The 55,470-nt window shown below is 71.5% G+C and carries 55 protein-coding genes and 1 pseudogene (1 of these 56 only partly in view); 35 read left to right on the forward strand and 21 right to left on the reverse strand.

What is annotated here, in order from left to right:
• Positions 1-233: 233 nt before the first annotated feature.
• Genes ACIQMR_RS29975 through ACIQMR_RS29995 form a run of 5 tightly spaced genes read left to right on the forward strand, consistent with a single transcriptional unit; the run spans position 234 to position 5,854 of the window.
• Positions 234-1,865 (forward strand): ABC transporter substrate-binding protein, encoded by a 1,632-nt coding sequence (locus ACIQMR_RS29975; RefSeq protein WP_401393740.1) that lies wholly within the window; start codon positions 234-236, stop codon positions 1,863-1,865.
• A 43-nt stretch (positions 1,866-1,908) separates the two neighbouring features.
• Positions 1,909-2,832: an ABC transporter permease gene (locus ACIQMR_RS29980; RefSeq protein WP_401393742.1), complete on the forward strand. Its 924-nt coding sequence runs from the start codon at positions 1,909-1,911 to the stop codon at positions 2,830-2,832.
• Positions 2,825-3,805 carry an ABC transporter permease gene (locus ACIQMR_RS29985; protein ID WP_401393745.1) on the forward strand — a complete coding sequence of 327 codons (981 nt, stop codon included), beginning with the start codon at positions 2,825-2,827 and terminating at the stop codon, positions 3,803-3,805. The genes ACIQMR_RS29980 and ACIQMR_RS29985 overlap by 8 nt, the downstream gene beginning before the upstream one ends.
• A gap of 11 nt (positions 3,806-3,816) precedes the next feature.
• A complete protein-coding gene (locus ACIQMR_RS29990; RefSeq protein WP_401393748.1) occupies positions 3,817-4,803 on the forward strand; it encodes an ABC transporter ATP-binding protein in 987 nt (328 codons plus the stop codon).
• Positions 4,796-5,854 carry an ABC transporter ATP-binding protein gene (locus ACIQMR_RS29995; protein ID WP_401393751.1) on the forward strand — a complete coding sequence of 353 codons (1,059 nt, stop codon included), beginning with the start codon at positions 4,796-4,798 and terminating at the stop codon, positions 5,852-5,854. The genes ACIQMR_RS29990 and ACIQMR_RS29995 overlap by 8 nt, the downstream gene beginning before the upstream one ends.
• 45 nt (positions 5,855-5,899) lie before the next feature.
• Here the strand turns inward: ACIQMR_RS29995 and ACIQMR_RS30000 are convergent, their stop codons facing one another.
• Both ACIQMR_RS30000 and ACIQMR_RS30005 read right to left on the reverse strand, forming a co-directional pair.
• Positions 5,900-6,511, reverse strand: a complete 612-nt coding sequence (locus tag ACIQMR_RS30000; RefSeq protein WP_401393754.1) for a GNAT family N-acetyltransferase — start codon at positions 6,509-6,511, stop codon at positions 5,900-5,902.
• Positions 6,501-8,585 (reverse strand): penicillin acylase family protein, encoded by a 2,085-nt coding sequence (locus ACIQMR_RS30005; RefSeq protein WP_401393756.1) that lies wholly within the window; start codon positions 8,583-8,585, stop codon positions 6,501-6,503. Before ACIQMR_RS30005 ends, ACIQMR_RS30000 begins: the two co-directional genes overlap by 11 nt.
• Before the next feature lie 79 nt (positions 8,586-8,664).
• On the opposite strand from ACIQMR_RS30005, the gene ACIQMR_RS30010 reads away from it, so the two are divergent.
• Both ACIQMR_RS30010 and ACIQMR_RS30015 read left to right on the forward strand, forming a co-directional pair.
• Positions 8,665-9,405: a siderophore-interacting protein gene (locus tag ACIQMR_RS30010; protein WP_401393759.1), complete on the forward strand. Its 741-nt coding sequence runs from the start codon at positions 8,665-8,667 to the stop codon at positions 9,403-9,405.
• Between the two features lie 267 nt (positions 9,406-9,672).
• Positions 9,673-11,205: pseudogene (locus tag ACIQMR_RS30015) on the forward strand (alpha/beta hydrolase); the annotation flags it as partial.
• A 93-nt stretch (positions 11,206-11,298) separates the two neighbouring features.
• Here the strand turns inward: ACIQMR_RS30015 and ACIQMR_RS30020 are convergent.
• The gene (locus ACIQMR_RS30020; RefSeq protein WP_401393762.1) at positions 11,299-13,428 is read right to left on the reverse strand and encodes a prolyl oligopeptidase family serine peptidase; all 2,130 of its coding nucleotides are present in this window, start codon (positions 13,426-13,428) and stop codon (positions 11,299-11,301) included.
• 200 nt (positions 13,429-13,628) lie between these two features.
• On the opposite strand from ACIQMR_RS30020, the gene ACIQMR_RS30025 reads away from it, so the two are divergent.
• The 4 genes from ACIQMR_RS30025 (at position 13,629) to ACIQMR_RS30040 (ending at position 17,490) form a co-directional block, all read left to right on the forward strand.
• Complete coding sequence (locus tag ACIQMR_RS30025) at positions 13,629-13,823, forward strand: hypothetical protein (RefSeq protein ID WP_266382581.1); 195 nt, start codon at positions 13,629-13,631, stop codon at positions 13,821-13,823.
• Between the two features lie 24 nt (positions 13,824-13,847).
• Positions 13,848-14,786: an N-acetyl-1-D-myo-inositol-2-amino-2-deoxy-alpha-D-glucopyranoside deacetylase gene (gene mshB / locus ACIQMR_RS30030; protein WP_401393766.1), complete on the forward strand. Its 939-nt coding sequence runs from the start codon at positions 13,848-13,850 to the stop codon at positions 14,784-14,786.
• Entirely contained in the window at positions 14,786-15,175 is a 390-nt protein-coding gene (locus ACIQMR_RS30035) for a DUF6113 family protein (protein ID WP_401393769.1), read from the forward strand. The genes mshB and ACIQMR_RS30035 overlap by 1 nt, the downstream gene beginning before the upstream one ends.
• Before the next feature lie 443 nt (positions 15,176-15,618).
• A complete protein-coding gene (locus ACIQMR_RS30040; RefSeq protein WP_401393772.1) occupies positions 15,619-17,490 on the forward strand; it encodes a hypothetical protein in 1,872 nt (623 codons plus the stop codon).
• 167 nt (positions 17,491-17,657) lie between these two features.
• On the opposite strand, the gene ACIQMR_RS30045 is transcribed toward ACIQMR_RS30040, so the two are convergent.
• Positions 17,658-18,497 carry a tetratricopeptide repeat protein gene (locus tag ACIQMR_RS30045; RefSeq protein WP_401393775.1) on the reverse strand — a complete coding sequence of 280 codons (840 nt, stop codon included), beginning with the start codon at positions 18,495-18,497 and terminating at the stop codon, positions 17,658-17,660.
• Positions 18,498-18,514: 17 nt separating this feature from the next.
• Positions 18,515-19,522: a GNAT family N-acetyltransferase gene (locus tag ACIQMR_RS30050; protein WP_401393778.1), complete on the reverse strand. Its 1,008-nt coding sequence runs from the start codon at positions 19,520-19,522 to the stop codon at positions 18,515-18,517.
• 139 nt (positions 19,523-19,661) lie between these two features.
• Between ACIQMR_RS30050 and fdxA the strand changes: the two genes are divergently transcribed.
• Both fdxA and dapC read left to right on the forward strand, forming a co-directional pair.
• Positions 19,662-19,982: a ferredoxin gene (gene fdxA / locus ACIQMR_RS30055; RefSeq protein WP_003985062.1), complete on the forward strand. Its 321-nt coding sequence runs from the start codon at positions 19,662-19,664 to the stop codon at positions 19,980-19,982.
• 123 nt (positions 19,983-20,105) lie between these two features.
• The gene (gene dapC / locus ACIQMR_RS30060; RefSeq protein WP_401393782.1) at positions 20,106-21,203 is read left to right on the forward strand and encodes a succinyldiaminopimelate transaminase; all 1,098 of its coding nucleotides are present in this window, start codon (positions 20,106-20,108) and stop codon (positions 21,201-21,203) included.
• A 169-nt stretch (positions 21,204-21,372) separates the two neighbouring features.
• Here dapC and ACIQMR_RS30065 read toward each other — a convergent pair whose 3' ends face one another.
• On the reverse strand, positions 21,373-21,870 hold the full coding sequence (locus tag ACIQMR_RS30065; RefSeq protein WP_401393785.1) for an ATP-binding protein: 498 nt from the start codon (positions 21,868-21,870) through the stop codon (positions 21,373-21,375).
• Positions 21,871-22,193: 323 nt separating this feature from the next.
• Positions 22,194-23,135, reverse strand: coding sequence for a hypothetical protein (locus ACIQMR_RS30070; protein ID WP_401393788.1), 942 nt, complete (start codon positions 23,133-23,135; stop codon positions 22,194-22,196).
• A gap of 86 nt (positions 23,136-23,221) precedes the next feature.
• On the opposite strand from ACIQMR_RS30070, the gene dapE reads away from it, so the two are divergent.
• Both dapE and ACIQMR_RS30080 read left to right on the forward strand, forming a co-directional pair.
• Positions 23,222-24,301: a succinyl-diaminopimelate desuccinylase gene (dapE, locus tag ACIQMR_RS30075; RefSeq protein ID WP_401393791.1), complete on the forward strand. Its 1,080-nt coding sequence runs from the start codon at positions 23,222-23,224 to the stop codon at positions 24,299-24,301.
• Positions 24,302-24,409: 108 nt separating this feature from the next.
• Entirely contained in the window at positions 24,410-25,192 is a 783-nt protein-coding gene (locus ACIQMR_RS30080) for a TIGR00730 family Rossman fold protein (protein ID WP_266382626.1), read from the forward strand.
• A 77-nt stretch (positions 25,193-25,269) separates the two neighbouring features.
• Here ACIQMR_RS30080 and folP read toward each other — a convergent pair whose 3' ends face one another.
• Positions 25,270-26,142, reverse strand: a complete 873-nt coding sequence (gene folP, locus ACIQMR_RS30085; protein WP_266384413.1) for a dihydropteroate synthase — start codon at positions 26,140-26,142, stop codon at positions 25,270-25,272.
• Positions 26,143-26,204: 62 nt separating this feature from the next.
• Here folP and ACIQMR_RS30090 point away from each other — a divergent pair, with 62 nt between their 5' ends.
• Positions 26,205-26,663 carry a cell division protein DivIVA gene (locus ACIQMR_RS30090; protein ID WP_401393795.1) on the forward strand — a complete coding sequence of 153 codons (459 nt, stop codon included), beginning with the start codon at positions 26,205-26,207 and terminating at the stop codon, positions 26,661-26,663.
• The gene (locus ACIQMR_RS30095) at positions 26,660-27,253 is read left to right on the forward strand and encodes a DNA-3-methyladenine glycosylase I (RefSeq protein WP_401393798.1); all 594 of its coding nucleotides are present in this window, start codon (positions 26,660-26,662) and stop codon (positions 27,251-27,253) included. Before ACIQMR_RS30090 ends, ACIQMR_RS30095 begins: the two co-directional genes overlap by 4 nt.
• Positions 27,254-27,351: 98 nt before the next feature.
• Here the strand turns inward: ACIQMR_RS30095 and ACIQMR_RS30100 are convergent, their stop codons facing one another.
• Positions 27,352-28,152 carry an enoyl-CoA hydratase/isomerase family protein gene (locus ACIQMR_RS30100; RefSeq protein WP_401393800.1) on the reverse strand — a complete coding sequence of 267 codons (801 nt, stop codon included), beginning with the start codon at positions 28,150-28,152 and terminating at the stop codon, positions 27,352-27,354.
• A gap of 336 nt (positions 28,153-28,488) precedes the next feature.
• Between ACIQMR_RS30100 and ACIQMR_RS30105 the strand changes: the two genes are divergently transcribed.
• A complete protein-coding gene (locus ACIQMR_RS30105) occupies positions 28,489-28,656 on the forward strand; it encodes a DUF3117 domain-containing protein (protein WP_003966491.1) in 168 nt (55 codons plus the stop codon).
• Positions 28,657-28,770: 114 nt separating this feature from the next.
• On the opposite strand, the gene ACIQMR_RS30110 is transcribed toward ACIQMR_RS30105, so the two are convergent.
• Positions 28,771-29,436 (reverse strand): O-methyltransferase, encoded by a 666-nt coding sequence (locus ACIQMR_RS30110; RefSeq protein WP_266382635.1) that lies wholly within the window; start codon positions 29,434-29,436, stop codon positions 28,771-28,773.
• Between the two features lie 213 nt (positions 29,437-29,649).
• Between ACIQMR_RS30110 and sigE the strand changes: the two genes are divergently transcribed.
• The 5 genes from sigE (at position 29,650) to ACIQMR_RS30135 (ending at position 34,452) form a co-directional block, all read left to right on the forward strand.
• Positions 29,650-30,339 carry an RNA polymerase sigma factor SigE gene (sigE, locus tag ACIQMR_RS30115; RefSeq protein ID WP_385479595.1) on the forward strand — a complete coding sequence of 230 codons (690 nt, stop codon included), beginning with the start codon at positions 29,650-29,652 and terminating at the stop codon, positions 30,337-30,339.
• A complete protein-coding gene (locus ACIQMR_RS30120) occupies positions 30,336-31,187 on the forward strand; it encodes an anti-sigma factor family protein (protein WP_401393803.1) in 852 nt (283 codons plus the stop codon). The genes sigE and ACIQMR_RS30120 overlap by 4 nt, the downstream gene beginning before the upstream one ends.
• Positions 31,188-31,305: 118 nt before the next feature.
• A complete protein-coding gene (locus tag ACIQMR_RS30125) occupies positions 31,306-33,108 on the forward strand; it encodes a trypsin-like peptidase domain-containing protein (protein WP_401393806.1) in 1,803 nt (600 codons plus the stop codon).
• A gap of 106 nt (positions 33,109-33,214) precedes the next feature.
• Complete coding sequence (locus ACIQMR_RS30130; protein ID WP_401393809.1) at positions 33,215-33,661, forward strand: sec-independent translocase; 447 nt, start codon at positions 33,215-33,217, stop codon at positions 33,659-33,661.
• Between the two features lie 128 nt (positions 33,662-33,789).
• Positions 33,790-34,452 carry a hypothetical protein gene (locus ACIQMR_RS30135; protein WP_401393812.1) on the forward strand — a complete coding sequence of 221 codons (663 nt, stop codon included), beginning with the start codon at positions 33,790-33,792 and terminating at the stop codon, positions 34,450-34,452.
• A gap of 172 nt (positions 34,453-34,624) precedes the next feature.
• Here the strand turns inward: ACIQMR_RS30135 and ACIQMR_RS30140 are convergent, their stop codons facing one another.
• The gene (locus ACIQMR_RS30140) at positions 34,625-35,758 is read right to left on the reverse strand and encodes an Mrp/NBP35 family ATP-binding protein (protein WP_401393815.1); all 1,134 of its coding nucleotides are present in this window, start codon (positions 35,756-35,758) and stop codon (positions 34,625-34,627) included.
• 373 nt (positions 35,759-36,131) lie between these two features.
• Here ACIQMR_RS30140 and ACIQMR_RS30145 point away from each other — a divergent pair, with 373 nt between their 5' ends.
• A complete protein-coding gene (locus ACIQMR_RS30145) occupies positions 36,132-36,917 on the forward strand; it encodes a hypothetical protein (protein ID WP_401393817.1) in 786 nt (261 codons plus the stop codon).
• 56 nt (positions 36,918-36,973) lie between these two features.
• Here the strand turns inward: ACIQMR_RS30145 and ACIQMR_RS30150 are convergent, their stop codons facing one another.
• The gene (locus ACIQMR_RS30150; protein ID WP_401393819.1) at positions 36,974-37,519 is read right to left on the reverse strand and encodes a hypothetical protein; all 546 of its coding nucleotides are present in this window, start codon (positions 37,517-37,519) and stop codon (positions 36,974-36,976) included.
• A 12-nt stretch (positions 37,520-37,531) separates the two neighbouring features.
• Positions 37,532-38,656, reverse strand: a complete 1,125-nt coding sequence (locus ACIQMR_RS30155; protein ID WP_401393822.1) for a magnesium and cobalt transport protein CorA — start codon at positions 38,654-38,656, stop codon at positions 37,532-37,534.
• A gap of 424 nt (positions 38,657-39,080) precedes the next feature.
• On the opposite strand from ACIQMR_RS30155, the gene ACIQMR_RS30160 reads away from it, so the two are divergent.
• On the forward strand, positions 39,081-39,665 hold the full coding sequence (locus ACIQMR_RS30160) for a suppressor of fused domain protein (RefSeq protein ID WP_401393825.1): 585 nt from the start codon (positions 39,081-39,083) through the stop codon (positions 39,663-39,665).
• A gap of 176 nt (positions 39,666-39,841) precedes the next feature.
• Here the strand turns inward: ACIQMR_RS30160 and ACIQMR_RS30165 are convergent, their stop codons facing one another.
• On the reverse strand, positions 39,842-41,143 hold the full coding sequence (locus ACIQMR_RS30165; protein WP_401393828.1) for an MFS transporter: 1,302 nt from the start codon (positions 41,141-41,143) through the stop codon (positions 39,842-39,844).
• A gap of 172 nt (positions 41,144-41,315) precedes the next feature.
• On the opposite strand from ACIQMR_RS30165, the gene ACIQMR_RS30170 reads away from it, so the two are divergent.
• The 3 genes from ACIQMR_RS30170 (at position 41,316) to ACIQMR_RS30180 (ending at position 43,758) form a co-directional block, all read left to right on the forward strand.
• Entirely contained in the window at positions 41,316-41,954 is a 639-nt protein-coding gene (locus tag ACIQMR_RS30170) for a DUF6758 family protein (RefSeq protein ID WP_401393830.1), read from the forward strand.
• A 182-nt stretch (positions 41,955-42,136) separates the two neighbouring features.
• Complete coding sequence (locus tag ACIQMR_RS30175; RefSeq protein ID WP_401393833.1) at positions 42,137-43,000, forward strand: PHP domain-containing protein; 864 nt, start codon at positions 42,137-42,139, stop codon at positions 42,998-43,000.
• Positions 43,001-43,152: 152 nt separating this feature from the next.
• On the forward strand, positions 43,153-43,758 hold the full coding sequence (locus ACIQMR_RS30180) for a MarC family protein (protein ID WP_401393836.1): 606 nt from the start codon (positions 43,153-43,155) through the stop codon (positions 43,756-43,758).
• 100 nt (positions 43,759-43,858) lie between these two features.
• On the opposite strand, the gene ACIQMR_RS30185 is transcribed toward ACIQMR_RS30180, so the two are convergent.
• Positions 43,859-44,011 (reverse strand): hypothetical protein, encoded by a 153-nt coding sequence (locus tag ACIQMR_RS30185; RefSeq protein WP_266382677.1) that lies wholly within the window; start codon positions 44,009-44,011, stop codon positions 43,859-43,861.
• 135 nt (positions 44,012-44,146) lie between these two features.
• Between ACIQMR_RS30185 and ACIQMR_RS30190 the strand changes: the two genes are divergently transcribed.
• The gene (locus ACIQMR_RS30190; protein WP_401393839.1) at positions 44,147-45,043 is read left to right on the forward strand and encodes an NYN domain-containing protein; all 897 of its coding nucleotides are present in this window, start codon (positions 44,147-44,149) and stop codon (positions 45,041-45,043) included.
• Here ACIQMR_RS30190 and ACIQMR_RS30195 read toward each other — a convergent pair.
• Together ACIQMR_RS30195 and ACIQMR_RS30200 are read right to left on the reverse strand one after the other, a co-directional pair.
• Complete coding sequence (locus tag ACIQMR_RS30195) at positions 45,034-45,876, reverse strand: alpha/beta fold hydrolase (protein ID WP_401393842.1); 843 nt, start codon at positions 45,874-45,876, stop codon at positions 45,034-45,036. The genes ACIQMR_RS30190 and ACIQMR_RS30195 overlap by 10 nt on opposite strands.
• 232 nt (positions 45,877-46,108) lie before the next feature.
• Positions 46,109-47,719, reverse strand: coding sequence for a DEAD/DEAH box helicase (locus tag ACIQMR_RS30200; RefSeq protein ID WP_401393845.1), 1,611 nt, complete (start codon positions 47,717-47,719; stop codon positions 46,109-46,111).
• Positions 47,720-48,182: 463 nt separating this feature from the next.
• Between ACIQMR_RS30200 and ACIQMR_RS30205 the strand changes: the two genes are divergently transcribed.
• Positions 48,183-48,932 (forward strand): ferritin-like fold-containing protein, encoded by a 750-nt coding sequence (locus ACIQMR_RS30205; protein WP_266382688.1) that lies wholly within the window; start codon positions 48,183-48,185, stop codon positions 48,930-48,932.
• 52 nt (positions 48,933-48,984) lie between these two features.
• Here ACIQMR_RS30205 and ACIQMR_RS30210 read toward each other — a convergent pair whose 3' ends face one another.
• The 4 genes from ACIQMR_RS30210 to ACIQMR_RS30225 form a co-directional block, all read right to left on the reverse strand.
• Positions 48,985-49,254, reverse strand: a complete 270-nt coding sequence (locus ACIQMR_RS30210) for a hypothetical protein (protein WP_401394062.1) — start codon at positions 49,252-49,254, stop codon at positions 48,985-48,987.
• A 174-nt stretch (positions 49,255-49,428) separates the two neighbouring features.
• Entirely contained in the window at positions 49,429-49,656 is a 228-nt protein-coding gene (locus ACIQMR_RS30215) for a DUF3107 domain-containing protein (protein WP_401393849.1), read from the reverse strand.
• A 129-nt stretch (positions 49,657-49,785) separates the two neighbouring features.
• Positions 49,786-50,439 (reverse strand): TetR/AcrR family transcriptional regulator, encoded by a 654-nt coding sequence (locus ACIQMR_RS30220; protein WP_401393852.1) that lies wholly within the window; start codon positions 50,437-50,439, stop codon positions 49,786-49,788.
• Positions 50,440-50,603: 164 nt separating this feature from the next.
• Positions 50,604-50,846, reverse strand: a complete 243-nt coding sequence (locus ACIQMR_RS30225; RefSeq protein WP_358668039.1) for a hypothetical protein — start codon at positions 50,844-50,846, stop codon at positions 50,604-50,606.
• 139 nt (positions 50,847-50,985) lie between these two features.
• Between ACIQMR_RS30225 and ACIQMR_RS30230 the strand changes: the two genes are divergently transcribed.
• From ACIQMR_RS30230 to ACIQMR_RS30250, 5 genes are all read left to right on the forward strand, one after another.
• Positions 50,986-51,945, forward strand: a complete 960-nt coding sequence (locus ACIQMR_RS30230) for an alpha/beta fold hydrolase (RefSeq protein WP_401393855.1) — start codon at positions 50,986-50,988, stop codon at positions 51,943-51,945.
• 7 nt (positions 51,946-51,952) lie between these two features.
• Positions 51,953-53,296, forward strand: a complete 1,344-nt coding sequence (locus tag ACIQMR_RS30235; RefSeq protein WP_401393858.1) for a DUF3152 domain-containing protein — start codon at positions 51,953-51,955, stop codon at positions 53,294-53,296.
• A gap of 38 nt (positions 53,297-53,334) precedes the next feature.
• The gene (locus ACIQMR_RS30240) at positions 53,335-53,496 is read left to right on the forward strand and encodes a hypothetical protein (protein ID WP_401393860.1); all 162 of its coding nucleotides are present in this window, start codon (positions 53,335-53,337) and stop codon (positions 53,494-53,496) included.
• Between the two features lie 163 nt (positions 53,497-53,659).
• A complete protein-coding gene (locus tag ACIQMR_RS30245; RefSeq protein WP_401393863.1) occupies positions 53,660-55,321 on the forward strand; it encodes a DUF3492 domain-containing protein in 1,662 nt (553 codons plus the stop codon).
• Positions 55,314-55,470: the start of a hypothetical protein gene (locus ACIQMR_RS30250; RefSeq protein ID WP_401393866.1), read on the forward strand. Its footprint extends 1,079 nt past the window's final position; the window shows 157 of its 1,236 coding nt (coding positions 1-157); its start codon is at positions 55,314-55,316; the stop codon falls past the right edge of the window. Before ACIQMR_RS30245 ends, ACIQMR_RS30250 begins: the two co-directional genes overlap by 8 nt.

Raw genomic sequence — 55,470 nt, forward strand, 5'->3', positions numbered from 1 at the left:
GCGCCCGCCCCCCCCCCCCGGGCCCCCCCCCGGGCCCCCCCCCCGCCCCCCCCCCCCCCCCCCCCCCCCGCGCCCCCCCCCCCCCGACGCCGGGGCGTCTGCCGTCTGTGGCCTGAGGCCTCGGACGGTGTTCCCCGGGGCTCGTCCGGGGCCTTCCGGGCGTTGCTTATATGTGTAATGCGTCTTATGTGGTGATATGGGGCCAAGCTGAACTGGACCCCGGGAGGCACTCCATGCACGGAGCCACTCACCTCACCCGGTCCGCGTGCGTGTGCGCGGTCGCCGTCGTCCTCGCGGCCACCGGCTGCGGTGGCGGAGGAGGCGCCGCCGGTGGCCCCGACGGGATCGTGACGTCCTCCTGGGGCGACCCGCAGAATCCGCTGGAGCCGGCGAACACCAACGAGGTCCAGGGCGGCAAGGTCCTCGACATGATCTTCCGGGGCCTCAAGCGCTACGACCCGAGGACCGGCGAGGCCGAGGACATGCTCGCCGAGCGGATCGAGACCGGCGACTCCACCAACTTCACCGTCACGATCAAGAACGGCTGGACCTTCTCCAACGGCGAGCCGGTCACCGCGAAGTCCTTCGTCGACGCCTGGAACTACGGCGCCCACCTCGAGAACAACCAGCGCAACGCCTACTTCTTCGGCTACATCGACGGCTACGCCGACGTCCACCCCGAGTCCGGGCGGCCCACGGCCCGGACCATGTCCGGCCTCAAGGTCACGGGCGAGCGCACCTTCACGGTCAAGCTGACGCAGAAGTTCTCCACCTGGCCCGAGACCCTCGGCTACGCCGCGTTCTCGCCGCTGCCCAGCACCTTCTTCTCCGACCACGCCGCCTGGCTGGCCAAGCCCGTCGGGAACGGCCCGTACGCGGTCGACTCGTACGCCAGAGGCTCGCGGATGTCCCTGCGCCGCTGGGACGGCTATCCGGGGGACGACAAGGCGCGCAACGGCGGTGTCGACCTGACGGTCTACACCGACAACAACACCGCCTACACCGACCTGACGGCCGGCAATCTGGACCTCGTCGACGACGTTCCCGCGGCTCAGCTCAGGAACGTCACGGCCGATCTCGGCGACCGGTACATCAACACCCCGGCCGGCATCATCCAGACCCTGGCCTTCCCCTACTACGACCCGGCCTGGAACAAGCCCGGCCAGGAGAAGGTCCGCAAGGGCCTGTCCAAGGCGATCAACCGGCAGCAGATCACCGACACCATCTTCCAGAAGACCCGTACCCCCGCCAAGGACTGGACCTCCCCGGTCCTCGGTCCGGACGGCGGCTACGACGACGGGCTCTGCGGCGAGGCCTGTACGTACGACCCCGCAGCGGCGAAGAAGCTGGTCGCCGAGGGCGGCGGCATCCCGGGTGGCCAGGTCAGGATCGCGTACAACGCCGACAGCGGCTCCCACAAGGAGTGGGTCGACGCGGTCTGCAACTCCATCAACAACGCGCTCGGCAACGACAAGGCCTGCGTCGGCAACCCCGTCGGCACCTTCGCCGACTACCGCAACCAGATCACCGCGTCCAAGATGACCGGCCCCTTCCGGGCCGGCTGGCAGATGGACTACCCCCTCATCCAGAACTTCCTCCAGCCGCTCTACTACACCAACGCCTCGTCCAACGACGGCAAGTGGAACAACGAGGAGTTCGACCGGCTCATCGACCAGGCCAACGCGGAGACCGACCCGGCCAGGGCGATCGACACCTTCAAACGCGCCGAGGGGGTCGTACGGGACCAGATGGCGGCGATCCCGCTCTGGTACCAGAACGGCAGCGCCGGTTACTCGGACCGGATCGCCAACGTCTCACTGAACCAGTTCAGCGTCCCCGTCTACGAAGAGATCACGGTCAACTGACGCCCGCGGCCGCGTACCGGCCCCACGCCCCCAGGAGCCCTCCATGGGACGTTATGTGATCCGGCGTCTGCTCCAGATGATCCCGGTCTTCATCGGCGCCACGCTGCTGATCTTCCTCATGGTGAACGTCATGGGCGATCCCATCGCGGGGCTGTGCGGCCAGCGCGAATGCGACCCGGCCACCGCCGCCCAGCTGCGCAAGGAGTTCGGCCTCGACAAGCCCGTCTGGCAGCAATACCTGACCTACATGGGCAACCTCTTCACCGGGGACTTCGGCACGGCCTTCAACGGACAGCCGGTCACCGAGCTGATGGCCGACGCCTTCCCGGTCACCATCCGGCTCACCCTGGTCGCGATCTTCTTCGAGGTCGTCATCGGCATCACCCTGGGCGTCCTCACCGGTCTGCGGCGCGGCCGGCCGGTCGACACCGGCGTACTCCTGCTCACCCTGGTCGTCATCGCCGTACCGACGTTCGTCACCGGCCTGCTGCTCCAGCTGCTCCTCGGCGTGGAATGGGGCTGGATCAGGCCGTCCGTCTCCTCCGAGGCGCCGCTGGAGGAGCTGATCGTGCCCGGACTCGTCCTCGCCGCCGTCTCCCTCGCCTACGTCACCCGGCTGACGAGGACGTCGATCGCCGAGAACAGGCGCGCCGACTACGTCCGCACGGCGATCGCCAAGGGACTGCCGCGCCGCCGTGTCATCACCCGCCATCTGCTGCGCAACTCACTGATCCCGGTGGTCACCTTCATCGGCGCGGACATCGGCGCCCTGATGGGCGGTGCCATCGTCACCGAGCGGATCTTCAACATCCATGGCGTCGGCTACCAGCTCTACCAGGGCATCCTCCGCCAGAACACCCAGACCGTCGTCGGCTTCGTGACCGTGCTGGTCCTGGTGTTCCTGCTGGTGAACCTGCTCGTCGACCTGCTGTACGCCGTACTCGACCCGAGGATCCGCTATGCCTGAGCCGAGTCACGACGACGGGCGGGCCATCGCACCGACCGGTGCCGGCGGCGCCATGGACCTCGCCACCAGCGAGGCCGAGACCCTGGAGAAGGTGCCCGGCGGACCGCTCGGCACCGGCCCGGCCGGCAAACCGCGCAGCCTCTGGTCCGACGCCTGGCACGATCTTCGCCGCAACCCGGTCTTCATCGTCGCGGCGCTGGTCATCCTCTTCCTGGTGATCATCTCGATCTGGCCCTCCCTGATCACCTCCGGCAATCCGCTCGACTGCGACCTCGCCAAGGCCCAGCAGGGCTCCCAGCCGGGCCATCCCTTCGGCTTCGACGGCCAGGGCTGCGACGTCTACACCCGCACTGTCTACGGCGCCCGCACGTCGGTGACCGTCGGCGTCTGCGCCACCCTCGGAGTGGCGCTCCTCGGCTCCGTACTCGGCGGGCTCGCCGGGTTCTTCGGCGGCGCCTCCGACGCCCTGCTGTCCCGGCTCACCGACGTCTTCTTCGCCATCCCCGTCGTCCTCGGCGGACTGGTGCTGCTGTCCGTCGTCACCAGCAACACCGTCTGGCCGGTGATCGGCTTCATGGTGCTGCTGGGCTGGCCGCAGATCTCCCGCATCGCCCGCGGTTCGGTGATCACCGCCAAGCAGAACGACTACGTCCAGGCCGCCCGAGCCCTCGGCGCGTCCTCCTCGCGGCTGCTGCTGAGGCACATCACGCCGAACGCCGTCGCACCGGTGATCGTCGTGGCCACCATCGCGCTCGGTACGTACATCTCGCTGGAGGCGACCCTCTCCTACCTCGGGGTCGGGCTGCGGCCGCCGACGGTGTCCTGGGGCATCGACATCTCCGCCGCGTCCCCCTACATCCGCAACGCCCCGCACATGCTGCTCTGGCCGGCCGGGGCGCTCGCCGTCACCGTGCTCGCCTTCATCATGCTCGGCGACGCGGTGCGCGACGCCCTCGACCCCAAGCTGCGCTGAGGAGCCACCGCATGCATCCCGAGACGCTGCTCGAAGTGCGCGACCTGCACGTGGAGTTCCGTACGCGCGACGGCGTCGCCAAGGCCGTCGACGGCGTCTCGTACTCCGTCGCCGCGGGCGAGACGCTTGCCGTGCTGGGCGAGTCCGGTTCCGGGAAGTCCGTCACCGCGCAGGCCGTCATGGGCATCCTCGACGTCCCACCCGGCCGGATCACCGGCGGCGAGATCCTCTTCCGCGGCCAGGACCTGCTGACACTCAAGGAGGAGGAACGCCGGAAGGTCCGCGGTGCCGAAATGGCCATGATCTTCCAGGACGCACTGTCCTCGCTCAACCCGGTGCTGACCGTCGGCGACCAGCTCGGCGAGATGTTCGTCGTGCACCGCGGCATGTCGATGAAGGACTCCCGGGCGAAGGCCGTCGAGCTGATGGACCGGGTCCGCATCCCCGCCGCGAAGGAGCGGGTCGGCCAGTACCCGCACCAGTTCAGCGGAGGCATGCGCCAGCGGATCATGATCGCCATGGCGCTGGCCCTGGAGCCGGACCTGATCATCGCCGACGAGCCCACGACCGCGCTGGACGTGACGGTCCAGGCGCAGGTGATGGATCTGCTCGCCGAGCTGCGGCGCGAACTCGGCATGGGGCTCGTCCTCATCACGCACGACCTCGGTGTCGTCGCGGACGTCGCCGACAGGATCGCCGTGATGTACGCGGGCCGGATCGTCGAGACCGCTCCCGTCCACGACATCTACAAGGCGCCCGCCCATCCGTACACCCGCGGCCTGCTCGACTCGATTCCCCGCCTGGACCAGAAGGGGCAGGAGCTGTACGCCATCCGCGGCCTGCCTCCCAACCTGATGGCCGTTCCGCCGGGCTGCTCCTTCCACCCCCGCTGCCCGATGGCCCAGGACGTGTGCACGACCGACGAGCCGGAGGTGTTCCCCGTGAACCGCGACCGGGGGAGCGCCTGCTTCTTCTGGAGGGAGTGCCTCAGTGGCTGAGCCGAACGCGCCCACCGCGCCCATCATCGAGGTGCGCGACCTGCACAAGCACTACCCGCTTACCCAGGGCGTCCTGTTCCGGAAGCAGGTGGGCGCGGTCAAGGCCGTCGACGGCGTCGACCTCGACCTCTTCCCCGGAGAGACCCTCGGCATCGTCGGCGAGTCCGGCTGCGGCAAGTCCACCCTCGCCCGGATGCTGGTGAACCTGGAGCGGCCGACGCGCGGGACGATCCGCTACAAGGGCGAGGACATCACGAAGCTGTCCGGGCGCGCGCTGCGGGCCGTACGCCGCAACATCCAGATGGTGTTCCAGGACCCGTACACCTCGCTGAACCCCCGGATGACGGTCGGCGACATCATCGGGGAGCCGTACGAGATCCACCCCGAGGCGGCACCGAAGGGCGAGCGGCGACGCCGGGTGCAGGAGCTGCTGGAGGTCGTCGGGCTCGACCCCGAGTACGTCAACCGCTATCCGCACCAGTTCTCCGGCGGCCAGCGCCAGCGCATCGGCATCGCGCGCGGCCTGGCGCTGCGGCCGGAGGTCATCGTCGCGGACGAACCGGTCTCCGCGCTCGACGTGTCCGTGCAGGCGCAGGTCGTCAATCTGCTCGACCGGCTGCAGAGCGAGTTCCGCCTCAGCTACGTGTTCATCGCGCACGATCTGTCGATCGTGCGGCACATCTCGGACCGGGTGGGCGTGATGTACCTCGGGCGGATCGTGGAGATCGGCGGCGACGCCGAGATCTACGACCATCCGACGCATCCGTACACCCAGGCCCTGCTGTCGGCGGTGCCGGTGCCCGACCCCGGGGCCCGCGCCCACCGGGAGCGCATCGTCCTGTCCGGGGACGTTCCCTCACCGACCGGCATTCCCTCGGGCTGTCGCTTCCGCACCCGCTGCTGGAAGGCGCGGGAACGGTGTGCGCTGGAGGTGCCGGAACTGGCGGTGCCGGCGGAGTTCCGGCTCGCACAGGGGCCGGCCAAGCACGACTCCGCGTGTCACTTCGCGGAGGAGAAGCACGTGGTGCCGGCCCCCGGGGCGGAGGGCTGAGCGGGGCTCCGCCCCGGAGTCCGCCCAGCCGCCCCGGACCGCGGATCAGCCCTGCGCCTGCGCACCCTCGCGAGTGAGGAACGCCAGCCGGGCCTTCTTCTCCGGGAGGAACACCTCGGGGAGGTCGATCTCCGGAAGCACGATCTCCGGACCCAGCTCGAAGCCCGTGCGCGCCAGCCGTTCGATCGCCTTCTCGTTGCGGATGTCCGGCTCGGCGACGACCCTGCGCACCTGCGGGTCCTCCAGCACGTAGTGGACGAGGACCGAGAGCATGGTGGCGGTGAACCCGGGCCGCGGCGCGCCCTTCGGGGGGCCCATCATCAGGTGGACGCCCATGTCGCCCGGCTCGACGTCGTAGCACTCGCTGACGCGGTCGGCCTCCGGCTCGTACGTCTGGAAGAGCATCGCGGGCTCGTCCTCGACGCGGATGAGGAAGGCGTGGTGCGTGGTCAGCGAGTCCAGGTGCTCGTAGATCTCCAGCACCTCGGCGCGGCTCGTCTCGGCCATGCCCCAGAAGCGCGCCCGCTCCTCGGTGACCCAGGCGTGGACGACGTCCACGTCCCGCTGCGGGTCCAGGCGGTCGACCCGTACGGTGCCCAGTCCTTCGACGGTCTCCTCGTACAGGGCCTCGGGTCTGACGGCGGGCTCAGTGGTCATGGTTCTCCTCGGTGCGGTGCTCGGGCGTGAGCTGGTCGAAGTCGGTGACGACGGGGACGAAATCGCCGCGCAGCCACCGGGGCAGCTGATCGCGGTGGTGAGGGTCGCCGGGGATGCCCCGGGCGCCCAGCGGGACCACCCAGAGGCTGTCCTCGCGCCGGGCGAGGTCCCAGACGTAGCGGGCGGCGGGACCGCGGGCGCTGTGGTCGGTGACGCCGGGGACGCTCGACGTGGCCAGCACGCAGTCGTGGTCGCCGGACAGTCCCGGCCATTCCTCGCCGGCCGTGCCGGGCAGTGCCTGCCAGGGCGCGAGCCGGTGCAGCTCGCCCCAGGTGTCCGTGTGGTCGCCGGCCGCCGCGACCTCGTCGACGGCGGCGCGGACCACGCCGGCGCGGTCGATGCCCGGCAGTTGACCGGTCGTCAGCAGGGTCTCCAGGGCGTACGCGACCTTCACCGGTGGGTACAGCCAGGGCACGAACACCTCGGGATACCCGAACGGTTCGGTGAGCACGGCCAGTTCCGGGTGGGCCACGAGCCGCCGTACGACGGCGGAGCGCACGGCCGCGTACAGGGCGGCGTCCGTGCTGTCGGCCTCCATCCGCCGGTCCCATGCCAGCAACCGGTCCCGCAGGGCCGAGGCCTCGGGGGACAGGGCGGGAAGTGCGGCGACCAGCTCCAGCAGGGGAGCCGCGGACGCCAGATGGGTGTCGGTGTGGACGGCCGCCATCGCGGGCGCCGTCCAGCTCTTCGACTCCCGCAGCAGGCCGGCGATCCGGTCGGCCCGGTGCGGCGGTGCGAACTCCACGCCGAGGGGGGTGGCGATCCCGCGGGCGTTCGCCATGACGGCGATGTCCTCGACGTCGGCGCGGGGCGTGTCGTGCCAGCCCTGCCACTCGTGGCCGTGCTCCCACGCGGGCACCACCCGCAGCCGGTTGTCCTCGTGCCGCACGGGTACGCGTCCGGCGACCCGGTGCAGCAGCCCGCCCTCGGTGTCCGCGGCGTGGACCACGTTGACCGGCTCGGCCCAGGCGTCGAAGGCCCGGTCCACGTCGGCGACGGTGCGGGCCCGCAGCAGAGCCGGGATCGCGTCGAACCCGAGACGGGCGGTGACGCGGGGCGGGTAGCGGAGGCTGATGGGCTCCGCCACCGAGGCGGCTCCGTCGGCCGCGAGGCCGCCGATGATCACCGGCCCGCGGTCCGTCTCGATCACCTCGATCTCGACCGGCTCGCCACCCGCCACCTCGATCGTCTCGCGGTGGTGCGTGGCCGGGCGCCAGCCGTCGGGACCCTGGGCCTCAACCCCGGTGGCGGAGCGTCTGAGCCGTTCCCGGTACAGGTCCTGGTAGTCGGACATGGCGTTGGTGATCGCCCAGGCCACGGAGCCGGTGTGGCCGAAGTGGGCGAGTCCGGGGACGCCGGGGACGGCGAGGCCGACGACGTCGACGTCCGGGCAGACCAGATGGATCTGCTGGTAGATGCCGGGGGCCTCGATGAAGCGGTGCGGGTCGCCGGCGATCAGGGGCGCGCCCGTGGCCGTACGGTCACCGGTGACCAGCCAGCCGTTGCTGCCCGAGGTGCCGGGGCCGTCCGTGGCGAAGAGCGTGGTCGCCTCGTCGCCGAGCCGTCGTGCGACCTCCTCGCGCCACAGCTTGGTCGGGAAGCCGGCGAACAGGATGTGGGCGGATATCCAGATGCCCAGCGGCACCCAGGGCTCCCAGTGGCCGGGCGCGAGCCCGGTCGCCGCGAACTCCGGCGTACTGTCCGCCCCTTCCGGGAGCCCGGCGTTGACCCCGTCCACGTAGGCGCGCACCCAGGCCGCCGTGTCCGCGTCCAGCGCCTCGAAGCAGCGACGTGCCGTGTCCGCGAGCCGGGACTGCCGGGCGAACCGGTCCCAGACCACGGCGTCCGCGCCCAGGAAGGCCGCGGTCGTGCCCTGCACGCGGTGCCGTTCGACCTCGATCTGCCAGGCCCGGTCGGTGGCGGCGTTCCGCCCCTGCGCGAAGGCCAGTTCCAGGCCGTCGGCCGCGCGCAGATGCGGGATGCCCCAGGCATCCCGGTAGACCTCGGTCGTCACACTGTCCCCGCTCTCCTGCTCGATCTGCCTTTAGGTTAGGCTGACCTAACCTTACTGGGCGCATGGGGAGGAGACAGCGGTGGGGCATGGCTGGGAGGGCGTGGTCCTCAAGCTGATGCGGGGCAAGGACTTCGCATTCACGGTGACCGGGGCGGAGCAGGTCACCGAGCGGTACCGCCGACTGCACCTCACCGACGGAGGCATGCTCGGCGCCACCGGAGTGCATCCCACGATGTGGGTGCGGCTCTGGTTCGACAACGCGGGCAAGCCCCATCAGCGCGCCTACACGCTGGTCGATCCCGACCCCGCGGCAGGCACCTTCAGCCTGGAGTTCGCGCTGCACGACGGCTGCGCCAGCGACTGGGCCCGGAACGCCAAGGCCGGCGACACCATAGAGGCGACGGTCCAGGGCACCGGCTTCTCCGTGCCGGACCCGCTGCCGTCCCGGCTGTTCGTCGTCGGCGACCCCGCCTCGCTGCCCGCGGTCAACTCCCTGCTCGACGCGATGCCCGGGGTCCCCGCCACCATCTGGTTCGAGACCCCGCACGGCACGGACGCCGAACTGCCCGTACGGGCCGACAGCGCGCACCACGAGCTGCGCCAGGTGCCGCGGAGCGACGACGGTGCCGGTCTCGTCGAGGAGGTGCGGGCCGCGCTGCCCGGGCTGCTCGGCGACGACCGGGAAGGCGCGTTCGTCTGGATCGCCTGCGACACGGCGACGACGCGGTCCCTCACGTCGTACGTCCGCAAGGAGCTGGCCCTCCCCAAGGAGCGGATCAGCGCCCTCGGCTACTGGCGTCCGGAACCCGTCAAAGCATGACAAGGGCTCATCAAGTTCGTTAACAGCCAGGCAACTCGGCCGAATCGGCACCGATATACGAACACGCCACCCTGAATCGCGTACGGCCGTGCGGGTGCCGTAGACCGGCCGGAGCACGCCATGTGGCTCCGGCCGGTCGCTCGTGGCCGTGCGGCCACCCGTTCGGCGGTGCGTCTGTTGCCCGCTCCGTGCGGGGCCCGTCTGATGGCAATGGGTACGCCGATCGGGTGTGCCGCCACACGGCCGGCCGCGACGGAGGTTCCGCCGATGCAGGGAATCACGAAGCGCCGGTGTCGCCGTGGCTCCCTGTGCGTCGCCGGAGCCCTGCTGATCTCCTCGGTCGCGGTGGGCGGGCCGGTCGCGGCCGCGCCGTCCCGTGGGGGCGCGCCCGCGGGCGACGGGGGCATCGTGCTGGAGTGGCGGCCCTGCAAGGGCAAGGCGCAGCGGGGATTCGAGTGCGCGACGGCGAACGTCCCGCTCGACCACACGCGTCCACGGTGGCGGACCATCGAGCTGGCGGTGATCAGGGCCCGGGCCACCGCCCCCGCACGGCGTGCCGGATCGTTGTTCTTCAATCCCGGCGGGCCCGGCGGGGCGGGGACCGTGGGGCTGCCCGGGCAGTACGCGAAGTTCCCCCGGGAGCTGCGCGAGCGGTTCGACATCGTCAGCTGGGACCCGCGCGGCATCGGGGAGAGCACCTCCGTGCGGTGTTTCGGCAGCGCGAAGGAGGCCGCCTCGTGGATCAAGGGCGTTCCCCCGTTCCCGGTCGGGGCCGACGAGCGCGGAGCCTTCGTCGCGGCGTACGCCGATCTCGCCCGCCGCTGCGGACAGCGCGACCCGGAGCTGCTGCGCCACATCTCGACCGCCGACACCGCACGCGACCTCGACGGGCTGCGTCAGGCGGTCGGCGAGCGGCGGCTCAGGTACTGGGGCGTCTCCTACGGCACCTTCCTGGGGGCGACCTACGCGAACCTGTTCCCGCACCGCGTCGGCCGTCTGGTCGTGGACGGGAACGTCGATCCGCGGGCCTGGGCGAAGGGCGCCGGGCCGAGGGGGACGGGACCGGGACCGGAGCTGAGCACGTTCCTGCGCCTGGACTCGGACCTGGGTTCGGCCGACGTCCTTGGGCAGTTCCTGGATCTGTGCGGCCGCGCCCCGGTGAGCGGCTGTGCGTTCTCCGCGGGGAGCCCGGAGGCGACCCGGGCCAAGTTCAGCGAGCTGCTGGGGCGGCTGTCGGAGCGGCCCGCGGGGAAGTGGACGTACGCGCGGGCCGTCAGCGAGGTACGGGCCGGGCTGTACACGGTCCACCCGGGCTGGACCGACACGGCGAGGACCCTGCAGACGCTGTGGGAGGGGCGCGCGCCGCGCGAGTCCTCGCCGTCGGCAAAGGTCCCGCGGTACCCCGGCTTCGAGCAGGTCTACGGCGTGATGTGCGCGGAGAGCGCCAACCCGCGGGACCCGGAACGCTATTCCGCGCTGGACGGGCTGAGTGCCGGGCGGGCGGGTGACCTCGGCCACTGGTGGGCCTGGGCCAACGAGCCCTGCGCGAGCTGGCCGGCCGAGGCCGCCGGACGTTACGCCGGCCCGTGGGACCGCCCCACCGCCCACCCCGTTCTCGTGGTCAACCCGACGTACGACCCGGCCACGCCCTACCAGGGCGGCGAGGCCATGGCCCGGGAGCTGGACGACGCCCGGCTGCTGACCCTCGACGGGTACGGACACACCGCCCTGGACAATCCGAGCAGTTGCGTGGGACAGCACGTGGTCCGCTACGTCCTCAGCGGGGCGCTGCCCCCGGTCGGCGCCAGGTGCGAGCAGGACACCCCGCCGTTCGCCACGAGGACGCCGGCCGGGGACGGCGGGGCGGTTCCCGCCGGTCCGTCCGTGACCTCGCTAGTCGACCCCGAGGGACCTCCTCAGGAACTCCACCTGGAGCAGGAGGTGGTTCTCCGCGATCTGTTCCTGGGGCGTCATATGTGTCACGCCCGTGAGGGGCAGCAGCTCATGAGGGCGGCCCGCCGCGAGCAGTGCCGATGAGAGCCGCAGGCTGTGTGCCACCACCACATTGTCGTCGGCCATGCCGTGGACGATCATCAACGGCCTGACGGGCTCTGCCGGATCGGTCAGTCCGTCCTCCGTCACCAGCGAGTTCGCCGCGTAGACCTCGGGCTGCTCCTCGGGGCCGCCGAGATAGCGCTCGGTGTAGTGGGTGTCGTACAGCCGCCAGTCGGTGACCGGGGCGCCCGCGACGGCCGCGTGGAAGACATCGGGCCGGCGGAGCACCGCGAGCGCGGCCAGATAGCCGCCGTACGACCAGCCGCGGATGCCCACCCGGCCGAGATCCAGCGGGAACCGGCCGGCCAGCGCGTGCAGCGCCTCGATCTGGTCGTCGAGGGTGACCAGCAGATCATCCTTGATCGCCTTCTCCCAGCCGGGGGAGCGGCCGGGAGAGCCGCGCCCGTCCGCGACGAGCACCGCGAAACCCTGGTCGGCGAGCCACTGGGAGGTGAGATGCGGATGGTGCGCGGCGAGCGTGCGCTGTCCGTGCGGTCCCGCATAGGGATCCAGCAGCACGGGAAGCGGACCGTCCGACTCCTGATAGTCGGACGGGAGCAGCACGGCGCACGGGATCCGCCGTGCGCCCCCTTCGACGAGCTGTACGCGGGCCGTGATCACCGGTTCCTCCGCGTACGAGGCGATGGTGGTCACCGGCTTCCCCTCCCGCAGCACCTGAACCGCCGTGCCGCTCACCACGCCCGGCCGCGCGGACGCGAGCACCGTCACTGCCCCCGAGCGCACCGCGGAATGCACCCCCGCACCCTCGGAGACCCGCTGCACCCCCAGCTCGTTCACCCGGTACACATGGATCTCGCCGATCTCCGGCTCGGCCGCGTCCTCGCCGGCCGACGCCGAGACCAGAACGTCCGACCCGCCGATGTCCAGCACCGCCCGCACATGCAACTGCGGCCCCGTGAGCGGCCGGTCGCCCACGGCCAGCACCCGCGCCCCGCCCTCGTCGGCGATCCGCACCAGCCGTCCGTCCGGGGCCCACGCGGGCACCCCGTCCAGCAGCTCGATCCACGCAGGGTCCTCGTCGACATGCACCGTGCGGGTGACGCCGCTCTCCGTGTCCACGGCGAGATGAAGCGCCGTGCGCTGGTCCCGCGTCTGGACGAGCAGCAGCGGAGCCCCGGCCGTCGACCAGTGCACCCGGGCCAGGTACGGGTATCGCTCCCGGTCCCAGACGACCTCGGTGCGCGCCCCGTCCAGCCCCATCAGCAGGAGCCGCACCTCCGCGTTCGCCGACCCGGCCGACGGATACCCGATCCGCGCCGGCTCCCGGTCCGGATGCGCCGGGTCCGAGATCCACCAGCGCCGTACAGCAGCCCCGTCCACCCGCGCCACCAGCAGCCGGTCCGAGTCGGGGGACCACCAGAAACCGCGCGATCGCCCCATCTCCTCGGCCGCGATGAACTCCGCCATGCCGTACGTCGTGTGCTCGTCCTCCGGCTCGGCCAGCGCCCGGTCGCCCTCGCCGTCCGCACCGGTCACCCGCAGCCCGCCGCCCGCCGCATACGCGACAAGACGACCGTCCGGCGACGGCCGCGGATCGATCACCGGCCCGGCGGCGGGCAGTTCACGCGCCGTCCCGGCCCGCAGCTCCGCCGTGAACAGCCGTCCGGAGAGCGCGAAGGCCGCCAACTCCGCCTCGCGGTCCACGGCGTACCCGACGATGCCCGCGGATCCCTCACGGCTGCGCTCACGCCGCGCCAGCTCCTGCGCCGACAACTCCTCGGCCGCGCCGCCGAGCAGCGCCTCCGGATCGGCCGCCAGCCGCTCGCGCACCTCCCCCTCCAGGTCGAGCACCCAGAGCCGGTGAGATCGCTCCGTCCCCGAAGGAGACCTCAGGAACACCACCCGGGAACCGTCCGGGGACACCGTGAACGCGCGCGGTGCGCCCAGAGTGAAGCGCTGCGTCCTGGCGTACTGGCGAGGGAAGGAGGGCTGCTGCTTCAAGGTCATGCGACCGAACCTAGCCGAGTGGGCCGGACCTTTTCCCTGCCTCGGACCCACGGGGCGGAAGGTGTGCGCCCCCATGTGCTGCCGTGCACCGATCGATGCGGCGGAACGGATAGTTATGATCCGTAGCGCTAGGTGGGTAGGAACCTTCCGGCACTTGCTGCTGTCCGTTCCCGACCGAATATCTGTGGAGGTGAACCGCCGTGGCACTCTCGATTTCGGCGGTGGTGCTGCTGGCGATCGTCGTCTTCCTGCTGGTCAGGAAATCCGGCCTGAAGGCCGGACATGCGGCGGTTTGCATGCTCCTCGGGTTCTATCTCGCCAGCTCCTCCATCGCACCCACGATCAGCCAGCTGACCACGAACGTGGCGGGCATGATCGGCGGGCTCAAGTTCTAGCCCGGGCCTCGTAGGCTGGGAGCCATGACGGATCTCCCAGCCCGTCGTCTGCTCCTGGTGCACGCGCACCCCGACGACGAGTCGATCAACAACGGCGCCACCATGGCCCGGTACGCCGCGGAGGGTGCCCGCGTCACCCTGGTCACCTGCACGCTCGGCGAGGAGGGCGAGGTCATCCCGCCCGAGCTCGCGCACCTGGCCCCCGACAAGGAGGACGGCCTCGGCGCACACCGGATCGGCGAACTGGCCGCCGCGATGAAGGAACTGGGTGTCGCCGACCACCGCTTCCTCGGCGGCCCGGGACGCTTCCGCGACTCCGGGATGATGGGCGTTCCCCAGAACCGCCGGCCGGGCGCGTTCTGGAACACGCCCGTGGACGAGGCCGCGCCGTATCTCGTCGAGGTGATCCGCAGCGTCCGGCCGCAGGTGCTGATCACCTATGACCCGCAGGGGGGTTATGGGCATCCCGACCACATCCAGGCGCACCGCGTCGCCATGCGCGCGGCCGACCTCGCCGCCGAGCCCGCCTTCCGGCGTGATCTCGGCTCCCCGCACACCATCGCCAAGATCTACTGGAACCGGGTGCCGCGCTCGGTCGCCGAAGCGGGCTTCGCCCGGCTGCGTGCCGCGAACGTCGAGTTCCCCGGCGTCGCGAACATCGACGACATTCCCGGCGTAGTGGACGACGCCGAGATCACCGCCGAGATCGACGGCACCGCGTACACCGCGCACAAGGCCGCGGCGATGCGCGCGCACGCCACACAGATCGCGGTCGACGGACCGTTCTTCGCGCTCTCCAACGATCTCGGACAGCCGCTGTTCACCACCGAGTACTACCAGTTGGTGCGCGGACTCCCCGGCGTGCCGGCCGGGGAGCGCGAGCACGACCTGTTCGCAGGTACGGTCCACGGTACGGGCGGCGCTGACGGTCCGGCCGGTACGACGACGCAGGAGGCAGTGTGATGAGCCAGTCCGGAGCCTTGGCAGCGAGGCCGTCGAAGCCGGGACGCATCGCCGCGTACGTCGGATTCGCCGTCCTCGGCCTGGTCGTCGGAGCCGCGGGATCGCTCGTCCAAGCCGCCTGGTTCCCGGCCGGGTTGCTGCTGGCGCTGCTCGGTACGGCCGGACTCTTCTACGGCGGACTGCGCACGACCGGCACCCAGCTGGGCGTCGTCGCGCCCGCCGCGGGCTGGATCGTCTCGGTGCTGCTCCTCAGCGCGGGACGGCCGGAGGGCGACGGCGTCTTCGCCGGCGGCCTCGGTGAGATCGTCTTCCTGCTGGGGGGAACGGTGCTGGCTGTGATGTGCGCCACGATTTCGCGATTGCCGCAACCCGGCGCGCCCTCAGGCTGACTTGATAAGTGACGTGTCCCATCTGAGGCCGAATTGCCCACGCCCGCAGGGGCGGCCGCGGAACGTCGCTTCCCGCAGTCGCCGGATAGAAATCGGCGACGGCCAGTATGGTGGTGCGCGCCGCCGAGCCGCCCGCAGCAACAGGAACCAGTAGGAACGGGCGGCGGAGCCAACCGGGAGAACCTGCTTTGAGCCGTGAAACTGACAGTTCGTCCTCCGGCCCCCAGGGGCGTGGCGGAGCTGCGTACCCTTCGGGGACACCGCCGTACGGATCACGCCAGTATCCGTCGCTGCACCCCACGCAGGACGCTCCGGAGGAGAGAACAGAGCCTGCGTCCACGCGACAGCCTGACGAACCCAGGACCGAGACGACGCTGACGACCCGGATCCGGATCAACATCCCGGGTTCGCGGCCGATTCCGCCCGTCGTCATGCGGACGCCGATGAGCGACCTGGACAAGAAGAACGCCGCGGCGGCGCGTGAGAGCGCGGCGGAGCGCACGGGCAGCACGCCGCGCCCGCCCGCGCCCGCGCAACCCACTGCCGCCACCGCGGACGCCGGGCGCGACGCGGGTCAGGCCGAGGCGGCGGAGAAGCCGGCCGAGGAGAAGACCAGCGACTGGTTCGCACCCCGCAAGGCGCCCACACCGGCCCCGACGCCTCCGCCGGCCTCCGTTCCGGCCCAGTCGACGGGTTCCGGCCCGCGGCCCAACCCGGGGCCGAACGCGAATCCGGCGTCGCGTCCCGAGGACACGGGCGCGCACAGGATGCCCGGCGCGTCCGGCGCGCGGCCCCGGAGCGGTCTCGACGACCTCGGGTCGAACGCCGACGCCGCCGGCCGTGGCGCGCCCACGCCCGGGCTCAGGCCGCCGGGTACCGGTCCCACAGGTCCCACGACGGGGCCGGCCACCGGCAGCTCGCCGTTCGCTCAGGGCGGTCCGGCCGGTGGTGTACCCGGTGGCGGCGTTCCCGGTGGTGGGGTGCCGCGGATGAGCGACGACACCGCCGTACTCACCCCGCAGAAGCCCGCTCCCGAACACGGCCCGGGCGGCCCTGGCGTTCCTCCTGGTCCGGGTGGCGGTGTTCCCGGTGGCAACGTCTCCGGCGACACGCTGACCAGTGGGATCCCGGTGGTTCCGCCGGATCACCGCTCGCCGTTCGCGCCCGGCGGCCCCGACGGCATGCCGTCGCCGTGGCCCTCCGATCCCAGCGGTCCTGGTGGGCCGGGTGGTCCCGGTGGCCCCGGCGGTCCCGGTGCCGACTTCTCGGCCATGGACTTCCCTGGCCCGGCCACCTCGGCGCGCACCACGCCCGGCCCTTCGCCGGTGCCGTCCTCGCCCGCGGCCTCGTCGTCCAGGCCCGCGAAGAAGGGCCGCTCCAAGCTGGTCCTCGTCGGCGCCGGCGCGTTCGGTGTCCTCGGCGTCGCGTACTGCACCGGGCTGCTGCTGAACCACTCCGACGTGCCCAAGGGCACGACGGTCCTCGGGGTCGACATCGGCGGCGGCACGAAGGAACAGGCCGTCGCCAAGCTGGAGGGGGCCCTCGGCAAGCGCGCCGCCTCCCCGCTCCAGCTCACCGTCGGCGGCACGAAGGCGCAGCTCCCACCGGACAAGGCGGGCCTCTCCCTGGACAGCCAGGCGACGGTCCGCGCCGCGGCCGGCAGTGACTACAACCCGGTCTCGGTGATCGGTTCGCTCTTCGGCGGCGAGCGCGTCGCCCAGCCGGTGATCCCGGTCGACGAGGAGAAGCTCGTCGTCGCCCTGGCCGACCTGGCGGGCACCTCCGGTTCGGCGACCGAGGGCACGATCAAGTTCGAGCCGGGCAAGGCCGTCCCCGTACCGGGCAAGTCGGGCCAGGCGCTGGACGTCCAGAAGTCGATGATCTCGGTGAAGGACGCCTACCGGGCCCAGGTCGAGACGGGCCGCGCCAACAACGTCGAACTGCCCGTCGCCACGCGCGAACCCACGATCACCCAGGCCGAGCTGCAGCGGGCGATGAAGGAGTTCGCCGAGCCCGCCATGTCCGGCCTGATCACGATCAAGGCGGGCGGCAAGGAGATCCAGTTCGGGCCGTCGAAGTCCCTGCCGAAGATCCTCTCGATGAAGGCGGTCGACGGGAAACTGGTCGAGGTCTACAACAAGCAGGCCATCACCGAGCTCCTGGAAGGCACCTTCGACGGCATCACGATCACCAAGGGCGACGGCAAGGAGCACCCGCTGAGCGCGGACGACGTCGCCTTCGTGATGCGCGACGCCCTTCGTGGCAAGACCCCTGCGGAACGAACCGGCACGATCGAGCTCGACCCCCAGGGCTGACACCCGCACCAGGCACCGACCGCACCACGCGATGCCCCCGCGCCGGACTTCCGGAGCGGGGGCATCGTGCTGCCTTCAGAGTCACGATCACGGGGACCGGCGCGGTGACGGCCTCCCTCGGGCCCTCCCCCGGTGCGCGAGCGCGTCGTGCGCGCCTCCCGGGCTCCTCAGTTGAGCATCGCCCGTGCCGCGTGCGCCTTCCGTCTGATCGCCGCCGCCGTGGCCGGTTCCACCGCCGAGACGACGTCGGCATACGCGTCCATCTCCGCCGCCCCGGAGAGGAAGTCGCCCCGCTGGACGAGGAGCTGGGCGCGGTCGAAGCGGAGACGGGCGGGATGGGCGGGGAGGAGGAGGGCCAGGTCGATGGCCCAAAGGGCGACCGCGGTGTGTTCCGGGCGGGCCGCGGACCAGGCACGGATGTTGTTGAGGATGCGCAGGACGATCTCCAGCGGGTTCGCCGGGACCAGCATCGAGGGGTCGAGCGGGGCGCCCGTCGCGCCCGCGACGAGGAGCTCCGCGTCGGGCCCGGTCAGCAGCCGGCCGCCCGCGAAGGGATCCGCCAGCACCGGGCTCTCGGGGTCGCCGAAACCGACGACGAAATGGCCGGGGAGGGCGACGCCGTACACCGGGGCGCCGGCACGGCGGGCGACCTCCATCCACACGACGGACAGGAGGATGGGCAGGCCGCGCCGCCGCCTCAGCACCTCGTGGAGCAGGGAGGACTCCAGCCGTTGGTAGCAGCCGGGGGTGCCGTGGAAACCGCAGCGATCGCCGAGCAGCGAGGCCATGGCCGCCACCCAGTTGTGGGGTCCGGCCATTCCGTACGGCAGCATGCCCGCCAGCCGGTCCAGCTCGATCTGCGCGGCGTCGAGTCCCGCCTCGCCCAGCCCCGGGTCCGCCTCCGCGCCCACCAGAAGGCACAGCGTCGCGAGGTCGGGCCGCTCGGAGCGGGCCTCCTCGGCGAAGCGGCGCCGCCAGTGCGTGGCCTCGGGGTGTGGCGGGTGCATATGCGTCTCGTACCCGCTCAGGAAGATCGGGAGTATCGGAAATGGTGGTAGAGGTGATGGACGGCGAAACCCATCCCGTCGTACAGCGCCACGGCCCCGCCGTTGTCCGTCTCGACCTGCAGCCAGGCCGCCGAGGCCCCCTCGTCCAGCGCCCGCCGCGCGAGCGCCGCCATCACGGCCGTCGCCAGTCCCTGTCTGCGGTACGCGGGGTCCACCTCCACCGCCATGAACCCGGCCCAGCGTCCGTCGACCACACAGCGGCCGATCGCCGCGGGAACGTCCGACTCGCCCGGCACGGTGGCGAACCACACCGAAGGGCCGCTGGACAGGACCTTGAGCACATGTGGGCCCGGCACAGTGGACCGCTGGTAACGCCGGAGCCAGGACCCGTCGACCGACCGGTCCAGCCGCACCCGCTCCATGTCCGCGTCCAGGTCGCCGATTGCCGCGAGCCCGGCGACACGCAGCTCCGCCGTCACCTCGCGCTCCCAGCCGTGCTCCTCCAGCCCGGCGCAGAGCGCCTCCTGGGTGCCCTCCGCCCCGGTCGCGGTCTGGACGTACGCCGGCAGTCCCCGGTCCGCGTACCAGGACCGGGCCCGTATCAGTGCCTCGTCCAGCGGCATCCCCGGATCCCCGAGCGGCAGCACCGAGTTCGCCCGCCGCGTGAAGCCGGACGCCGCCCGCAGCACCCAGTCGCCGAGCGGAGCGCTCTCCACCGGCTGCCAGGACCGGGCCGACACCCGGGCCAGCTCCTCGAAGGAGGCTGCCGGGAGGCCTCGCCTACGGGCCGGGGCGGTGGGGACGACCTTGCCCGCGACCAGCGATGATTCCGGAATGCGGACGGTCTCGCCGGTCCTGCGTGTGATCAGCAGCACACCCTCGTCCCATGATGTGAGAACCCCGACCGCGTCGGTGAACTTCCCCGCTTCGGACCCCGCCTCGGCGCGCCGCCGCACGGAGACACGTTTTCCCACGTCAGAGGGGGTGATGCGGACCTCCAGTCGTCCGCCTGCAGTGAATTCCACAGCTCAGTCCTCCCCTCCTGTTCGGATCATCCCCAGGAACGGAGATACTAGGTGCGGGCATCGACGACGCCGCGCTCCCGCGCAGCCCCGCGGCGAGCCGCAGACCGGACGCCGCGCCCTACCGAGGAGGAACGACAGCGTGACCTACGTCATCGCGCAGCCTTGTGTCGACGTCAAGGACAAGGCGTGCATCGAGGAGTGCCCCGTCGACTGCATCTACGAGGGCTCACGGTCCTTGTACATCCACCCGGACGAATGCGTCGACTGTGGTGCTTGTGAGCCGGTCTGCCCGGTCGAGGCGATCTTCTACGAGGACGACACTCCCGAGGAGTGGAAGGACTACTACAAGGCGAACGTCGAGTTCTTCGACGAGCTCGGTTCGCCCGGTGGCGCCTCCAAGCTGGGTCTGATCGAGCGGGACCACCCCTTCATCGCCGCACTGCCGCCGCAGAACGGCTGACAGCGCGACTCGGTCCCGTACGGTGCGTCCGCCGTACGGGGCCGTGGCGTTTGTGCCGGTCCGCCCGGCAGGCCCGGCAGGCGCCCGCAGCGCGCCGCCGTACGAACGAGAGAGTGAGCACCCGTGTCCGCCGTATCGTCACGTCTCCCCGTCTTCCCCTGGGACAAGCTGGAGCCGTACAAAGCGACCGCCGCGGCCCACCCGGACGGCATCGTCGACCTCTCCGTCGGCACGCCCGTCGACCCGGTCCCGGCCCTGATCCAGCAGGCGCTCGTCGCGGCCGCGGACTCGCCGGGCTATCCGACGGTGTGGGGGACGGCCGCGCTGCGGGACGCGCTGGTGTCGTGGTGCGAGCGCCGGCTCGGCGCGGTGTCGTTCGCCCACACCAATGTGCTGCCGGTGATGGGGTCCAAGGAACTGGTGGCCTGGCTGCCGACCCAGCTCGGCCTGGGGGCCGGTGACCAGGTGGCCTACCCCCGGCTGGCCTATCCGACGTACGAGGTCGGCGCGCGGCTCTGCGGAGCGACGCCGGTCGTCTACGACGACCCGGTCACCGACCTCGACCCCGCCGGTCTGAAGCTGCTCTGGCTGAACTCGCCCTCCAACCCCACCGGCCGGGTCCTCGCCAAGGACGAGCTGATCCGGATCGTCTCCTGGGCGCGCGAGCACGGTGTGCTGGTCTTCAGCGACGAGTGCTACCTGGAGCTGGGCTGGGAGGCCGAGCCGGTCTCCGTGCTGCACCCGGACGTCTGCGGCGGCACGTACGACGGTCTGGTCTCCGTCCACTCGCTGTCCAAGCGCTCCAACCTGGCGGGATACCGGGCCGCCTTCATCGCGGGCGACGCTGCCGTGCTCGGCGAGCTGCTGCAGGTCCGCAAGCACGGCGGGATGATGACGCCCGCCCCGGTGCAGGCGGCCACGGTCGCCGCGCTCGGCGACGACGCGCACGTCACGGAGCAGCGCGCCCGGTACGCGGCCCGGCGCGACGCGCTGCGCGAGGCGCTGCTGAAGCACGGCTTCCGGATCGAGCACAGCGAGGCGAGCCTCTATCTGTGGGCGACCCGCGACGAGCCGTGCTGGGACACGGTGGGGCACCTGGCGGAGCTGGGCATCCTGGTGGCGCCGGGTGACTTCTACGGGGAGGCGGGGGAGCGGTTCGTGCGCGTCGCCTTCACGGCGACGGACGAGCGGGTCGAGGCGGCGGTCAAGCGCCTCGGCTGAGGCCGGACGGACGCGAACCGCACGGAGGCGACGGCCGCACGGGAGACGAGACCGGACGGAGGCCGCGGCCGCACCGGAGACGAGCCGCAGGGAAGCGGAGACCATACGGAAGGGGCCCTCGGGAGTTCGTGCTCCCGAGGGCCCCTTCCGTGTGCCGTGGACCGGCGGATCAGACGAGCAGATCCTGCACCGGCAGAGTGCCGGTGGGCAGTTCACCGGTGGGCAGTTCGCCGGTGGGCAGCAGGGCGCCCGCGTCCGGGATGCCGCCGCCGGTCAGCCCCTCGGCCGCGGGCAGGCCGTGGGTGGCCGTGGTGGTCGTGGTCCCACCCAGGAGGCCGGCTGCGTCTGCCGCGGCCTCCCCGGCCGTCTCCTGCGCGGTGGGCAGGCCCGTCCTGGTCACGTCGCTCAGGGTCGTGGCGGCGGCCGGGAACGCCGTGCCGACCACCTTGCCACCGGCCTCGTTCGCCGTGCCGACGGCCGTGCGCGCGGCACCGTCGACGGCGGAGCCGGCCACGTCGCCGTCGAGCTGGGTCAGGCCGCCGTTGCCCAGGTCCTGGGTGGGAAGGTCCACGGCGTTCGCGGAGCCGGCCGCACCGACCACGGGAGCTGCGCCGGCTGCGACGAGCAGCGCGACACGGGCGATCCGACGGGTCAGGGGGAGGGACATGATGCTCCTTCGACGAGATTGCGTTGGGTGGTGACTGTGGTGAATGTCCGGCGTCCGGACGCAGTGACAACCCCTTGTGGGCCCGGGAAGGTTGCGGTGGGGCAAGGTAAAGAGTTTGCAATACATCGCATAATCGGCTGTGGACAAAAACGGGCGAACAATATGCGTGCGGACAGCCTGCCGAACCGTCACTTCCCTTGTGAGGCAACGGAATTGGGGACCCGTCTCGAATGGGCTCGAACAAGTCGGGGAAACATCGCCATGACGCGCACGGCATAACTCGGGAGAGTGGCCGCTCGGACGATTGCGCGAGATGGATTTCGCTAACGCGCGATGCGGATGCGGACCGTCCCGCCGGACGATGGGGATTCGGATTCGGCCGAGCGCCAGCCCTCGTCGGCCTCGTCCGCGCTCCAGACGCTGCCGCCGAACGAGACCTCCGCGATACGCAGTTCCTCCGCCTTGGCCACCGCCCAGTGGGCCAGCTCCCAGCCGCGACGGTCCGCGCCGCCGGTGCCCGCCGCCCTCGTGGCGCTCACCGGAATCATCAGTTCGGCCGACTGCGGAGCCCCTGCCCGGCCCTTGCCGCCGACCGCGGGGAGGACCTCAGGACCGAAGGAGCGCACCAGTTCTGAGCGGACCTTCGCCGGGTCGCCGGTCTTGGTGGAGGGCGCCGCCGTGCAGGTCAGGGAGGCGGACGAGCGGCCGGTCAGCGCCGCGGAGAGGAGCGAGGCGTCCGGCTCGTGCTTCGCGTACGCCTGCGGGAAGCCGCTGCGCTGGACGCGCTGCGCCGCCTCCGTCAGCGGCAGCCGCGAGTAGCCCGGCACCTTGGCCAGGTGGTCGTAGAACGCCCCGGCCGAGAAGACCGGGTCGAGGATCTGCCGCGCGCTGCCCCAGCCCTGGGAGGGACGCTGCTGGAAGAGCCCGAGCGAGTCCCGGTCGCCGTGGCGGATGTTGCGCAGCGCCGACTCCTGCAGCGCCGTCGCCAGCGCGATGGTGACCGCGCGCTCCGGCATGCCACGGGTCGTGCCCACCGCGGAGATCGTGGCGGCGTTGGCGGCCATCTCCGGGCTGAGTTCGTACGACGTACCCGCGCCGGGGCCGTCGCCTTCACCGGTGTGCACCCGGCAGCGCGGCGCGCCGCCGCCGCTCTCGTACTGCACGGCCACGTACGCGACCAGCGCCAGCAGCACGGCGAGCGCAGCCGCGTTACGGAGGGAGCGGCCGCGCCGGACGGGGGAGGCGGTCTTGGTCACGCCGCCCACCGTACTGGAGCCCCCGGGCGGGCGGGCCGGGCACCTCGGACCACGGCCCGCAGGGGGTGCCCGTGCGGGACGCTAGGGTCGGAGCCATGCCCGAAACCGCGTTTGACCTCACCCTTGACGGCCCGGCTCTCACCGCACGGCTCATCGACTTCCCGTCGGTCAGCGGTGACGAGAAGCCCCTCGCCGACGCGATCGAGGACGCGCTGCGCGCCCTGCCCCACCTCACCGTCGACCGGCACGGCAACAACGTCGTCGCCAGGACGAACCTGGGGCGCGCCGAGCGGGTCGTCCTGGCCGGTCACATCGACACCGTGCCGATCGCGGACAACGTCCCCTCCCGGCTGGACGAGAACGGCATCCTGTGGGGCTGTGGCACCTCGGACATGAAGTCGGGCGTCGCCGTCCAGCTGCGGATCGCCGCGACCGTTCCCGAGCCCAACCGCGACCTCACCTTCGTGTTCTACGACAACGAGGAGGTCGCCGCTCACCTCAACGGTCTCGGGCATGTGGCCGACGCCCATCCCGACTGGCTCACGGGTGATTTCGCCGTACTCCTGGAGCCCTCCGACGCTCAGGTCGAAGGCGGCTGCCAGGGCACGCTGCGGGTGCACCTGCGCACGACCGGGGAACGCGCACACTCCGCGCGCAGCTGGATGGGATCCAACGCCATCCACGCCGCCGGTCCGATCCTGGCCCGGCTGGCCACGTACGAGCCGCGGCGCCCGGTGATCGACGGGCTCCGGTACCACGAGGGCCTCAATGCCGTCGGGATCGAGGGCGGTGTCGCCACGAACGTCATCCCCGACGAGTGCACCGTGGTGATCAACTACCGCTACGCACCGGACCGGACCATGGCGGAGGCGGAGGCTTATGTCCGCGAGTACTTCGCGGACTGCGGGGTCGCCGAGTTCATCGTGGACGATCACACGGGCGGGGCGCTGCCCGGGCTGTCGCACCCGGCGGCCGCGGCCTTCATGGAGGCCGTCGGCGGATCGGCACAGCCCAAGTTCGGCTGGACCGACGTCTCGCGGTTCAGCGCGCTGGGCGTTCCCGCGGTCAATTACGGCCCCGGCGACCCGCTCTTCGCCCACAAGCGGGACGAGCACGTGGCCATCGACAGGATCACCCACTGCGAGGAGCGGCTCCGCGACTGGCTCACCACCTGAGGCCACGCATCCGGACCTCCGCGTGCCCGACCTCCGGAATTTCGCTCTTGTCCACCTGCTTCGACCTACCCTGACCTGGAACGAGCACCGCAGCGGAGGGAGCAGGTCATGGGCAACCCCGACGAAGCACGGCGGCCGGAGGAACAGCGGCTGGGTCCGGTGCTGCGCCGCAGAGAGCAGATCCAGCCCGGCACCACGGACCAGCGCCTGCTGGACACCGAAGGCGACTCCGAATGGGTGCACACCGATCCCTGGCGGGTCATGCGCATCCAGTCGGAGTTCGTCGAGGGCTTCGGCGCACTCGCCGAACTGCCCAGCGCGATCAGCGTCTTCGGCTCCGCGCGGACCGCGCCCGGCACATCCGAGTACGAGGCGGGAATCCGTATCGGCAGGGCTCTCGTCGAGGCCGGCTTCGCGGTGATCACCGGGGGCGGGCCGGGGGCGATGGAGGCCGCCAACAGGGGCGCACGGGACGCCAAGGGCATCTCCGTAGGGCTCGGGATCGAGCTGCCCTTCGAGCAGGGGCTCAACCCGCACGTCGACATCGGCGTGAACTTCCGGTACTTCTTCGTCCGCAAGACGATGTTCGTCAAGTACGCGCAGGGCTTCGTCGTCATGCCCGGCGGGTTCGGCACGCTGGACGAGCTCTTCGAGGCCCTCACCCTCGTCCAGACCCGCAAGGTGACCCGCTTCCCGATCGTGCTCTTCGGCTCGGCGTACTGGTCGGGCCTGGTCGACTGGCTGCGTGACACCGTGGTCGCCCAGGGCAAGGCGTCCGAGCGTGACCTGCTGCTCTTCCACGTCACGGACGACGTGGACGAGGCGGTCGCCCTGGTCACGAAGGAGACGGGGCCGCCTGCGCCGGTCGCTTACGAGGGCTTCGAGGCCTGAGACCCCCGCCCGGCCCGGCCCCGGACCTCGGCCCGGGGCCAGGCCGGGACCGATGCCGACGGTGGAGGGGGGCGAGGTCAGGCCAGTCCCCGGCGGGCGACCGCCGGGGGCCGGTGCCCGGCGATCGAGGCCACCATGTCCAGCACCTGGCGGGTCTCCGCGACCTCGTGCACCCGGTAGACCTGGGCACCGAGCCACGCCGACACCGCGGTCGTCGCGAGCGTGCCGATCACCCGCTCCTTCACCGGGCGGTCGAGCGTCTCGCCCACGAAGTCCTTGTTCGACAGCGACACCAGCACCGGCCAGCCCGTGTCCACCATCTCGCCGAGCCGCCGGGTCGCCTCCAGCGAGTGCCGGGTGCTCTTCCCGAAGTCATGGCCGGGGTCGATGAGGATCCCGTCCCGGCGCACGCCGAGCTCCGCCGCCCGCTCCGCCAGTCCGGTCGTCACCCGCAGGATGTCCGCCATCACGTCGTCGTACGCGATCCGGTGCGGCCGCGTCCTCGGCTCCGCCCCGCCCGCGTGCGTACAGACCAGGCCCACGCCGTAGCGTGCCGCCACCTCGGCCAGCTTCGGGTCGACCCCGCCCCAGGCGTCGTTCAGCAGATCGGCGCCCGCCTCGCAGACCGCCGCCCCCACGTCGTGCCGCCAGGTGTCCACACTGATCACCACGTCCGGGAAGCGCCTGCGTACCTCGGCGACGAAGCCGACCGTACGACGCGCCTCCTCCTCGGCCGTCACCTCCTCACCGGGACCGGCCTTCACCCCACCGATGTCGATGATGGCGGCTCCCTCGGACACCGCCTGCTCGACACGGGCGAGAGCGGGCTCGTCACGGAACGTGGCGCCCTGGTCGTAGAAGGAGTCCGGGGTCCGGTTCACGATCGCCATGATCACCGGCTCGTGCGCGCCGAATTCGCGTCGCCCCAGCCGCAGAGTCCCGTCGTGCATCCCCTGCATCCGCTGTTTCCTCCTCGCGATCGGTCGCCTGCGACCTTAACTGTCGGTGGCGCATGGCACGATCGGCGGAGGACGGTTTCCTGCTCCGGGGAGAGGCGCGCGCTGTGTTCTGGTTCTTGCTGATCGCGATGGTCGTGGTGATCGCCGCGGTCACTCTCGCGGTGGTCGGTGGCGGAGAGACCGCGGTCCTCCCCGAGGTGGCGCCCGAGCGGCTCGTGGACCCGCTGCCGGTGACACGCCCGGTGGGCCGCGCCGATGTCGAGGCGCTGCGCCTGCCCGTGACGGCGCGCGGCTACCGCATGGCGGACGTCGACGAGGTGCTCGGCCGGCTGGGTGCGGAGCTCGCGGAGCGGGACGCGCGGATCGCCGAGCTGGAGTCGATGCTCGCCGGGCGGCAGGCGACGGCGGTCGGCCCGCCGGAGCTGTTCGACAAGCGGCCCGAGGACGAGCCGAAGGAGCGGCCCGGGTTCTTCGACAAGGGGCCGGAGCCGGGCGAGGAGCAGGAGCGATGAGCGGCGGTGCCGTGGCGGGGCCGGACGGGCGGCTGCGCTGCCCCTGGGGCCTGTCCACCGAGGACTACGTCGCGTACCACGACGAGGAGTGGGGCCGGCCGGTCCACGGGGACGACGCGCTGTTCGAGCGGCTGGCGCTGGAGGCGTTCCAGTCCGGGCTCTCCTGGATCACGATCCTGCGCCGCCGCGAGGGCTTCCGTCAGGCGTTCGCCGACTTCAGGATCGCGTCGGTGGCGGCCTTCACCGACGCCGACAAGGAGCGCCTCCTCGCCGACCCCGGCATCATCCGCAACCGCTCGAAGATCGAGGCGACCGTCTCCAACGCCCAGGTGCTCTCCGGCTGGCCGGCGGGCGAGCTCGACGCGCTGATCTGGTCGTACGCGCCGGATCCGGCCGGGCGGCGGGCGCCGCGCACGATCGCGGACGTCCCGGCGGTCACGGACGAGTCCACGGCCCTCTCCAAGGACCTCAAGAAGCGCGGGCTGCGCTTCATCGGCCCCACGACGGCCTATGCGCTGATGCAGGCGTGCGGCCTGGTCGACGACCATCTGGAGGGCTGTACGGCCCGCAGGGCGACACCGGCGGCCTGACGCCCGCGTCGCCCCGTCTCCGCCGCGTCCCCGCGTCCGCCGCCGGTCACGGCCCGCCGGGGACCACGGCCGTGGCCGGCCGTGGTCGGCGGCGCCGCCTACCGGCCGAGGTACTGCGGCTTCTCCTTGGCGATGAAGGCCCGTACGGCGATCTCGTGGTCCTCCGAGGCGCCGGCTCGGGTCTGGAGCTCGTCCTCCTTGTCGAGCGTCTCGGCCAGCGAGTGACCGGAGCCGTACGCGAGGGACTCCTTGATCGCCGCGTAGGCCAGGGTCGGGCCCTCGGCCAGCGCCCGGGCGACGGCCGCCGCCTCGGCCGTCAGGTCGTCGGCGGGCACGAGCTTGTTCACGATGCCCAGCTCGTACGCCTCCTGCGCGGTGATCGAGCGCGGGAAGAGCAGCAGGTCCGCGGCACGGCTCGGGCCGATCAGCCGCGGCAGCATCCAGGAGACCCCGGAGTCGGCGGTCAGCGCGACCCCGGCGAACGACGTCGTGAACTTCGCGGAGTCGGCGACGACGCGGTAGTCCGCGGCCAGGGCGAAGCCCATCCCGGCGCCCGCGGCGACCCCGTTCACCCCCGCCACCACCGGCTTCGGCATCTCGGTGATGGCCCGCACGATGGGGTTGTAGTGCTCGCGCACGGTGTTCATGGTGTGGCTGGTGCCCGACTCCTTGTCGGACATCAGCAGTGAGACGTGCTCCTTGAGGTCCTGGCCCACACAGAAGGCGCGGCCCGTCGCCGTCAGCAGTACCGCGCGTACGCCCGTGTCCGCGGCGGCGGCCAGCAGGGCGTCCCGGAGGGCGATCTTGGCCTCGACGTTCATCGCGTTCATGGCCTCGGGCCGGTTGATCGTGATCGTCGCGAGTCCGTCGCTCACCTCGTACAGCACGGTGTCCGCCATGGCAGGGTCCCCTTCGCACCTCGGGCAGTGATGTCGAGCCCAGCATGGCGGAGATCGCGTAGGGCCGACATACGCACCGGTATGTGACCTGCGTCAAAGAAATTTACGCTGTCGGATCGGTGCCTGAGAGTGGCGCGAGGGCGAAGTATCGCAGGCGGATCCCCGAAATGAGTGGTTTTGCGAAAGCGCGTTGCGCAAGCGATGCCGACTGATGTTGGTCATCGGGTCCCGCGATGCGGGATAATGGCTGGGAAGCAATGTGTTCGATGCCGGTGACGTGTGCCCACCCAGGGGGCCGTCGGTGACGATGAGCTGGTTTCAGGAAGGGGAACGAGCATGGCGGCCATGAAGCCGCGGACGGGCGACGGCCCGCTCGAGGTGACCAAGGAGGGGCGGGGCATCGTCATGCGCGTTCCGCTCGAAGGCGGCGGTCGGCTTGTCGTCGAGCTGACTCCGGACGAGGCAGACGCCCTCGGCGACGCCCTCAAGAAGGTCGTCGGCTGACAGCGGAAGCGCCCACACCTTTCTGTGCTGCCCCGGCTCGGTATGACGCTGAGCCGGGGCAGTGCCGTGTCCGCGTCGTGCCGGCCGGGCCGAGAAGGCCGTAGTTCGCGGCGGTCAGCCGCGGCGCACCGCGCACAGCAGGCCGTCGCCCACCGGCAGCAGCGACGGCAGCAGCTCCTGGCTCTCCCGCACCGTGCGCAGCAGCTCCCGCACCCGCAGTACCTCGCCGGGCTGGGCCGCCGAATCGACCGTGCGGCCGTCCGCGAAGACGCCTTCGAAGCAGACGAGGCCGCCGGGTCTCAGTAGGCGCAACGATTCAGCTAGGCATTCCAGCGACTCCATGCGGTCGCCGTCGCAGAAGACGAGGTCGTATCCGCCGTCGGCGAGCCGCGGCAGTACGTCCAGTGCGCGGCCGGGAATGAAACGCGCCCGGTTCGCCGCGAAGCCGGCGGCTCGGAAGGCCTCCCGGGCGAACTGCTGCCGCTCCGGCTCGGGGTCGACCGTGGTCAGCACGCCGTCCGGCCGCATGCCCTGCAGCAGATAGATCCCGGAGACTCCGGTGCCCGTGCCGATCTCCGCCACCGCCTTGGCGCCCGCCGTCGCGGCCAGTAGCCGCAGCGCGGCACCGGTACCCGGCGACACCGAGGGCAGCCCTGCCTCCCGGGCCCGCTCACGGGCCCAGCGCAGTGCTTCGTCCTCGGCGACAAAGGCGTCGGCGAACGCCCAGCTCGTCTGCCGGTTGGCGGTAATGACCCTCTCCTGTCCCCGTAGTTGGCGCAACCGTGACTGTATCCGCTGCACCCGGGAACCCGCAGATGGGACCGGGCGTTGTGCAAGAGCAGGGGGAAAGGTGTGGACGCGCGCCACCCGTTCCCAAATTCGCGTAAAGATTCTTATCCGGAGCTAACGGGCGAGGTGGCTATGGTAGGGGCTCCACTGGACACCACCAGAGCCGACAGGGGAGGTGCGGCTGCGCCTGTGGATCGGAGAGGGCTGCTGAGGCGCCTTCTCGGGTCGGCGGGTGAGCCGAAATCCGTGACCGACACCGCTGACGCCCGTTCCAGCCAGGCCGACTCCGTGCCCACCGCGACCTTCGCACCGGATGCGGAATCGCAGGCGTGGACCCCTCCCTCCTGGGAGGACATCGTCAGCACGCACAGCGGTCGGGTCTACCGTCTCGCCTACCGTCTGACCGGAAACCAGCACGACGCGGAGGACCTCACCCAAGAGGTCTTCGTCCGTGTCTTCCGCTCCCTGTCGACCTACACGCCGGGGACCTTCGAGGGCTGGCTGCACCGCATCACCACCAACCTGTTCCTGGACATGGTCCGCCGCAAGCAGCGCATCCGCTTCGACGCCCTTGGTGACGACGCGGCCGAGCGGCTGCCCAGCCGTGAGCCGTCCCCGCAGCAGGTCTTCCACGACACCCACTTCGACGCCGACGTCCAGCAGGCACTGGACACCCTCGCGCCCGAGTTCCGCGCCGCCGTGGTGCTCTGCGACATCGAGGGCCTCTCGTACGAGGAGATCGCGGCCACGCTCGGCGTCAAGCTCGGCACCGTCCGGAGCCGGATCCACCGCGGCCGGTCCCATCTGCGCAAGGCCCTGCAGCACCGCTCTCCGGAGGCGCGTGCCGAGCAGCGCGCGCTCGCGGGCGTGGCCGGGGAGGGCGGGACGGCGTGAGCAGCATCAGTCCCACCCCCGCGGAGCAGCATCTGGGGGACCGGCTCGCTGCCCTGGTGGACGGCGAGCTCAAACACGACGTGCGCGATCGCGTCCTCGCGCATCTCGCGACCTGTGCCAAGTGCAAGGCCGAGGCCGATGCACAGCGCCGGCTGAAGAGCGTCTTCGCCACGGCCGCCCCGCCGCCACCCTCCGAGGGTCTGCTCGCACGGCTGCAGGGGCTGCCGGCGGGACCGCCCGGAGGTGATGACGACGGGCGGGGAGGCCCGTTCGGCCGGGGGCGTCCCACCGATGGCGTCTTCGGTATGACCCCGGAGAACTTCGGATTCGTACCGGGCGGGCACGGTCTGCCCGACGGCGGTCCCGGTTCGGGGTTCCGCATTCACGACGTGGGGCGCCAGGAGGCGGAGCGCTCCCTGTGGCGCGGACGCAGGTTCGCGTTCGCTGCCGCCAGCGCCGTGTCCTTCGCGGCCATCGCCCTCGGCGGGACGCTGCCGCTCGCCACCACCGGCGACGCCACGGCCCGCGGGGACAACCGCGGCAACAATGTGACACCGCTGCGCGCGCAGACCCCGGCCGGCACGGGCGCGGAAGCGAACCGCCGCCGCGGCGGGGCCACCGGGCTGAGCGGCATGAGCAGCACTCCGGCGGTTGCGGTGGCTCCGCAGACGCTGGCCCATGCACAGCCGCTGTCCCATCCGTTCGCCGCGCAGCCGCTGCTGGCCGGCGGCTCCTCACCGTCGTTGATACGGCCCACGGGCTCGGCGTTCCAACTGGCCACGGCCCCCGGCCCGACCGCGTCCGGCACTCCGCTGCCCAGCAGGCTCGCGGCCCCGACCCGGCGCTGATCCACCGCGGTCGTTCGCAGGTGGCCGGGCGGGCTGTGGGACACCACTCGTAAACCTGGTTGAATCCAGGGACGGGGTGCCCGGCGGGGCGCACGAACCGGCCAGTAGCGGGGAGAGCATGGAGAACGGGAAGCCGACGGGTCCCAAGCCGAAGTGGTGGAGCCGGCCGGCCCGCCCCGAACCGTCGTCGGTGACCGACGCGGTGGCGACGGCCGACACGCCCGACGCCGTACATGACGCCGGACCCGGACCGGACACCGTGCGGCACGGCGCACAGGTCGTGGCACCGGCCGCTCCGGTCGACGACCAGGCGGAATACCCCCTGGCAGCACCCGCGCCCGCACCCGCATCGGTGCCGGACGCACAGCCGCAGGCCCCGGAGCCGGAAGCCTCCGTCGAGGAGCAGCCGCACGCCCCGGAGCCGGACGCCTCCGTCACGGAGCAGCCGCACCCGCAGCCGGCGGGTGACGGCTGGACGGACCCGGCCGACCCGGTGCCGCACGGCCGTGACGGCCTCCCGGCGGGTGACCGTACGGACGGCGGCGTACGGCCGTTGCACGAGCCCGACGAGTACCGCACGCCTCCCTACGGCGGCCCCGGCCCGTGGGCGCCGGCCCCGCCCGTGCAGCGGCCCGGGGGCGGGACGCCACCGCCGTACCCCTCAGGTGGCGAGTACGCGGCACCGGCGCCGGGGCCCACGACCGCCCCACCCGCCCCCGCGCCCGTACCGGTGCAGTGGAGCCAGTACGACCCCTGGAGCTCGCCCGGCGTGGCGCTCACACAGCCCGGAGAGCCCCGCAGGAAGAAGGCCCGGCGTGGCATGGCCTTCGTCGGCGCACTGCTCTTCGCGCTGCTCGCCGGAGTGCTCGGCGGCGGTGTCGGCGCCTACCTCGAACGCAACGGCGGGATCAGCACCGTCGAGCTGCCGCAGTCCGGCGCCGAGGACTCCGGCCGGGCCCCGGACAGCATCGCCGGTATCGCCGCCAGCGCCCTTCCCAGCGTGGTCACGCTGCACGTCAGCGGCAGCGGCGAGCAGGGCACGGGCACCGGGTTCGTCCTGGACGCGCAGGGCCACATCCTCACCAACAACCATGTGGTCGACCCCGCCGGCAGCTCCGGCGACATCTCCGTGACCTTCAGCGGCGGCGAAACCGCCCGCGCCACCCTCGTCGGCAAGGACAGCGGCTACGACCTCGCCGTCGTCAAGGTCACCGGCGTCTCCGGGCTCAGGCCGCTGCCGCTGGGCAACTCCGACAACGTCCGGGTCGGCGATCCCGTCGTCGCCATCGGCGCGCCCTTCGATCTGCAGAACACGGTGACCGCCGGAATCATCAGCGCCAAGGAGCGCCCGATCACCGCCGGTGGCGAGAAGGGCGACGGCAGCGACGTCAGCTACGTCGACGCGCTGCAGACCGACGCCCCGATAAACCCCGGGAATTCGGGTGGCCCGCTCGTGGACTCCAAGGCGCGGGTCATCGGCATCAACAGCGCGATTCGCGCCGCGGACAGCGCGCCGGGCCCCGATGGAGGCGCCGGTCAGTCCGGTTCCATCGGCCTCGGCTTCGCCATTCCGATCAACCAGGGCAAGCGGGTCGCCGAGGAGCTGATCAACACCGGCAAGGCCACCCACCCCGTGATCGGCGTCAGCCTCGACATGCAGTACTCGGGCGACGGCGCGCGCGTCGGCGAGAAGGGCAAGGACGGTGCCGCGTCCGTCACCGCGGGCGGGCCGGCCGCCAAGGCCGGTGTCCGTCCCGGCGACGTCATCACCAAGGTCGACGGCCAGCGTGTGCACAGCGGCGAGGAACTCATCGTCAAGATCCGTGCGCACCGCCCCGGTGACCGCCTGGAACTCACGCTCACCCGCAACGGCAAAGAGCAGACCAAGACGCTGACGCTCGGTTCGTCCACGGGCACGTGACGGACACCCCGGAGGTACCGCGGGGACAGATTCGCCGGGTACCGTGGAGCCGGCCACTCGTCCCTGCGCTGCGGGCACGGGGAACAAGAACACGAGGAGCAACAAGGTGTTCAATGACATAGGTGCACTCGAGCTCGTGACGCTCGTTGTCCTCGCCGTGCTCGTCTTCGGCCCGGACAAGCTGCCCAAGGTCATCCAGGACGCCTCGCGCTTCATCCGCAAGGTCCGGGAATTCTCCGACAACGCGAAGCACGACATCCGCAGCGAACTGGGCCCCGAATTCAAGGACTTCGAGTTCGAGGACCTGAATCCCAAGGCCTTCCTCAGGAAGCAGCTGAACGAGAACGATGATCTCAAGGAGATCCGCAGCAGCTTCGACCTGAAGAAGGAGATGAACGACGTCGCGGACGCGGTGCACGGCAGGGAGTCCGGAGACTCCTCGGTGCCGGCGGCGGTCAACGGATCGCCGGGCACCACCGCACCGGATCTGGTCAAGAAGCGCGAAAAGCCCGATCAGGGCGAGCGCCCGCCGTTCGACGCAGACGCCACCTGAGTGCCCCCGACCGCCACCAATCCCTACGAGCCGGTGCGAGGTGGCTATCCTCCATCTGTCCGGAATAGAGGACGCCCGCGGGGGGCGGGCCGTTCCGGGCCTTGGTGATCAAGGAGGCGGCCGGACAGATGGAGACCACGAGTCGGGCAGGGGCGCAGGGTTCGCCCAGCACGTCCACAGCTGAGGGGGTGCCCGCGGCCCGGCCTACGGTCGACGGCTATCTGCGGGCCCCGTTCCCCTGGTACGGACTGGACGAGGCCTTCACCGCGCAGCGCTGGCTGATGCAGGTCGGCACCGACGCGGACGGTGCGGTGCAGCACGGGTCCATGGGGCACGGCGACGAGCCGTCGATAAAGTCCGACGCGGCCGGTGCGGAGAAGGAACGCTTCGCCGTGGTCGTGACGGTCGCCGCGAGCCCGGTACGGCGCAGCGGCGACGGTACGGGTGTCCTGGACGCCACGACGGTCTCATCGGCCGCCTGGCTGGCCGGCTCGGGCCTGCTCGCGTACACCTGGCCCGCGCAGCTCGACCACGTGCTGCGGGACGACTGGCTGGCCCAGCAGACGGAGACCGCGTTCGAGCTCGCGGACGATCTGGACGGCTCGGCCTGGTCCGAGCTGTCGCTGCCGGTGGACGGGGTGCCGATGCCCTTCCACTACCGGGAGTCGGAGTTCGGGTGGGTGCTGGCCGGGTCCGCCGGGAACGGGGTGCACATCGGGGCCTACGGGCGCGGTATGAGCGCGTACGGGCTCGGCTTCGCGGTGGTGCAGGACCTCGGGGCGTACGCCTAGACGCACGAAGGGCACCGTTCACACGGAACGGTGCCCGTTCGGCTCTGCGCGCGGGTGCGCACCCTTCGGCCGGGACGACCCCACTGTCGGCCAGGGCCTCGTCGCTCGGGCCGCGTTGCGACCTGTCGCGGCGCTCAGACCTCGTGCCGCGGCCCGGACCTCGTCGCGCGGGTCAGAACTTGTTGCGCGGGGTGATGCCCAGGCTCATGCCCGCGAGGCCGCGCTGGCGGCCGCCGAGCTTGCCGGCGATGGCACGCAGGGCCGAGCCGGCAGCGGAGTCGGGGTCGGTGAGGACGACGGGCTTGCCCTCGTCGCCGCCTTCGCGGAGCCGGACGTCGATCGGGATCTGGCCCAGGACCGGGACCGTGGCCCCCGTTGTCTTCGTCAGGCCCTCGGCGACCATCTGGCCGCCGCCCGTGCCGAAGACGTCGACCATCTCGTCGCAGTGCGGGCACGGCAGGCCCGACATGTTCTCGACGACGCCGACGATCTTCTGGTGGGTCTGGACGGCGATCGAGCCCGCACGCTCCGCGACCTCCGCCGCGGCCTGCTGCGGGGTGGTGACGACCAGGATCTCCGCGTTCGGCACCAGCTGCGCCACGGAGATCGCGATGTCACCGGTGCCCGGCGGCAGGTCGAGCAGCAGGACGTCCAGGTCGCCCCAGTAGACGTCCGCGAGGAACTGCTGCAGAGCGCGGTGCAGCATCGGCCCGCGCCACACCACCGGCGCGTTGCCCGGTGTGAACATGCCGATCGAGATGACCTTCACGCCGTGCGCGGACGGCGGCATGATCATGTTCTCGACCTGGGTGGGACGGCCGTCGGCGCCGAGCATGCGCGGCACGCTGTGGCCGTAGATGTCGGCGTCGACGACCCCGACCTTCAGACCGTCGGCCGCCATCGCCGCCGCCAGGTTCACGGTCACGGAGGACTTGCCGACGCCGCCCTTGCCGGACGCCACCGCGTACACCCGGGTCAGCGAGCCGGGCTTGGCGAACGGCACCTCGCGCTCGGCTGTCGTGCCGCGCAGCGAGGACGCGAGCTCACGGCGCTGCTCGTCGCTCATCACGTCCAGTGCGACATCGACGCGGGTGACGCCCTCGACGCCGGAGACGGCGTCCGTGACGCGCTGGGTGATGGTCTCGCGCATCGGGCAGCCGGAGACGGTGAGGTAGACCGTGACGGCGACCGTGCCGTCGTTTCCGATCTCCACCGATTTGACCATGCCCAGGTCGGTGATCGGCTTGTTGATCTCGGGGTCGTTCACCGTCGCCAGTGCTTCGCGCACCGCGTCTTCCGTAACCATACGGACGATGGTACGGCGCCGGATCGAGCCCCGGGGGCCCCTGTCGGCGGTCGCCTTCGTCACGTCCGGGCCGGCCCTCGGACGGGAATAGAGCGGGCGATGCCGGACGTCATCTCCTGCGCGGACCCGACGCCGCTCACTCCGGGGCATGAGGACGCGACCGGGGCGCCGTCGAGCGGGTCGTCCGCCGCCGTGCCGAGCGCCTCCGCGGAAGCGAATTGCTCCGGAACGCCACTGTTCAGCGGCTTCAGGACGGCCCGTACCGTTCCATGCCGTCGCCGCCCGGGGTCCGGACGGCTCCCTTCCGGAGAGCCTCCGCACCTTGGGTACGCTGCGGTCTGCCACCCCCACGCGTATGAGAGGCAGTGCGCTCGTGACCGCTCTCCCCCCGGGCCCGGCCGCCCGTGCCCGCCGGGCCGCGCTCCCCGTCGCGCTGTGCGCGGCGCTCGCCGCAGCCGTCACCGGATGCGGCGGCGAGGACCCGGACGCGGGGACGAACGGCGTCGGCAAACTGGAGGCGCCCGCCATCGAGGCGAAGGCCAAGGCGGCGGCGGACGGGGCGGACTCGGTACGCCTGGCGGGCACGCTGGTGTCCAAGGGCGGCACGTACAAGCTGAACATGCGGCTGAAGAAGGCCGGCGGAATCGGCTCGGTCACCTCGAAGAACTCGACGTTCGAGCTGCTGCGTGTCGAGGACGCGCTCTACCTCAAGGCGGACGCGGACTTCTGGGCCACAGCGGACTCGGACGGCAAGGGCGGCGCATCCAAGCCGCCGGGCGAGGAGGACGAGACCGCTGCGAACAAGCTCGACGACATGTACGTGAAGATCCCCGACGACGATCCCGCCTACAAGCAGCTGCGCGGCTTCACCGACATGGATGTGCTGCTCGACGGGCTGCTGGGGCTGCACGGAAAGCTCAGCAAGGGCGACCGCGACTCGATCGAGGGCGTACGCACGATCAAGATCCTGGGCGGCGACGGCAACGGCGGATCGCTCGACGTCTCGCTGGAGGGCACCCCCTACCCGCTGCAGTTCGCCCGGGCGGGCGGCGCGGGTGTGCTCACGCTCGCGGACTGGGGTGAGGACTTCGCCCTCGAAGCCCCTTCGAAGGAGGAGACGGTCGACTACGGCCGTCAGCTTCCCCGTACGAGCGACTGACCCGGAGTACGAGCGACCGACACGGAGCCCGCGCCACGCCGGCCGTCCTGTCCAGATCAGTTCTTGCGGCGCCGGCGCAGCAGGAGCCGGGGCAGGGCCGCCGGGACGGGCCGGCGGGTGGTCGCCGGGCTGGGCAGCGGCACGGCGGAGAGCGAGTCCTGAGGATGCACCGTGGTCGACTCGCGCGGCTCCAGCCGCAGCACCCGGCACTCCTGCGCCCAGCGCTCGGTGATCCGCTCGCCGTCCGGCGCGTTGAGCCGCTTGCCCTTCAGCTCGGCGACCGCGGCCTCCCACGCCTCGGAGCCGGGCGGCAGCTCGGTCACCGCGGCGGTCCAGGCCACCAGCCGGCCGCCCTTGTCCTTGCTGCGCACGGTGATCTCGGCGGTCGAGCCGTCGACGAGCTCCGGCAGCGGCTGCTCACCGGGCCCGTCCCCGACGACATGCGCGGCGCCCTCGTGCCACACATGCCACAGGGCACGGGCCGGTCCGCTGCCGCGCACCCAGATGAGGCCCGACTTCTTGGTGGCCTCCTCGACGAGGGCCCGGCCGAGCAGAGAATCGTCGCCGGGCGCAACGTCGTTGCCGAGAGGAGCGTCGTTCATGCCCGCAGCCTATTAGAGCCAGCCGTTGCGCTTCAGCGTGCGGTGAATGGTGAGACAGATCCCGACGATGCCGACGAGCACCATGGGATAGCCGTACCTCCAGTGCAGCTCCGGCATGTGGTCGAAGTTCATGCCGTAGATGCCGCAGACCGCCGTCGGTACGGCGATGATCGCGGCCCACGACGTGATCTTGCGCATGTCCTCGTTCTGGGCGACCGTCGCCTGCGCCAGGTTGGCCTGGAGGATCGAGTTCAGCAGCTCGTCGAACCCGATGACCTGCTCCTGCACCCGGGCCAGGTGGTCGGCGACGTCGCGGAAGTACTTCTGGACCTCGGGGTCGACCAGCCGCATCGGGCGCTCGCTCAGCAGCTGCATCGGCCGCAGCAGCGGGGTCACCGCCCGCTTGAACTCCAGCACCTCACGCTTGAGCTGGTAGATCCGTCCGGTGTCGGTGCCGCGCGTGCTGCCCTTCGACGGCGCGGAGAAGACGTCGATCTCGATCTCGTCGATGTCGACCTGAACGGCGTCCGCGACCGCGATGTAGCCGTCCACGACATGGTCGGCGATGGCGTGGAGCACCGCCGACGGGCCCTTGGCGAGCAGCTCCGGATCCTCCTGCAGCCGGTGCCTCAGGTTGCGCAGCGAGCCCTGTCCGCCGTGCCGGACGGTGATCACGAAGTCAGGCCCGGTGAAGCACATCACCTCGCCGGCCTCGACGACCTCGCTGGTCGCCGTCAGTTCGGCGTGCTCGACGTAGTGGATGGTCTTGAAGACCGTGAAGAGCGTGTCGTCGTACCGCTCCAGCTTGGGCCGCTGGTGGGCGTGCACGGCGTCCTCGACGGCCAGCGGGTGGAGCCCGAACTCGGCCGCGATGCCGGAGAACTCCTCCTCGGTCGGCTCGTGCAGCCCGATCCACGCGAATCCGCCGCCCTCGCGCACCCGCAGCATCGCCTCGTGCGGGTTGAGGCAGGCCTCGTCCTTGACCCGCTCGCCGTCGCGGTAGACGGCGCAGTCCACGACCGCGCTGGAGGCCGAGGGGTCACGGGTCGTGTCGTAGGCACCGTACGCGCTGTACGGGCCGCTGCTCTTGCGCAGCGTGGGGCGGACCGCTTCGCGCAGGTCACGGATCATCGACATGGCAGGCTCCTTCACGGAGAGGCCGCCGGTGCGTGGCGTGGCACAGCCCGGAATGAGGACGTGTCTCGATACGTCCGCAAAGCGGGCGGCACCGCGGGACGCGGCGACGGCGTTTCGCTACAGACAGTCAGGCAGGGAAGACGTGCTCTTCCGTCATGCGCGGTGCCATGGATCCGACGGTGCGGAGAACCCTCAGCGATTCGAGGAGAGGAGTCGCGCGGAAGAGCTGTTGGTACTGCACGGTCGACTTCGATCCACCGCAGCCCCACCTCCTCCGGCCGGTCCCCCGTGGGGGATGACGTGTCGTCGGGAACTCGAGAACAATGCTTTCGGCATGTTGTCCCGAACAGGCGGCCAAGCCTATCAGCCGACAGCGGGTCAACTTCGTCCTTTGCCCGTTCCTGATGCGATCTATGCTCGCGGGATGGGAGAAGTTCTTGCTCTGGTCGAGGCCCGGCTGCGCAGCGCGCTCGGCGAACCGGACGCGCGCGCCGCGGTGACCTTCGTCGGCACGGACCGGATCGAGGTGCTCCGGTTCATCGACGGGGACATCGTCCGGTACGCCACGCTGGGCATGTCCGCCCAGCCGATGACCGACCCCGAGGACATGCTCGCCGACCCGGTGAAGGGGCCGCGCGCGGAGCTGGTCCTGTCGGTGCGCGCCGGGCTCGTCGACACCGACAAGGTGCTGCGTCCGCTCGCCGTCCTGGCCTCGTCTCCGCAGGTCGAGGGGGTCATCGTGGCGCCCGGCAACTCCATGGACGTGGGTGGGCCGCTGTGGCCCTCCGCGCCGTTCTCGTCGGTCCTGGTCGCCGAGTCCGGCGGGCTCGTCGAGGATCTGGAGCTCGACGCGCCCATGGACCCGGTGCGCTTCCTGCCGCTGCTGCCGATGACGCAGAACGAGGCCGCGTGGAAGCGGGTGCACGGTGCGGCGCAGCTCCAGGAGCGCTGGCTGACGCAGGGCACGGACCTGCGCGATCCGTTGCGCAGGCCCGTTTCCCTGGCGTGACCACAGCCGTCGTGCGCCGTCGTTGAAGTGACGTATCTCATGGCCGAGTTGATCGGGTGGGGCGAGCCGGCCCGGGCGGACCGTAGGGCGAGCCGACCGAGGTGGGGCGGTCGGGCGAGTCGGCCGAGGGCCGGGGAGCCGGCCCACGCGCGCCGGCGGACGCAGGCCCGCGCGGGTCAGTCGGCGAAGACCGCGACTCCGTCCCGCGTCGCGTGGACCGGCTTCGGCTCCGTCGTCTCGTGGACGAGCGACGCCCGCCGCGCCCACACGACGCCCGCGCCGCACACCGCCGCGATCCCGGCCACCACGAACGGCATATGGACGTTGCTCCACTCCTCGATCTTCGGCGCCAGGAACGGCGCAGCGGCCGCCGCGAACCAGCGGACGAAGTTGTAGCCCGCGCTCGCCACCGGGCGCGGGGCGTCACAGACGCCGAGCGCCAGCTCCGTGAAGACGGTGTTGTTCACGCCGATGAGCGCCCCGGACAGCACGGTGCAGACGACGGCCGTGGTGTGGTCGCCGTACCCGAGCACCACCACGTCCACGGAGAGCAACAGCAGCGAGCCGCCCAGCACCCTGAGCGAGCCGTACCGCTTCTGCAGCCGCGGCGCGACCAGCACCGAGAAGACCGCGAGCAGTACGCCCCAGGCGAAGAAGACCGCTCCGGACCGGTACGGAGACATGTTCAGCACGAACGGGGTGAAGGCCAGCACGGTGAAGAAGGCGTAGTTGTAGAAGAACGCCGAGGCGGCGACCGACGCGAGCCCGCCGTGGCCGAGCGCCTTGAGCGGGTCGAGCAGTGAGGTCCTGGCGGCGGGCTTCGGCTGTTCCTTGAGGAAGACCGCGGTGCACAGGAAGCCGATGGCCATCAGGGCCGCGGTCCCGAAGAACGGATAGCGCCAGCTCGCGTTGCCGAGCACGGCGCCGACGAGCGGCCCGCAGGCCATGCCGAGACCGAGCGCCGACTCGTAGAGCAGGATCGCCGCCGTGCTGCCCCCTGTGGCCGCGCCGACGATGACGGCGAGCGCGGTCGACACGAAGAGGGCGTTGCCGAGGCCCCAGCCGGCCCGGAAGCCGACGAGCTCGCCGACCGAGCCCGACATGCCGGAGAGCGCGGCGAAGACGACGACCAGCACCAGGCCCGCGAGGAGCGTCCTGCGGCCGCCGATGCGGCTGGACACGAAGCCGGTGACCAGCATCGCGACGGCCGTGATCAGGAAGTACGAGGTGAACAGCAGGGAGACCTGGCCGGCCGTGGCGTCCAGGCCCTTGGCGATGGAGGGCAGGATCGGGTCCACCAGGCCGATGCCCATGAAGGCGACGACGGACGCGCCGGCCGTGGCCCAGACGGCTTTCGGCTGACGCAGGATGCCGCCCCCGCCCCCGCCGACTCCGCCGGCCGTCGCCTCCGCTCCAGTTCCTCCTTCCGCGCCATCCCGTCGTTCCTCCTCGCCGGCGAACGGATCCGCTGCGTGCATGGATGCTCCTCTGTCTCTCTCGTGAGGTCGTTGCTATATACAAACAATAAGTTAGGTTAGCTAATTAGTGCAAGTGGCATGTAGTTTTCCCTGCTGAGGTCGGGTGAAACCGCCGTGCGGGACGGGTGATCGTCCTTGACGCGGCGGCGGACGGGTAGGACCGTTGAGCGCTATGAGGGGCGAACCCAGTTGCCCGAAGTGTGGTGGCCGGGTCAGGGCGCCCGGTCTCTTCGCCGACACCTGGCAGTGCGATGTGCACGGTTCCGTGCATCCACTCCAGCCGGTGATCCCGCCGAGCGTCGAGGCCCTCAGCGTGGTGGTGGCTCGCGCCAAGGTGCCCGTGTGGATGCCCTGGCCGCTCCCCGTCGGCTGGCTCTTCACCGGCGTCGCGTACGCGGGCGACGACCGCAGCGGCGGCCGTGCCACCGCCGTCGCCTGCTCGGGGCCAGGGCCCCTGGGCGGTGTGGGGGAGCTGCTGCTGGTCGCCGAGGAGCTCGGCGTCGGTCTCGGCGCCCGCTTCGCCGGGATCGACGGGCCCGACCCGGGGCCGCACATGACCGTGGACATCTCGCCCCAGGCAAAGGTCCTCGCCACCGGACGGCCGACACCGCTCTGGCACGTCAACGACGCCCCCGAGGACCGCGCGGTGTTCGCGGGCGAGGCGCGGGGACTGTGGCTGTGGGCGATCGTCTGGCCCGAGTCGACCGGGCTGCTGATGTACGACGATCTGATACTGACCGATCTGCGGGAGGCCGGCTCGGAGGTGGAGCTGCTGCCGTGCGGCGCGCTCTCGCCGCGACTGCTGTCGTGACGGTGTGGGTGACGACGCGAGCGTGACGGTGTGGGTGACGACGCGAGGTCCGGTGACGGTACCGGCACCCGTGGGGCGGGGGACGTGACGGTGTTCACCTGACGCGGTGGTCCGGGCGGTGTGCGCGCCGCCGTTACGATTGAGCGTCGCCCTGTCCGCCCCGAGCCCTGGAGTCATGCGTCGTGCGCGTCGATCTGCACACCCACTCCACGGCATCCGACGGCACGGACACCCCGGCCGAGCTGGTGCGCAACGCGGCGGCAGCCGGACTCGACGTCGTCGGGCTGACCGACCACGACACCGTGGGCGGATACGCCGAGGCGATCGCCGCACTGCCCGCGGGCCTCACCCTCGTGACCGGCGCCGAGCTCTCCTGCCGCGTCGACGGTGTGGGTCTGCACATGCTGGCGTACCTCTTCGACCCCGAGGAGCCCGAGCTGGCGCGCGAGCGCGAGCTGGTGCGGGACGACCGGGTGCCGCGCGCCCAGGGCATGGTCGCCAAGCTCCAGGAGCTGGGGGTGCCCGTCACCTGGGAGCAGGTGGCCCGGATAGCCGGCGACGGATCCGTCGGCCGGCCGCATGTGGCCTCCGCGCTCGTCGAGCTCGGCGTCGTGCCCGACGTGTCCGCGGCCTTCACGCCCGACTGGCTCGCGGACGGCGGACGGGCGTACGTCGAGAAGCACGAGCTCGACCCCTTCGACGCCATCCGTCTGGTCAAGGCGGCAGGCGGTGTGACCGTCTTCGCGCACCCGCTCGCCGTCAAGCGCGGAGCGGTCGTACCCGAGGCCGCCATCGCCCGGCTGGCCGCGGCCGGCCTCGACGGCATCGAGGTCGACCACATGGACCACGACGAGCCGACTCGCGCCCGGCTGCGCGGGCTTGCCGCCGACCTCGGCCTGCTGCCCACCGGCTCCAGCGACTACCACGGCAGTCGCAAGACCTGCCGGCTCGGGGACTACACGACCGACCCGGAGATCTACGGCGAGATCACGCGCCGTGCGACCGGTGCGTTCCCGGTGCCCGGCACGGGCGGAACGCTCCGCTAGCCCGGCACCCGTGCGCGGCCCCTTCCGGTGCCTCGTTCCGTGGCCCTCCCAGGCGCCGCCGGTGCCCCTCGCAGGTGCGCGCGTCCCGGCGCGCCCGCGCATCCCCGCTTTCCTCAGTCCCCCGACACCCCTTCACCCCGCAAGGCCTCACTGTGTTCGACTTCGCCGTCTTCGGCTCCCTCTTCCTCACCCTTTTCGTGATCATGGATCCCCCCGGGATCACCCCGATCTTCCTCGCCCTCACCTCCGGACGCCCCGCCAAGGTCCAGCGGCGGATGGCCTGGCAGGCGGTCGCCGTGGCCTTCGGAGTGATCACCGTCTTCGGCCTCCTGGGCCAGCAGATCCTCGCGTACCTTCATGTCTCCGTCCCCGCGCTGATGATCGCGGGCGGTCTGCTCCTGCTGCTCATCGCGCTCGATCTGCTGACCGGCAAGACGGACGAGCCCCAGCAGACCAAGGACGTCAACGTGGCGCTCGTACCGCTGGGCATGCCGCTGCTGGCCGGGCCCGGTGCGATCGTGTCGGTCATCCTCGCGGTGCAGCACGCCTCCGGTGTCGGTGCGCAGATCTCGGTGTGGGCCGCGATCGTCGCGATGCACGTCGTGCTGTGGCTGACGATGCGCTACTCGCTGCTGATCATCCGCCTGATCAAGGACGGCGGTGTGGTGCTGGTGACCCGACTGGCGGGCATGATGCTGTCGGCGATCGCCGTGCAGCAGATCATCAACGGCGTCACCCAGGTGATCCAGGGTTCCTGATCGCGACCCCGGTCGCCGCACGGGCATGACGCCCCGTGTCCGCACAGCACTACGCCCCCGTACGGAACCGTTCCGTACGGGGGCGTCTCGCCACTGAGCGTTACGAAGCCGAGGCCTCGGCCGGGCGGATGTAGATGCGCTGGCCGATCGCGGCGGCCTGCTGGACCATCCGGTTCACGGAGGCGGCGTCCACAACGGTGCTGTCCACGGCGGTACCGTCGACATCGTCGAGTCGCATGATCTCGAAGCGCATAAAGGGCTCCTCTCTGGCCGTCTCTTCTGCTCTTCTCAACGAGATGCTGTCTGCAAACATTCCCTACGCTAAGGAAATTTTTTGGATGGCTAAGTACTGGCAGGCGGACCGCGGCCCGCTCACAATGGGGTCGTCATGAACGACGCAGAGTTCACCGAGATGAGCGCCCGCCTGGAGCGCACCAACGAGCTGCTCCAGCGCATGCTCGCCGAGGTCGCGAAGACCCCGTCCACCCACGCCATCTTCGTCGACGCCGGTTACGTCTATGCTGCGGCCGGGTTGCTGGTGACGGGCACCGAGGACCGCCGCTCCTTCGACCTCGACGCCGAAGGGCTCATCGAGGCGTTCATCGACAAGGCCCGCACCATCTTCGCGGACAGCCGGCTGCTGCGCGTCTACTGGTACGACGGTGCCCGGCGCCGCATCCACACGGTCGAGCAGCAGTCCATCGCCGAGCTGCCCGACGTCAAGGTCAGACTCGGCAACCTCAACGCCAACAACCAGCAGAAGGGCGTCGACTCCCTCATACGGACCGACCTGGAGTCACTCGCCCGGCACCGTGCCATCAGCGACGCGGCTCTCGTCGGCGGTGACGAGGACCTCGTCTCCGCGGTGGAGGCCGCCCAGGGGTACGGCGCACGGGTCCATCTGTGGGGCATAGAGGCGGGCGAAGGACGCAACCAGGCGGAGCCGCTGCTCTGGGAGGTCGACAGCCAGCGCACCTTCGACCTCGACTTCTGCAGGCCTTACGTCACCCGCAGGCCCGTCACGACGTACGAGGACGACAGCCCGCCGCCATCACGCGACGACGTCCGCTTCGTGGGCGCGCAGATCGCCGCCGCCTGGCTGGTCGAACGCGGCCGGGAGCCGATGGCGGAGCTGCTGCCGGGACACCCCTATCTGCCGGGCCCGGTCGACCAGGACCTGCTCATCGAGGCGGAGAAACTGCTGAAGCACTCCCTGCGGGGGTACGCGCATCTGCGCCGGGCCCTGCGGGACGGCTTCTGGCAGCACCTCCACGGTCAGTTCTGACGCCAGAAACCGACGAGCGCCTCGGCGGTCGCCGCCGGGCGGTCCGTGTTCGGTGAATGCTCGGCGCCCTCGATCACGGTGCGGCGCGCCCCGAGCCGTACCGCCATCGCGTCGAGCAGCGGCACCGGCCAGGTGTCGTCCCGCTCGCCCGACAGCACATGCACGGGCAGCTGCCGTACGGCGGCGAGCTCGTCGACCCGGTCCGGCTCGACGGTGAGCTGGTGACCGGTCGCCAGCAGCTGGGCCGGATTGTGGCGCAGCCAGCGGTGGCGCAGGTCCTCGCCGTTGACGTCGGCGTCCTCCGGCGGGTCCAGCGCCCGCATCGCCTCCCAGACCTGGCCCATGTCCATCACGGCGAGGGCGTCGCTCAACAGCTTGACCTTGTCCTGCTGAGCGGGGGAGATCCGGGCCGGGCCGGACGACATCAGCGTCAGCGAGCGAAACGGACGCGCGTCGAGGAGGACGGCGGCGCGGGCGATCTGGCCGCCGAGCGAATGCCCCACGAGATGGACGGGCGCGTCGCCGACCACCGCGGCCTGTGCGAGCACGTCCTGGGCCAACTCGGACTGAGCATAGGCCTGTTGGTCCGCCGGGCCGTCGCTCTCGTACTGCCCGCGGCCGTCGACGGCCACGGCACGGAAACCGGCCGCGGCCAGCGGCTCCAGCAACGCGATGAAGTCCTCCTTGCTCCCGGTGAACCCGGGCAGCAGCATCGCGGTGCCGTGCACCGGGCCGCTCGGTACGGCGTCCAGCACGGCGAAGTCCCCCCGGGCGGTGCGCAGGTGGTGACTGCGGGCGCAGGCGGGGGGCACGAAGGTGGGGGGCCGGCTCATGCGGGTGAGATTACCGGGGGCTTCACCGTCCCGGACCGTGGCGGGTCGGCCCCTGCCGCCAGCTGTGAGGGCGGGGCCGTTCGGGCTCGACTCCTCGGGGGCATCGCATCCCGGACGTGGTGACCCGACGCGAAGAGGCTCGTGGCCCCGGCCCTCCAGGCGCCGGACTTCGTCCCGGGAACGACCGAGGGCCCGCCTCCCCTGGTGGGGTGACGGGCCCTCAGCGAGCGGATCAGGCCTCCGGCTGGGCGGCCTTCACGCGAGTGCGGCGGCGGCGCGGCTTGGCCGGCTCCTCCGACGCGACCTCGGTGGCCACGGCCACGGCTTCGGTCTCGGTCTTCGGGGCGGTCGACGACGCGCGCGTACGGCGGCGGCGCGGCTTCGCGGCCTCCTCCGTGGGCGTGACGGCCTCGACAGCCGGGGCGGCCTCGGTCTCGGTAGCGCCCACGCGGGTGCGCCGACGGCGACGCGGTGTGCGGGGCTCCTCCGCGGTCTCCTCGGCGGTGGGAGCCGGAGCCGCGGTCTCGTCGCCCAGCGGCGTGCCGCTGCGCGTGCGCCGACGCTGACGCGGGGTGCGCGCCGGGCGCTCCTCCGTCTTCGTACGGGACGAGTCCGCCTTCGTACGGGAAGAGGAGCGTGCGCCACGGCCGCCCGGCTCGCCCAGGTCCTCCAGCTCCTCCGCGTCGAGACCGGCGCGGGTGCGCTCGGCCCGGGGGAGGACGCCCTTGGTCCCGGCGGGGATGCCGAGCTCCTCGAAGAGGTGCGGCGAGGTCGAGTACGTCTCGGCCGGGTCGGGGAACTTCAGGTCCAGCGCCTTGTTGATCAGCTGCCAGCGCGGGATGTCGTCCCAGTCGACCAGTGTCACGGCGGTGCCGGTCGCGCCCGCGCGGCCGGTGCGGCCGATGCGGTGGAGGTAGGTCTTCTCGTCCTCCGGCGACTGGTAGTTGATGACGTGCGTCACGCCCTCGACGTCGATGCCGCGCGCGGCGACGTCGGTGCACACCAGCACGTCGACCTTGCCGTTGCGGAACGCGCGCAGGGCCTGCTCGCGCGCGCCCTGGCCGAGGTCGCCGTGGACCGCGCCGGAGGCGAAGCCGCGCCGGGCGAGCTGGTCCGCGATGTCGGCGGCCGTGCGCTTGGTACGGCAGAAGATCATCGCGAGACCGCGGCCGTCGGCCTGCAGAATGCGCGAGACCATCTCCGGCTTGTCCATGGAGTGCGCCCGGTAGACGCGCTGTGTGATGTTCGCGACGGTCGCGCCCTGGTCGTCCGGCGCGGTCGCGCGGATGTGCGTGGGCTGCGACATGTAGCGCCGCGCGAGACCGATGACCGCGCCCGGCATGGTGGCCGAGAACAGCATGGTCTGGCGCTTGGCCGGAAGCAGCTGGATGATCTTCTCGACGTCGGGCAGGAAGCCCAGGTCGAGCATCTCGTCGGCCTCGTCGAGGACGAGCGCCTTGACGTGGGAGAGGTTCAGCTTCTTCTGGCCCGCGAGGTCGAGCAGCCGGCCGGGCGTGCCGACGACGACGTCGACGCCCTTCTTCAGGGCCTCGACCTGCGGCTCGTACGCACGGCCGCCGTAGATCGCGGTCACGCGGACGTTGCGCACCTTGCCGGCGGTCAGCAGGTCGTTGGTGACCTGCGTGCACAGCTCACGGGTGGGAACGACCACGAGCGCCTGCGGCGTGTCGGTCAGCTGCTCGGGCCTGGCCCGGCCCGCCTCGACGTCCACGGGGACGGTGACGCGCTCCAGCAGCGGAAGTCCGAAACCGAGGGTCTTGCCCGTGCCGGTCTTGGCCTGGCCGATGACGTCGGTGCCCGAGAGGGCGACCGGAAGGGTCATCTCCTGGATGGGGAAGGGGGTGATGATGCCGACGGCCTCGAGGGCTTCGGCGGTCTCGGGAAGGATCCCGAGCTCTCGGAAAGTCTTGGCCTGCGTAGTCAGGGTGTTGCCTCTTCTGTGAGACGCGGCGCGAGGCGAACGCTGGGGGTCTTACCGCACCTGGGTACGGGACGGCCGACCGTGGATTGGCCGGAAGGCGCGGGACCACTGCCGTCGCTCGAGCGCTCATGCCGCTGAGGTCCCCTCATGTGGCGGGAATGCGCACAGAGGGCTGTCAGGTCGGAGCCGATCGGGCCACCGACCGGGCATCCTCATTCAGAGGGCCCGCCGCGATATCCGGCAGGCTTAATACCACTGTACCCCGGATTCGCGCATCTGTGTTGGGCGAATTCCTGGGAACCGTGCCGCGACGGCGGCTGACCAGGCCCTTCCGCGGTGCGGACGGCGAGCTATTGTGCGCTTCATGGAGACGCCTGACAACGCCACCGCGCCCGCCGCCGACGCAGCCGAAGAACTCACCGGGATCGCCGCCCAGGACTGGGCCGTGGCCTCCGCCGACCCCCAGTACCGCGCCGCGGTGGTGGACCTGCTCGGCGCGCTCGCCTATGGGGAGCTCGCGGCCTTCGAGCGGCTCGCCGAGGACGCGAAGCTTGCCCCGACCCTGGCGGACAAGGCGGAACTGGCGAAGATGGCCTCCGCCGAGTTCCACCACTTCGAGCAGCTGAGGAACCGGCTGACTGCGATCGAGAGCGAGCCCACGAAGGCGATGGAGCCGTTCGCCGCCGCGCTGGACGAGTTCCACCGTCAGACAGCCCCGTCCGACTGGCTGGAGGGTCTGGTCAAGGCGTACGTCGGTGACTCGATCGCCAGCGACTTCTACCGCGAGGTGGCCGTGCGGCTGGATTCGGACACCCGCCGGCTCGTGCTCGGAGTGCTCGACGACACCGGGCACGGCAACTTCGCCGTGGAGAAGGTGCGCGCGGCGATCGAGGCGGACCCGCGGGTCGGCGGCCGGCTCGCGCTGTGGGCGCGCCGGCTGATGGGCGAGGCGCTGTCCCAGGCGCAGCGGGTCGTCGCCGAGCGGGACGCGTTGTCGACGATGCTCGTGGGCGGCGTCGCCGACGGCTTCGACCTGGCGGCGGTCGGTGAGATGTTCACCCGGATCACCAAGGCGCACACGAAGCGGATGGCCGCGCTGGGGCTGGCGGCGTGACGCGGTGAGCGGGGCCGGCGGCGGCGCTGCTCGGCCGGCGGTCGGACGGACCTCAGACCGCGGCTGATCGGCGCAGTCGCCGTGTCGTGGGCCGGATCAGCAGCGACAGCGTGACGGCCCCGACGAAGACCGCGCCGAGGAGCGTGCCCAGCAGATTGCCCGGGCCGACGGCCATGTGCGTCAGATACGCGCCGAACAGCGCGCCGAGCGTGCCCGTCGCGAAGACCACGCGGGGGGCCGGAAGCCGGTCCGGAAGCCTTCGCACGGCCGCCCATGAGAGCGCGAGTCCGAGCAGGACGGAACCGAGAGCTTCCAGGATCACCACGGATCACCTCACGGACGTCGGCGGGCACATCTGGTCGTAGCCCGTCCTACCCGGACCGGCCGGAAAGCAACCATCAGCACCACCCGATCACCGCTGGACACGACGGCCGGGACGGGATACGGGAGGGCCCGGCGGGGCAGTCCCCCGCCGGGCCCTTCCGCAAGGTGTGGTCTAGAGCGCGCCGAAGCCCACGCGGCGCGTGGCCGGCTCGCCGATTTCGACGTAGGCGACACGGTCGGCCGGTACCAGCACCTTGCGCCCCTTGTCGTCGGTCAGGCTGAGCAGCTGCGCCTTGCCGGCCAGCGCGTCGGCCACCGCGCGCTCGACCTCCTCGGCGGTCTGAGCGCTCTCCAGAACGATTTCCCGGGGCGCGTGCTGCACGCCGATCTTGACCTCCACGGCTATGTCCCTCCGAACGGTCAGCGATGCGCGGTCAGCCGCGCCGTACCCAGCACACATTAGCCCGGTGAGGCGATGTCCCACGGACCAGCCGTGCACGCCCGCAGCGAACAGAGGCGACCGGAGCGGTCAGTGACCGTCGCCCTGGCCGTCGCCCGCGTGGAGCGGGAAGCCGGCGATGCCTCGCCACGCGAGCGAGGTGAGGAGCTGCACCGCCTTGTCGCGAGGGATGCCGGAAGGGCTGGACAGCCAGTACCGGGCGACCACCTGTGACACCCCGCCCAGTCCGACGGCCAGCAGCATGGACTCGTCCTTGGACAGTCCCGTGTCCTCGGCGATCACGTCGGAGATCGCCTCCGCGCACTGCAGCGAGACCCGCTCGACCCGTTCGCGCACCGCGGGCTCGTTCGTCAGGTCGGACTCGAAGACCAGCCGGAACGCGCCGCCCTCGTCCTCGACGTAGGCGAAGTAGGCGTCCATGGTGGCGGCGACGCGCTGCTTGTTGTCCGTCGTCGACGCGAGGGCGCCCCGTACGGCCTGGAGCAGGGACTCGCAGTGCTGGTCCAGCAGCGCCAGATAGAGCTCGAGCTTCCCGGGGAAGTGCTGGTACAGCACCGGCTTGCTGACGCCGGCGCGCTCGGCGATGTCGTCCATGGCCGCCGAGTGGTATCCCTGGGCGACGAATACTTCCTGGGCCGCGCCCAGAAGCTGGTTGCGTCTGGCACGGCGCGGCAGGCGGGTGCCTCTCGGGCGCGCCGCTTCTGTCTGCTCGATGGCTGTCACGCCGCCTCCCACGTTCGATGTCACAAGCACAGTGTTCCGTGCGTGCGTTCTGCGCTCGCGCCCGCCATCGTACTTTTGGGTAACCGTGATGTGCGCGGTGCGAGCGCAGAATTTCACGTACCGGACGCCCGCGGTAGCTGGTGATGACCGGGAATCCGAACAAATCAGCGGTAGTCGTCCTCGTCGAGCTCCACCACCCGGGCTTGTTCCGCCGCGTCCGCCTCGTTCGCCTCGCCCGGTTCGAGGCGGTCCAGCGGCTCGTCGCCGCGCTGCTGGAGCTCGGTGTGCTGCTCGGCGGCATCCGCCTCCGGGGTTTCCTCGTCGAGCTCGTCCAGCTCGTCGAGCGTGATTGACCGGCCCTGATCGTCCTCTGCGAAGGTTTCCGGGTCCGTCGGGTCGACAGCCATCTGGATCCCTTTCCTGTGCGGCATGGGACAGGGTCGAGTTCCCCATATATGAGCCTAGAAGCAAGCTCTGCCCGACGCTATGCGATCTGTGACGGCGAACACAGGATGCGCCGCGTGATCGTCTCGTAACATTGCCCCCATGTCTTCGACCGAGCTGCCGGAAACCCGCGCCGCCGCACCGGCTCCGCGGGTACGGGCCGTACGGGTCGCGGAGGGCGAGGAACTCCGCTCCGTCTCGCTGCCCGGGCTGACGCTGACCGTGCGCGCTCGCCCACCGGCGCGCGCCGGACTGCCTCCCGCGCTCTACGTCCACGGGCTCGGCGGCTCGTCGCAGAACTGGACGTCCCTGATGCAGTGTCTCGAGGACACGGTGGACGGCGAGGCCGTCGACCTCCCGGGCTTCGGGGACTCGCCACCGCCCGACGACGGCAACTACTCGATCACCGCCCATGCCCGCGCGGTGATCCGCTTGCTCGACGCGCGCGGCCGCGGACCCGTCCATCTGCTCGGCAACTCGCTGGGCGGCGCCGTCGTCACGCGGGTCGCCGCCGTCCGCCCCGACCTGGTGAGCACGCTCACCCTGGTCTCGCCCGCGCTGCCCGAGCTGCGCGCCCAGCGCAGCGCCTGGCCCACCGCGTCACTGGCCCTGCCCGGCGTCGCACCCCTCTTCCGGCGGCTGACGAGGAACTGGACTCCGGAGATGCGGGTCCGTGGAGTGGTCGCCCTCTGCTACGGGGACCCCGGCCAGGTGACCGACGAGGCCCTCCTGCACGCCGTGGAGGAGATGGAGCGGCGGCTGGAGCTGCCGTACTTCTGGGACGTGATGGCGCGATCGGCCCGCGGCATCGTCGACGCGTACACACTGGGCGGGCAGCACGGGCTGTGGCGTCAGGCGGAGCGGGTGCTCGCGCCGACCCTGCTCGTCTACGGGTGCCGGGACCAGCTCGTCTCGTACCGTATGGCGCGCAAGGCGTCCGCCGCGTTCCGCGACTCGCGACTGCTGACCCTTCCGGACGCGGGTCACGTCGCCATGATGGAGTATCCCGAGACGGTCGCTCAGGCCGTACGGGAACTACTCGACGACAGCACGAGGAGCTGACCGGGGCGTGGGACGACACAGCCGCAAGGGCCCCGCACCCAAGGCCGACGACCCCAGGAACACCGCCGGCGGCAGCGCCGGCACCGCGACCACACCCGCCGGATCCGGCACGGGGCGGCGCCGGCGCTCCGGCGCCCCGCCCGAGCAGCACGCCGGGCCCGCGGCCCACGGCACGCCGGCGCACGGGGTGCCGCAGGTGCGCGGCGGCCACCCCGAGCAGTACGAGACGGGCGGAGGCTGGGGCGGCCCGCAAGGGGCAGGCCAGCGGTACGGCGACTGGCAGGGCGCCCCGCGCGGGCACACCAGCACCACGACCGGGCAGCACCCCGTGGTTCCGCCGCCCGGGCGCCAGGGGCCGCCGATAGGCGCCGGTGCCCGGATTCCCGGCCCGCGGCGCGAGTTCGTCGATGCCTTCGACGGTCCCGGCGCGCCCGGCGGCGGCGTCGGTACAGGCGAGCGGGAGCCGGACCGGGACACCCGGTCCGGCTCCGCCGCCACGGAATCCGACGAGGAGCCCCCCGCCAAGCACGGCAAGGGCCGTACGTTCACCGGCATCGCGGCCGCCGCCGTGATCACCGTTCTCGCGGTCGTGGTGGCCGGACAGGTCACCGACACGGGCGCGGACGCGACGGCCAGCCAGGCGGCGGAGGGCGGGAACCGGGGATCTCTGGAGGATGCCTCGCGCTCGCAGCAGCGGGTCATCCCGCCCCAGCAGGCGCCGGTCGCACCGGCGGCGCCGGCCGCGCCGCTGACGTACGCGCAGCTGATGACCCGGCAGTTCCCGCTCGATCCCAAGCTGGGCGGCACCGGGAAGTTCGAGGCGGTGGCGGGCTTCGACAAGGCGCCGGGCAAGGGGCGGAAGGTCCGCTACCGGATCGACGTCGAGAAGAACCTCGGCCTGGACGGGAAGCTGTTCGCGGAAGCCGTCCAGAAGACGCTCAACGACGAACGGAGCTGGGCGCACGGTGGCGCCATGACCTTCGAGCGCATCTCCTCGGGAGAGCCCGAGTTCGTCATCACCCTGGCGAGCCCCGGGACCACGGCGACGTGGTGCGCCAAGTCCGATCTCGACACCACCGTCGACAACGTCTCCTGCGACTCCGCGTCCACCGAGCGCGTGATGATCAACGCGTTCCGCTGGGCCCAGGGGTCGGAGACCTACGGGGCCAAGGCGATGCTCGCCTACCGCCAGATGCTCATCAACCACGAGGTCGGGCACCGTCTCGGGCACGGTCATGTGAACTGCCGGACGCCGGGCGCCCTCGCCCCGGTGATGCAGCAGCAGACCAAGTCGCTGGACATCGACGGGGTCAAGTGCCGTCCCAACCCCTGGGTGCATCCGGGGAGCTGAGTCCGGGCAGCCCGCGGGCGCCCGTCCCCGACCGTCCGGTGGCCGGGACGGCGGCCTTCTCGGGAACGGCGACCCTGCGCGTCGCCCGCGCCCGCGCCCGCGCCCTCGCCCTCGCCGTCTCCCGCGCCGTCGTACGGCCGTACGGGGCGCGAGCCGGGCTTCGCCATGGTCTGACGGAACGTGACGGAAACCGCTTGTAGCGCGACCGAACGCTACGGGAGCGGGAAAGTTACGTGCATTCACCCCTTCCGGTGGCGCGATGGACAACCGTCCGTCGCGCCACCGGCATATCCGCATAACGTCTTCCCGCCGCGAGCCGCCGGACCAAGGCGGCCGCACATACAGGAGATCGGGGGTGCGCTCGTGCGGATCGGACTGCTCACGGATGGTGGTTACCCGTACGCGACGGGTGAGTCCAGGCTCTGGTGCGACCGGCTCGTACGCGGGCTCGCGCAGCACGAATTCGACGTCTACGCCCTCAGCCGCAGCGCCCGGCAGGAGGACCAGGGCTGGATCGAACTGCCGCCCCACGTCGAGCGCGTACGCACCGCACCGCTCTGGGCGCCCGAGGACGACGGCCGCACCTACGGGCGGCGCGAACGGCGCGCGTTCGCCGGGCACTTCACATCGCTCGCCACCGCCGTGTGCGGCGACGGCGAGCAGGACGGATTCGCCGACGGCCTGTACGGACTCGCCGAACTCGCCCGCGAACGCGGCGGACTGTACGCCGCGCTCCGCTCCGAACTGGCCGTACGCATCCTCGAACGCGCCTGCCGCGCCCCGGGCGCACGCCGGGCCGTGCACACGGCGGCCGTCCCCGACTACCTCGCCTTCACCGACGAACTGGAGCGTGCTCTGCGCCCGCTCTCGCTCGACTGGTACGGGGACGACTCGCTCGGCGCCGTCGACCTCTGCCATGCCGCGTCCGGGGGTACCGCGGCCCTGCCCGGGCTTCTGGCCAAACGCTTCTTCGGGGTTCCGCTGCTGGTCACCGAGTACGGCGTGCAACTGCGGGCGCACTACCTCTCGGCCCACGACGCGCCCCTCGGTGCGCCCGTCCGCGCCCTGCTCGCCGCCTTCCACGGGCGCCTCGCGTCCGAGGTCTACCGGCAGGCGTCCGTCATCACCCCCGGGAACACCCACGCCAGACGCTGGCAGGAGAAGTGCGGCGCCGACCCCGCCCGGCTGCGCACCGTCTACCCCGGCATGGACGCCGAACGCTTCACCGCGGTGGGGGAGGGGGACGACAGCGGCGACCCGCACACCCTCGTCTGGGTCGGCCGGATCGAACCGGCCAAGGACCTCATCGCGCTGCTCCACGCCTTCGCCGAGGTACGGAAGGAGGAGCCGGACGCGCGGCTGCGGATCCTCGGCGCTCCCGTGCAGGGGCCGGAGGCCGGCGCGTACCTCGCGCACTGCAGGGCGCTGGCCGCGCAGCTCTTCCCCGACGAGGCCGCCGACGCGCACGCGGTCGGCGACAACCCGGTCTCCTTCGAGGAGATCGGCGGCCCCGAGGCCCCCGACCTCGCCGACGCCTATGCCGCGGGTGCCGTCATCGTCCTGTCCAGCGTCGTCGAGGGCTTCCCGATCAGCCTCGTCGAGGCGATGTTCTGCGGACGTGCGACGGTGTCGACGGACGTCGGCGCGGTCGTCGAAGTCATCGGCGGTACGGGGCTCGTGGTGCCCCCGCGCAACCCGCGGGCGCTTGCGGACTCCTGCCTCGCGCTGTTGCGCGACCCGGAGCGCCGTGCGCGGCTCGGCGCCGCGGCGCGTGCCCGGGCACTCGAACTCTTCACCGTCGAGCAGAATCTCGCCGCCTTTCGCGGTATCTACCTGGAGCTCATCTCGCACAGCCCGGTCCACCGCGACTCGGAGGCCGTCGACGTCGACGGTGAGCCCCTGCCCTTCGCCACGCCCGCTGAGGCCCACGTCCCCGGCCACTGGACCGGCGGCCGCACCCGCCCCCGCTGGGCGGGCCCCGCTCCCATGACCGCCGCGGCCGCCCCAGGAGGCCCCGATGCCTGACTCCACCGCCGTACCTGTCCCCGGCAGAACCACCGCCGGGCAGCCGCCGGACTCCGAGTGCCGGACCGTCGCCGTGGCCGACGTGCCGAAGCGGCCCGCCAGCCCCGGGGCATGGGACACCCGCTCGAAGGAACTGCTGGACAAGGATT

Source organism: Streptomyces sp. NPDC091376 (assembly GCF_044757085.1).
Classification (GTDB): Bacteria; Actinomycetota; Actinomycetes; order Streptomycetales; family Streptomycetaceae; genus Streptomyces; species Streptomyces pratisoli.

Coding starts and splice junctions, on each gene's coding strand:
- mshB (WP_401393766.1), top strand. CDS start 13,848: ATGACGGATCTCCCAGCCCGTCGTCTGCTCCTGGTGCACGCGCACCCC.
- ACIQMR_RS30000 (WP_401393754.1), bottom strand. CDS start 6,511: ATGACCACTGAGCCCGCCGTCAGACCCGAGGCCCTGTACGAGGAGACC.
- ACIQMR_RS30045 (WP_401393775.1), bottom strand. CDS start 18,497: ATGCACCCGCCACACCCCGAGGCCACGCACTGGCGGCGCCGCTTCGCC.
- ACIQMR_RS30040 (WP_401393772.1), top strand. CDS start 15,619: ATGAGCGACCTGGACAAGAAGAACGCCGCGGCGGCGCGTGAGAGCGCG.
- ACIQMR_RS30125 (WP_401393806.1), top strand. CDS start 31,306: ATGGAGAACGGGAAGCCGACGGGTCCCAAGCCGAAGTGGTGGAGCCGG.
- ACIQMR_RS30140 (WP_401393815.1), bottom strand. CDS start 35,758: ATGGTTACGGAAGACGCGGTGCGCGAAGCACTGGCGACGGTGAACGAC.
- ACIQMR_RS30155 (WP_401393822.1), bottom strand. CDS start 38,656: ATGTCGATGATCCGTGACCTGCGCGAAGCGGTCCGCCCCACGCTGCGC.
- ACIQMR_RS30230 (WP_401393855.1), top strand. CDS start 50,986: ATGTCTTCGACCGAGCTGCCGGAAACCCGCGCCGCCGCACCGGCTCCG.
- ACIQMR_RS30080 (WP_266382626.1), top strand. CDS start 24,410: ATGGGCAACCCCGACGAAGCACGGCGGCCGGAGGAACAGCGGCTGGGT.
- ACIQMR_RS30065 (WP_401393785.1), bottom strand. CDS start 21,870: ATGTCCCTCCCCCTGACCCGTCGGATCGCCCGTGTCGCGCTGCTCGTC.
- ACIQMR_RS30150 (WP_401393819.1), bottom strand. CDS start 37,519: ATGAACGACGCTCCTCTCGGCAACGACGTTGCGCCCGGCGACGATTCT.
- ACIQMR_RS30205 (WP_266382688.1), top strand. CDS start 48,183: ATGGAGACGCCTGACAACGCCACCGCGCCCGCCGCCGACGCAGCCGAA.
- ACIQMR_RS30200 (WP_401393845.1), bottom strand. CDS start 47,719: ATGACCCTTCCGGTCGCCCTCTCGGGCACCGACGTCATCGGCCAGGCC.
- dapE (WP_401393791.1), top strand. CDS start 23,222: ATGCCCGAAACCGCGTTTGACCTCACCCTTGACGGCCCGGCTCTCACC.
- ACIQMR_RS30225 (WP_358668039.1), bottom strand. CDS start 50,846: ATGGCTGTCGACCCGACGGACCCGGAAACCTTCGCAGAGGACGATCAG.
- ACIQMR_RS30105 (WP_003966491.1), top strand. CDS start 28,489: ATGGCGGCCATGAAGCCGCGGACGGGCGACGGCCCGCTCGAGGTGACC.
- ACIQMR_RS30135 (WP_401393812.1), top strand. CDS start 33,790: ATGGAGACCACGAGTCGGGCAGGGGCGCAGGGTTCGCCCAGCACGTCC.
- ACIQMR_RS30095 (WP_401393798.1), top strand. CDS start 26,660: ATGAGCGGCGGTGCCGTGGCGGGGCCGGACGGGCGGCTGCGCTGCCCC.
- ACIQMR_RS30020 (WP_401393762.1), bottom strand. CDS start 13,428: ATGACCTTGAAGCAGCAGCCCTCCTTCCCTCGCCAGTACGCCAGGACG.
- ACIQMR_RS29975 (WP_401393740.1), top strand. CDS start 234: ATGCACGGAGCCACTCACCTCACCCGGTCCGCGTGCGTGTGCGCGGTC.
- ACIQMR_RS29985 (WP_401393745.1), top strand. CDS start 2,825: ATGCCTGAGCCGAGTCACGACGACGGGCGGGCCATCGCACCGACCGGT.
- ACIQMR_RS30160 (WP_401393825.1), top strand. CDS start 39,081: ATGGGAGAAGTTCTTGCTCTGGTCGAGGCCCGGCTGCGCAGCGCGCTC.
- ACIQMR_RS29980 (WP_401393742.1), top strand. CDS start 1,909: ATGGGACGTTATGTGATCCGGCGTCTGCTCCAGATGATCCCGGTCTTC.
- ACIQMR_RS29990 (WP_401393748.1), top strand. CDS start 3,817: ATGCATCCCGAGACGCTGCTCGAAGTGCGCGACCTGCACGTGGAGTTC.
- ACIQMR_RS30170 (WP_401393830.1), top strand. CDS start 41,316: ATGAGGGGCGAACCCAGTTGCCCGAAGTGTGGTGGCCGGGTCAGGGCG.
- ACIQMR_RS30185 (WP_266382677.1), bottom strand. CDS start 44,011: ATGCGCTTCGAGATCATGCGACTCGACGATGTCGACGGTACCGCCGTG.
- ACIQMR_RS30035 (WP_401393769.1), top strand. CDS start 14,786: ATGAGCCAGTCCGGAGCCTTGGCAGCGAGGCCGTCGAAGCCGGGACGC.
- ACIQMR_RS30190 (WP_401393839.1), top strand. CDS start 44,147: ATGAACGACGCAGAGTTCACCGAGATGAGCGCCCGCCTGGAGCGCACC.
- folP (WP_266384413.1), bottom strand. CDS start 26,142: ATGCACGACGGGACTCTGCGGCTGGGGCGACGCGAATTCGGCGCGCAC.
- ACIQMR_RS30090 (WP_401393795.1), top strand. CDS start 26,205: ATGGCACGATCGGCGGAGGACGGTTTCCTGCTCCGGGGAGAGGCGCGC.
- ACIQMR_RS30165 (WP_401393828.1), bottom strand. CDS start 41,143: ATGCACGCAGCGGATCCGTTCGCCGGCGAGGAGGAACGACGGGATGGC.
- ACIQMR_RS30100 (WP_401393800.1), bottom strand. CDS start 28,152: ATGGCGGACACCGTGCTGTACGAGGTGAGCGACGGACTCGCGACGATC.
- ACIQMR_RS30195 (WP_401393842.1), bottom strand. CDS start 45,876: ATGAGCCGGCCCCCCACCTTCGTGCCCCCCGCCTGCGCCCGCAGTCAC.